General features: G+C 41.5%; 50 protein-coding genes (1 of these 50 running past the window's edge). 46 read left to right on the plus strand and 4 right to left on the minus strand.

Going from position 1 to position 57,671, the window contains the following annotated elements; genetic code table 11:
- Window positions 1-414: 414 nt before the first annotated feature.
- Both T501_RS05745 and T501_RS05750 read right to left on the minus strand, forming a co-directional pair.
- The gene (locus T501_RS05745) at window positions 415-2,097 is read right to left on the minus strand and encodes a GGDEF domain-containing phosphodiesterase (RefSeq protein WP_044913808.1); all 1,683 of its coding nucleotides are present in this window, start codon (window positions 2,095-2,097) and stop codon (window positions 415-417) included.
- 2 nt (window positions 2,098-2,099) lie between these two features.
- Entirely contained in the window at window positions 2,100-3,236 is a 1,137-nt protein-coding gene (locus T501_RS05750) for an AI-2E family transporter (protein ID WP_207641181.1), read from the minus strand.
- Between the two features lie 156 nt (window positions 3,237-3,392).
- On the opposite strand from T501_RS05750, the gene T501_RS05755 reads away from it, so the two are divergent.
- Entirely contained in the window at window positions 3,393-3,830 is a 438-nt protein-coding gene (locus T501_RS05755) for a sugar 3,4-ketoisomerase (protein ID WP_044913811.1), read from the plus strand.
- On the opposite strand, the gene T501_RS05760 is transcribed toward T501_RS05755, so the two are convergent.
- On the minus strand, window positions 3,801-5,399 hold the full coding sequence (locus tag T501_RS05760; protein WP_044913812.1) for a hypothetical protein: 1,599 nt from the start codon (window positions 5,397-5,399) through the stop codon (window positions 3,801-3,803). The genes T501_RS05755 and T501_RS05760 overlap by 30 nt on opposite strands.
- A 57-nt stretch (window positions 5,400-5,456) precedes the next feature.
- Between T501_RS05760 and T501_RS05765 the strand changes: the two genes are divergently transcribed.
- From T501_RS05765 to T501_RS05775, 3 genes are read left to right on the plus strand one after another with little or no spacing between them, the layout of a single operon-like run.
- The gene (locus tag T501_RS05765) at window positions 5,457-7,259 is read left to right on the plus strand and encodes a DUF6020 family protein (protein WP_044913813.1); all 1,803 of its coding nucleotides are present in this window, start codon (window positions 5,457-5,459) and stop codon (window positions 7,257-7,259) included.
- A 12-nt stretch (window positions 7,260-7,271) separates the two neighbouring features.
- Entirely contained in the window at window positions 7,272-8,039 is a 768-nt protein-coding gene (locus tag T501_RS05770) for an acyl-[acyl-carrier-protein] thioesterase (protein ID WP_044913815.1), read from the plus strand.
- Window positions 8,033-8,866, plus strand: coding sequence for a CvfB family protein (locus T501_RS05775; protein ID WP_026509576.1), 834 nt, complete (start codon window positions 8,033-8,035; stop codon window positions 8,864-8,866). The genes T501_RS05770 and T501_RS05775 overlap by 7 nt, the downstream gene beginning before the upstream one ends.
- A 294-nt stretch (window positions 8,867-9,160) precedes the next feature.
- Here the strand turns inward: T501_RS05775 and T501_RS05780 are convergent, their stop codons facing one another.
- Entirely contained in the window at window positions 9,161-9,352 is a 192-nt protein-coding gene (locus T501_RS05780) for a YjfB family protein (protein WP_026509575.1), read from the minus strand.
- A 193-nt stretch (window positions 9,353-9,545) separates the two neighbouring features.
- Here T501_RS05780 and T501_RS05785 point away from each other — a divergent pair, with 193 nt between their 5' ends.
- The 42 genes from T501_RS05785 to T501_RS05990 all read left to right on the plus strand — a co-directional run.
- Entirely contained in the window at window positions 9,546-10,628 is a 1,083-nt protein-coding gene (locus T501_RS05785; RefSeq protein WP_026509574.1) for a PucR family transcriptional regulator, read from the plus strand.
- A 228-nt stretch (window positions 10,629-10,856) separates the two neighbouring features.
- Window positions 10,857-11,546: a cell division ATP-binding protein FtsE gene (ftsE, locus tag T501_RS05790; protein ID WP_026509573.1), complete on the plus strand. Its 690-nt coding sequence runs from the start codon at window positions 10,857-10,859 to the stop codon at window positions 11,544-11,546.
- Complete coding sequence (gene ftsX, locus T501_RS05795) at window positions 11,533-12,429, plus strand: permease-like cell division protein FtsX (RefSeq protein WP_026509572.1); 897 nt, start codon at window positions 11,533-11,535, stop codon at window positions 12,427-12,429. Before ftsE ends, ftsX begins: the two co-directional genes overlap by 14 nt.
- A 29-nt stretch (window positions 12,430-12,458) precedes the next feature.
- The gene (locus T501_RS05800) at window positions 12,459-13,682 is read left to right on the plus strand and encodes a murein hydrolase activator EnvC family protein (RefSeq protein WP_049945663.1); all 1,224 of its coding nucleotides are present in this window, start codon (window positions 12,459-12,461) and stop codon (window positions 13,680-13,682) included.
- 27 nt (window positions 13,683-13,709) lie between these two features.
- Window positions 13,710-14,966 carry a S41 family peptidase gene (locus T501_RS05805; RefSeq protein WP_081843054.1) on the plus strand — a complete coding sequence of 419 codons (1,257 nt, stop codon included), beginning with the start codon at window positions 13,710-13,712 and terminating at the stop codon, window positions 14,964-14,966.
- A 394-nt stretch (window positions 14,967-15,360) separates the two neighbouring features.
- The gene (locus T501_RS05810; RefSeq protein WP_044913816.1) at window positions 15,361-15,966 is read left to right on the plus strand and encodes a hypothetical protein; all 606 of its coding nucleotides are present in this window, start codon (window positions 15,361-15,363) and stop codon (window positions 15,964-15,966) included.
- Window positions 15,912-16,910, plus strand: a complete 999-nt coding sequence (locus T501_RS05815) for a serine/threonine protein kinase (protein WP_081843055.1) — start codon at window positions 15,912-15,914, stop codon at window positions 16,908-16,910. Before T501_RS05810 ends, T501_RS05815 begins: the two co-directional genes overlap by 55 nt.
- A 63-nt stretch (window positions 16,911-16,973) precedes the next feature.
- Complete coding sequence (gene uvrB / locus T501_RS05820) at window positions 16,974-18,968, plus strand: excinuclease ABC subunit UvrB (protein ID WP_044913818.1); 1,995 nt, start codon at window positions 16,974-16,976, stop codon at window positions 18,966-18,968.
- Window positions 18,969-19,180: 212 nt separating this feature from the next.
- Complete coding sequence (gene uvrA / locus T501_RS05825) at window positions 19,181-22,060, plus strand: excinuclease ABC subunit UvrA (RefSeq protein WP_044913886.1); 2,880 nt, start codon at window positions 19,181-19,183, stop codon at window positions 22,058-22,060.
- Window positions 22,061-22,265: 205 nt separating this feature from the next.
- Entirely contained in the window at window positions 22,266-23,258 is a 993-nt protein-coding gene (locus T501_RS05830; RefSeq protein ID WP_026509564.1) for a rod shape-determining protein, read from the plus strand.
- Window positions 23,259-23,281: 23 nt separating this feature from the next.
- Complete coding sequence (locus tag T501_RS05835; protein WP_044913819.1) at window positions 23,282-24,142, plus strand: flagellar hook-basal body protein; 861 nt, start codon at window positions 23,282-23,284, stop codon at window positions 24,140-24,142.
- A 186-nt stretch (window positions 24,143-24,328) separates the two neighbouring features.
- Window positions 24,329-25,156 carry a flagellar hook-basal body protein gene (locus T501_RS05840; RefSeq protein ID WP_026509562.1) on the plus strand — a complete coding sequence of 276 codons (828 nt, stop codon included), beginning with the start codon at window positions 24,329-24,331 and terminating at the stop codon, window positions 25,154-25,156.
- A 95-nt stretch (window positions 25,157-25,251) separates the two neighbouring features.
- On the plus strand, window positions 25,252-25,626 hold the full coding sequence (locus tag T501_RS05845) for a hypothetical protein (protein ID WP_026509561.1): 375 nt from the start codon (window positions 25,252-25,254) through the stop codon (window positions 25,624-25,626).
- Window positions 25,627-25,793: 167 nt separating this feature from the next.
- On the plus strand, window positions 25,794-28,016 hold the full coding sequence (gene recD2 / locus T501_RS05850; protein ID WP_044913820.1) for an SF1B family DNA helicase RecD2: 2,223 nt from the start codon (window positions 25,794-25,796) through the stop codon (window positions 28,014-28,016).
- Entirely contained in the window at window positions 28,006-28,725 is a 720-nt protein-coding gene (locus T501_RS05855; protein ID WP_050008165.1) for a ComF family protein, read from the plus strand. The genes recD2 and T501_RS05855 overlap by 11 nt, the downstream gene beginning before the upstream one ends.
- Window positions 28,726-28,755: 30 nt before the next feature.
- Complete coding sequence (locus T501_RS05860; RefSeq protein WP_026509558.1) at window positions 28,756-29,187, plus strand: flagellar protein; 432 nt, start codon at window positions 28,756-28,758, stop codon at window positions 29,185-29,187.
- Window positions 29,188-29,194: 7 nt separating this feature from the next.
- Window positions 29,195-29,584 (plus strand): hypothetical protein, encoded by a 390-nt coding sequence (locus T501_RS05865; protein WP_026509557.1) that lies wholly within the window; start codon window positions 29,195-29,197, stop codon window positions 29,582-29,584.
- Window positions 29,585-29,696: 112 nt separating this feature from the next.
- Entirely contained in the window at window positions 29,697-30,554 is an 858-nt protein-coding gene (locus T501_RS05870; RefSeq protein WP_442856344.1) for a hypothetical protein, read from the plus strand.
- Between the two features lie 6 nt (window positions 30,555-30,560).
- Window positions 30,561-31,442 (plus strand): diadenylate cyclase CdaA, encoded by an 882-nt coding sequence (gene cdaA / locus T501_RS05875; RefSeq protein WP_044913823.1) that lies wholly within the window; start codon window positions 30,561-30,563, stop codon window positions 31,440-31,442.
- Complete coding sequence (locus T501_RS05880) at window positions 31,439-32,719, plus strand: CdaR family protein (protein ID WP_026509555.1); 1,281 nt, start codon at window positions 31,439-31,441, stop codon at window positions 32,717-32,719. Before cdaA ends, T501_RS05880 begins: the two co-directional genes overlap by 4 nt.
- A 111-nt stretch (window positions 32,720-32,830) precedes the next feature.
- Complete coding sequence (gene glmM / locus T501_RS05885) at window positions 32,831-34,180, plus strand: phosphoglucosamine mutase (RefSeq protein WP_026509554.1); 1,350 nt, start codon at window positions 32,831-32,833, stop codon at window positions 34,178-34,180.
- A gap of 37 nt (window positions 34,181-34,217) precedes the next feature.
- The gene (locus T501_RS05890; protein ID WP_026509553.1) at window positions 34,218-34,481 is read left to right on the plus strand and encodes an HPr family phosphocarrier protein; all 264 of its coding nucleotides are present in this window, start codon (window positions 34,218-34,220) and stop codon (window positions 34,479-34,481) included.
- A gap of 180 nt (window positions 34,482-34,661) precedes the next feature.
- Window positions 34,662-35,540 carry a dTDP-4-dehydrorhamnose reductase gene (gene rfbD / locus T501_RS05895; RefSeq protein ID WP_044913824.1) on the plus strand — a complete coding sequence of 293 codons (879 nt, stop codon included), beginning with the start codon at window positions 34,662-34,664 and terminating at the stop codon, window positions 35,538-35,540.
- 15 nt (window positions 35,541-35,555) lie between these two features.
- Window positions 35,556-37,352 (plus strand): LIC_10190 family membrane protein, encoded by a 1,797-nt coding sequence (locus T501_RS05900; protein ID WP_044913825.1) that lies wholly within the window; start codon window positions 35,556-35,558, stop codon window positions 37,350-37,352.
- A gap of 69 nt (window positions 37,353-37,421) precedes the next feature.
- Window positions 37,422-38,363 carry a GDP-L-fucose synthase family protein gene (locus T501_RS05905; RefSeq protein WP_044913826.1) on the plus strand — a complete coding sequence of 314 codons (942 nt, stop codon included), beginning with the start codon at window positions 37,422-37,424 and terminating at the stop codon, window positions 38,361-38,363.
- Between the two features lies 1 nt (window position 38,364).
- A complete protein-coding gene (locus T501_RS05910) occupies window positions 38,365-39,297 on the plus strand; it encodes a glycosyltransferase family 2 protein (protein WP_026509549.1) in 933 nt (310 codons plus the stop codon).
- A complete protein-coding gene (locus T501_RS05915; protein WP_026509548.1) occupies window positions 39,297-40,070 on the plus strand; it encodes a glycosyltransferase family 2 protein in 774 nt (257 codons plus the stop codon). Before T501_RS05910 ends, T501_RS05915 begins: the two co-directional genes overlap by 1 nt.
- A gap of 10 nt (window positions 40,071-40,080) precedes the next feature.
- On the plus strand, window positions 40,081-41,496 hold the full coding sequence (locus T501_RS05920) for a sugar transferase (protein ID WP_044913827.1): 1,416 nt from the start codon (window positions 40,081-40,083) through the stop codon (window positions 41,494-41,496).
- A 10-nt stretch (window positions 41,497-41,506) separates the two neighbouring features.
- Window positions 41,507-42,640, plus strand: coding sequence for a YveK family protein (locus T501_RS05925; protein WP_155994795.1), 1,134 nt, complete (start codon window positions 41,507-41,509; stop codon window positions 42,638-42,640).
- Window position 42,641: 1 nt separating this feature from the next.
- A complete protein-coding gene (locus tag T501_RS05930; RefSeq protein ID WP_044913829.1) occupies window positions 42,642-43,448 on the plus strand; it encodes a glycosyltransferase family A protein in 807 nt (268 codons plus the stop codon).
- Between the two features lie 36 nt (window positions 43,449-43,484).
- Complete coding sequence (locus tag T501_RS05935) at window positions 43,485-44,648, plus strand: EpsG family protein (RefSeq protein ID WP_044913830.1); 1,164 nt, start codon at window positions 43,485-43,487, stop codon at window positions 44,646-44,648.
- Window positions 44,649-44,659: 11 nt separating this feature from the next.
- The gene (locus T501_RS05940) at window positions 44,660-45,640 is read left to right on the plus strand and encodes a glycosyltransferase (protein WP_044913831.1); all 981 of its coding nucleotides are present in this window, start codon (window positions 44,660-44,662) and stop codon (window positions 45,638-45,640) included.
- 10 nt (window positions 45,641-45,650) lie between these two features.
- On the plus strand, window positions 45,651-46,976 hold the full coding sequence (locus T501_RS05945) for a glycosyltransferase (RefSeq protein WP_044913832.1): 1,326 nt from the start codon (window positions 45,651-45,653) through the stop codon (window positions 46,974-46,976).
- Window positions 46,977-47,102: 126 nt separating this feature from the next.
- Window positions 47,103-48,242, plus strand: a complete 1,140-nt coding sequence (locus T501_RS05950) for a glycosyltransferase family 4 protein (protein WP_050008166.1) — start codon at window positions 47,103-47,105, stop codon at window positions 48,240-48,242.
- Between the two features lie 71 nt (window positions 48,243-48,313).
- Window positions 48,314-49,393, plus strand: coding sequence for a glycosyltransferase family 2 protein (locus T501_RS05955; RefSeq protein ID WP_242845489.1), 1,080 nt, complete (start codon window positions 48,314-48,316; stop codon window positions 49,391-49,393).
- On the plus strand, window positions 49,390-51,165 hold the full coding sequence (locus tag T501_RS05960; protein ID WP_044913834.1) for a hypothetical protein: 1,776 nt from the start codon (window positions 49,390-49,392) through the stop codon (window positions 51,163-51,165). The genes T501_RS05955 and T501_RS05960 overlap by 4 nt, the downstream gene beginning before the upstream one ends.
- Window positions 51,166-51,288: 123 nt before the next feature.
- On the plus strand, window positions 51,289-52,290 hold the full coding sequence (gene pseB, locus T501_RS05965) for a UDP-N-acetylglucosamine 4,6-dehydratase (inverting) (protein ID WP_026509538.1): 1,002 nt from the start codon (window positions 51,289-51,291) through the stop codon (window positions 52,288-52,290).
- 172 nt (window positions 52,291-52,462) lie between these two features.
- Window positions 52,463-53,167, plus strand: a complete 705-nt coding sequence (pseF, locus tag T501_RS05970; protein WP_026509537.1) for a pseudaminic acid cytidylyltransferase — start codon at window positions 52,463-52,465, stop codon at window positions 53,165-53,167.
- A gap of 45 nt (window positions 53,168-53,212) precedes the next feature.
- Window positions 53,213-54,250 (plus strand): pseudaminic acid synthase, encoded by a 1,038-nt coding sequence (gene pseI, locus T501_RS05975; protein ID WP_044913835.1) that lies wholly within the window; start codon window positions 53,213-53,215, stop codon window positions 54,248-54,250.
- Complete coding sequence (locus T501_RS05980; RefSeq protein ID WP_026509535.1) at window positions 54,243-55,415, plus strand: PseG/SpsG family protein; 1,173 nt, start codon at window positions 54,243-54,245, stop codon at window positions 55,413-55,415. Before pseI ends, T501_RS05980 begins: the two co-directional genes overlap by 8 nt.
- A gap of 6 nt (window positions 55,416-55,421) precedes the next feature.
- Window positions 55,422-56,669 carry an ATP-grasp domain-containing protein gene (locus T501_RS05985; RefSeq protein WP_026509534.1) on the plus strand — a complete coding sequence of 416 codons (1,248 nt, stop codon included), beginning with the start codon at window positions 55,422-55,424 and terminating at the stop codon, window positions 56,667-56,669.
- Between the two features lie 117 nt (window positions 56,670-56,786).
- Window positions 56,787-57,671 carry the beginning of an MMPL family transporter gene (locus tag T501_RS05990; protein ID WP_081843056.1) on the plus strand. The gene runs 1,668 nt beyond the window's last position, so only the first 885 of its 2,553 coding nucleotides appear in the window; its start codon is at window positions 56,787-56,789; its stop codon lies off the right edge, out of view.

Genomic DNA, 57,671 nt, shown 5'->3' on the forward strand with positions numbered 1-57,671 from the left:
GATGTGGCAAGGATATCATTAAGATAACATAGATTACTTACAATTTAAGATAATAACTATTGAATAAAGTTTTGAAGTAAAGCCGGACTCTTAGAGGTTCGGCTTTTGTGTTTTATCATAAAGGTATTTAATTGCTTCGCAATACCGCTCGCGCGCGAGGATTTTGCAAGCGACATTCTTTTTTATTCAATAGAAATTCCTTCGGATTTCCTATTGAATAAAAAGCGCTCCGCTATGGATGCGACTGGTGCGCAGATGAATTTTGCAAGCTAAAGCTTGCGCGCACCAGCGCGCAAAGAGTCGCGAGCGACTCTTTGTTCTAGCTTTCATAAACAGCCCAGCCCCTACGATATCCGTTTGGAACTGTGCAGTTCTAAATGGATATCGTAGGGGCTGGGCGTAATGAAAGCTCTTTTAGTACTTCTCTTCAAAGTCTTTAATGGGGATTGCATGTGAGAAGTAGAATCCCTGGAATTTGTTGCAGCCTATGGATTTTAGGTATTCGTATTGCTGCTCTGTTTCCACGCCCTCTGCAACTACGTTCATTCCCAGCTGCTGGACCAGTTTGACGGAAGCTTCCAGAACCATTCTGCTTCGTTCATCGTTGTCGCAATCTGCTATAACGGATTTATCGATTTTTACATAGTCGGTGTGGAGTTCCTTTATCATGGTGATGGAGAGATTACCTGCACCGAAATTATCTATGGCTACTCTGAAGCCTTCCTGCCTGAAACGATCAATAATGGCCAGATGCTGCTCCGTATCCTTCATAAGATCCACTTCTGAGAATTCAAGGATTAGCCTGTTGGGATCGACATTATAGGCGTGGACCAGCTCTTTTACCTTCTTAAGGGCATCCATGTAGAAAAGATCCTTGGGAGATACGTTTACGGATATGACAAAATTGTGCCTTGCAGTATTCTGCCAGGAACGAAGCTGCTTCATAACAAGCTCCCAGTTGCGGGTATCAAGCATTGCTATGTGTTCGCCTCTTTCAAGGATGTGGATGTACTTATCGGATGAAATAGTGGTTCCGTCAGGTTTAATCCATCTTGTAAGGGCCTCAGCTCCGGTTACATTCATATTTGCATCAAAAACAGGCTGAAGGAAAATATGGAACTGGCCATCATCCAGAAGGGATTTGAAATTATTGAGAAAATCCGTTTCTGTCTCAGCTTGTTTTAAGAGCTTGTTTGTGTAAAACGTAAGAATGTTCTCACGTCTGTCATGGAGCGTCTGAAGGGCAAGATCAGCCCTGTCTATCATCATTGTTACAGGGATGTCGGGATCCTCAATCCTGAATACACCAAGATGGAAATAGAGATGATAGTTTTCGGTATCTATCATTTTTCCGATTTCTTCCACAGCATCCATGAATACGCCTTCATCAAAACGGTTCTCGGGCATACAAAGAACAAAGTGGTCAGCATGGGTTCTGCCATATACAGTATCAGGGCCACAGCTTTTTCTTAACATATCGGCAATGGCTATCAGCACTTCATTTCCACGCTGAACACCATAGCGCTCATTTAATATACGAAAATGCCTTATATCCCCGGTTATCAGTACGCGTTCTGTTTCGGGATCATCTACAAGGAGTCTTCTGACCTCACGGCAGATTCCATCAAGATTATAAAGTCTGGTGAGGAGGTCATGAGTTGCCACATAATCAGCTTCAGTCATTCCCTGGGACATCTGCTTGCCTGTTTCACCTGCAATGATTGTTGGTGCAGCGCTGCTGCAGTCACATTCATTTTCATCTATGCTTATCAGTTCCATTACGCAGGCAAAATTGTTTCTGTCGGGAAGAATGAGCTTGATTGGTATGGATTGTATAAGAAACCTGTGATTATCGTATATTTCCTCCTTGGATTGTCTTTGGGCGCTCATCACAGCTCTGTAGCTGGAGCAGTTAGAACAGCGTGAAGCGGCATTCCAGGCGGAGTAGCACTCTTTTTCATAGTGAATTTCGCCGGAGGTATCCACAGTTATCTCGCGACACTCAACAGGGTCAACAAGACGAACTGTGTCATACATTCGTTTCATATAATCCATCATTTGCTTTAGCTCATGATATGTATACTCCTCAACGTTCATAGTTATTCCTCTTTATTAGGTTCCGTCAGTTCATCCTTAGAAGAGACCTGTGCCTCTTTTTTCTGGATCCATTCCTGATACGAAAAATTAAAAATAGCAGCGAATGGTATAGAGAGCATGATGCCGGCTATACCGAACATTCTTCCGCCGACTACCAATGTGACAAGTATCCAGACAGCTGATACACCAAGGGTATCGCCGAATAATTTTGGCTTTATAACGTATCCGTCCAAAGTCTGAAGTACAATTGTAAAAATAAGGAAAATCAGTGCATGCATGGGATTAACCAGTACCAGGATAAAGCTTCCTAATATAGCACCTACAATCGGTCCGAAGGTGGGTGCAAGGTTGGTTACTCCGACAAAAAGTGATATGAGTACGGAATATGACATTCCGGTGATCATCATGAAAATCCAGTTTGCAATGCCCACGATAAGTCCGTCAAGGATATCTCCTGCAATGTAACGCTTCAGGATATCGTTACTTCTGCTCCAGAAATTGCCCATTTTTTCATAGGCTGCGGGCTTTATGTAGAGCTTCATAAGTCTGGTGGTGCCGGCAACAAGCTTTTCCTGACCTGCCAAAAAGTAGATTGCCAAAATAGAACCAAGGATGAAGTTGAAGAATCCCTTACCGATTCCGGCAGAAACATTTATTATCTGGGTTAATGCAGCAGGAAGCTTTTGAGCCAGCTCTGACAGAAAGGTATTGATTCTGCTTGTTATGCCTGACAGATCAATATTAAAATGCCTTGCACTGTTGCTGAATTTAGTCAGCAGTTCTTCAAGGGATGTGGAATAACTGTTGATGTTTGTTACAAAGGTTGAAATACTGTCAATGAGCTGAGGAATCAGCGCCAGCATCAATATGGCAATAAATAGGAGTATTACAAGAAATGCAAGCAAAATAGCCAGCGGTCTCTTTATTCCATTTTTCTTTATTCCTGACAGAATAGTTTTTTCAAAAAAGGCTACTAGCGGATGAATTACATATGCCAGTATCAGACCTGTGATTACAGGAGCAAAATATTTTCCAAGTATGCTAAGCCCGTTAAATAGTGATCCCAGATGTGACAGGGCTAAATAAACAATTACTGCAGAACATGCTGCTACGGTGTAGGGAAACCATTTCTGGTTCATGCATTTTTTTAAGAAGTTCATAGTTAACGATGTGCCTTAATTGCACAAACCCCCAATCTATTGTATTTTATAAGTACATTCTAGTATTTGAGTGACTATGATTCAATTAAAAAACTATTAAGTTTCGTTTAATAATATACGGATAGGAGTGAAAAGATGCTTAATCATACAGACAGGGTAAAAATGATAGAGTTCAAGGATATGGGTGATGAGAGGGGACAGCTTGTCATCGTTGAGGGAGGAAAAGATATCCCTTTCGATATAAAGAGAGCATTCTATATGTATGGAAGTGATGCCACCGTTGTACGTGGACAGCATGCAAACAGAAAAACGGAATTTGTGCTGATAAATGTTGCAGGAACAAGTAAAGTAAAGGTAATGGACGGAGCAGGGAATGAAGCAATTTTCTGCCTGAACAGACCAAATACCGGGGTTTACATCCCTAACATGGTATGGAAAGAGATGTATGAATTCAGCCCGGATTCAGTTCTTTTAGTACTGGCCAGTGAACATTATGATGCCAACGAATATATAAGAGATTATGACGAGTATGTAAAGGAAATATCAAACTTTACGGAAGGCTCCGATAATTGATATCAGAAGTACAAGGATAAGACCTGAAAAGACACCGCAGGTCAGCGCGCTCCGTATGTATTCCATATGCGGAGCCTTTTTCTTGAAGACATACATTGTGGGATCTTCTTCGTCATAGCCTTCCACCAGATTGCCTTCAGCGAGGGCTGTGTTTACATCCTGCATAGTCATTTCGATGTTGCTGTGTGAAAAATAAGGGTCAGCAATTTTGGAATCAACATACAGTATTTTGGGTTCAGTATGAGTTCCGGTATAAGCGGCATAGCCAATGAATAAAGCAGCAGCAAAAATAACAGTGTATGCTATAAAACTTTTACCGGTTTTAATAAATGTTTTTGACGTAACTGACTTTATTTTTGCAAGACTGCCTGTGTTAAAGGTTAGCTCCTTTTCTCCGATGGGAAGCAGGATAAAATCCTTCCTTAGCAGTTTAGGGAGATTATCAGATTTTTTTGCAAACTCACTAAAGAGCCATGAGCCTATAAATATAAAGGTTATGTTCTTGTAACTTAAATTAAAAAGAAACGGATCGCTCATTCCAATAAAGCAAAAGGTTATCATAACTGCAAGTTCAGGTCTTTGATCCTCATCAATCAGGTTCTTTATCCATAGGATATAGATAATGCAGACAGCTATAAATGAGATTACTCCAAGTTGTAAGAACAGATATAAAAAGGAGTTGTCCAGCATATACCAGTTTGTCGGAGGTGCCTTGAAATATGAACCAAAAGGAGTGACCTTTTCATTTGTAAGAAAGTACAGGGCGTATTCATATCTCTTGTGAAGGAGCTTATTCATAAAAGAGAAGATATCTCCTTTGGCCAGAAGAGGTCCTGCGATGGAGAAAATTACAACCGCAGGGAATAATAATAATATAAGGACGTTTTCGATTTTTGAACGTCCGGTTCTCTTCTGAAGATAGAAATTCACAAGAAGATAAATTGTCACTGATATGAGACCTGTTAAACTTACTGTGTAGACATAGATATATAGGTTTAGCAGCATTGCTATAACAGATGCTTTTATCAGTTTGATGGTAGAGTCTGATTTATATAAATAAAAGAACAGAATGACAAGTATCAGAAATGTTGTATGAGCTGTGTTGGGATAAGGATATCCCAGGGAGTGCCGCATCAAAAAACCATAGCCAGAGCGCTTGTTCATGTGGTTTAGTTCGGTTATAAGTCCTGTTACCGACAGAAAATATAATATGAAATAAGAAATACCTAAGACATAAAGACCTGTGCGGATGACCTTTTCCTTTGCAATACCCTTCATGCCAAGCATCATGGTAAAGTATATTAGAAGTCCCTTTTCACCGGAAAAGATGTAAGTGAGGCCTGCGATAAAAAGCAGAGCAAAGCTTCCAATATATTCAGCAAGAATATGTCTTGTTGTACAAATCTTAATAACAAAGAAACCGGCACCGAGCACAAGGAAAGCATTGTAAAGCTTTTGGCCATCATAGAGACCTACTGCGCGGCTTCCGAAAAGACACAGGAAATATATATAATAAATAAGTTCATTTATTCTGATGGTTGTACTACGGGAAATACTTGAGTGTTCCATTGGAATTACTACTCCTTAAGGCTTTTTGCCAATTATTCTAAAAGGATTATAGCAGATATGTGTAATTTAGAGACAAAAGAATTGAAGAATGCGCTCATAGCGTTCATGTGCACCTGGGGCCTGCAGATTTTGTGCCGTATAACGGTAAGGAATCCGCTTACTCTTATATTTTTCGGAGTGTTCTATTATATAGGAAAAAAGGTGCAGGCAAATAAGAAGAAGGGAATGATACCGGCTATCACTTTTGCTTTGCTCTTATCGATTGTGGCTGTTTTATTATTTGGACAGGCTTCTGTTGCCGGATTTTCAAGCTCCCTGTTCAAAATATTGGGAATGGGGATCATGTTTGTCGGACTATTTCTTTCGTATTTCAGAGTCTTCCAGCTGGTGTTTGGAATAGGGGAACCATTTGGCTTCGGTAAAGCAAAAGCAGCCTGTAACGGCGGTCCGAAAAATACCGCTGTGAATAATAAAAGTAATTTGCTTTTGGGAGATACAACGGTCTTTCTGTTGGCATTTGTTATATGTATGCTGTGCTGGCTTCCATATTTTCTATATGAATATCCCGGGATAATGACAGCTGATTCCATTGTTCAATATGAGCAGGTTATCGGAAGGATTCCCTGGTCCAATCATCATCCTGTGGTGCATACACTTGTTATCTCTTTGTGCTACAGACTCGGGCTTTCTATAACGGGAGATGTCAATAAAGCTATAAGTTTTTACACTGTTTTCCAGATGCTGTTTCTGGCGGGTTGCTGCTCACGGGTTGTTGTTCAGATAAAAAAGCTTCTGGGTAATGTTTGGGGGATTCTGCTACCTCTTGCCTTTTTTGCCCTTGTGCCCTTTAATGCTGTTTTTGCAGTAACAATATGGAAGGATGTACCATTTGCAGGAATAATGATGCTGATGGGATGTACCCTTTGTGAGATGGCATTAAAGGAAAAAATATCGATAGCTGATGCTATAACCTTTGCTATTGAGGGCATAATGGTTTCACTTTTCAGGTCAAACGGATGGTATGGTTTCCTTATCAGTATACCTTTTGTAATTTATATATTCAGGAAGGATGCGGCAAAGCTTATCATATCCGCAATAACAGTTATTGCTGTTGTGCTTATAGTGAAGGGACCTGTCATGAGCGCTGCAAACATTGCGGGGCCTGATTTCGCTGAGTCCTTATCACTACCTGTTCAGCAGGTTGCAAGAGTTCTTGTAGAAGACAGGGAACTGTCTGAAAAAGACAAAAGTTTAATTGATGCTGTTATTGATACCACTTATATCCACGAATTATATGCTCCCGATTTTGCTGACAATATCAAGGAACTGGTGAGAGCCGGTCACCCTGAGGTTCTTGAAAAGAACAAATTAGAATATCTGGGGCTTTGGTTCAGGCTTGGATTCAGGCATCCGATAGATTATCTGCGTGCCTGGTTTGACTTGGAGGGCGGATACGTGTATTCTGATATTCCCTATGAAGTAGGAAATATCGATGGAATAATGCAAAATGATTACGGACTTATACCCACGCCTCTTATTGGAGGAAAGGCAGTAGTCAAAGGTAAAGAGATTCTTATAAAGCTTGGAAGCTTCATTCCTTTATATGGAATGTTATGGTGTGCAGGAGCATACACGTGGATTGTTGTCCTTTCGCTTTTCATCTTGATAATTAATCGCAAGGATGCGAAAAGTAAGAGATTTTTGCCTCTTTTTATCCTGCAGCTTGCGATCATCCTGACCCTTTTAATAGCAGCACCTATGGTAGACTTCAGGTATGAGTACGGAATTGTAATGCTTATGCCGCTTACGGTTGCAATCTGTGTTATTATAAAAGGAAGAAAGACAACAGATTTTGACTGAGGTAATTCTACAATGTACAGCTTTGACTCTAGAATCAGATATACGGAAACGGATATTGAACAATACCTGACCTTTGAATCACTCATCGATTATTTCCAGGATTGCTCAACCTTCCAGACTCAGGAGGGACCGGCTACAATAGAAGAGATGAGCAGAAAGGGACAGGCCTGGGTGATTAACTGCTGGCAGGTGGTGGTAAACAGACTGCCGAGACTTGGCGAAAGGGTTACCATAGGAACTGTGCCTTATGATCTGAAAGGCTTTATCGGACTTAGAAATTTTTATATGGATACTGATGAGGGAGAGCGGCTCTCAGTTGCAAACTCAGTGTGGTCACTGATAAATCTGGAAAAAGGAAGCCCTGCCAGAATAGACGATCTGGTAGTACAGACATACCCACTTGATGAAAAGCTTCCTATGGACTATGCACCAAGAAAAATTTCTGTTCCGGAGGGAGCTGCAATTTATGAGGCTGACAGGAAAAAGGTCGGTAAACATCACCTTGATTCCAATAATCATGTAAACAACGGACAGCATATAAGGATTGCTTTGCAGGCGTTTGGCCAGGTTGCGGAGAGGGAAGGAATTGATGCCTTGAAGGCCCTCTCAGTCAGTAGGGAAAATATTCAGATAAGGGCTGAGTACAGGCAGCAGGCTTATCTCGGGGACGAGATAAGCCCTGTGATATATGTAAAGGATAATGAATACACAGCTTTTCTGAATGACAGTAATAATAAACCATATTCAATAGTTGAAATAAAAAGGATAGAGAAATGTTAAGAATTGGAGAAAAACAGGAACTGATAATTATAAAGAAGGTAGATTTTGGTGTTTACCTTGCTGAAAAAGAGGGAAGTGATGATAAGGTGCTGCTTCCTAAAAAGCAGGTGCCGGAGGACGCCGGGATCGGTGATAAGCTCACGGTGTTCTTATATAAAGACTCTGATGACAGACTTATTGCTACCACAAGGACGCCTAAACTTATGCTTGGTCAGGTTAACATGCTTAAGGTTAACGATGTAGGTAAGATTGGTGCTTTCATGGACTGGGGCCTGGAAAAGGATGTGCTTTTGCCTTTCAGAGAGCAGACCAGAAAGGTTAAAAAAGATGAAAACGTGCTCTGTGCACTTTATGTTGATAAATCCGGAAGACTTGCGGTTACAATGAATGTTTACGAGTTTTTGCGCACAGATAGCCCTTATCACAAAGAAGACAGAGTACGCGGAACGGTTTACGAGACAAGCAGTAACTTTGGCCTGTTTGTGGCAGTTGATGACATCTTTTCAGCGCTTATTCCCAAGAAGGAACTCTATGGAGATATCAAGATTGGCGATGAGATAACTGCCAGAGTAATAGATGTAAGGGAAGATGGCAAGCTCACCCTGAGCGTTCGCGAAAAAGCATACCTGCAGATAGACTCTGATGCACAGATCATTCTTGAGAAGATGGAGAAAAACGGAAAAGTCCTTCCGTTTACCGATAAGGCAGATCCACAGCTTATCAGAGATGAAATGTCCATGAGTAAAAACGAATTCAAACGTGCTATAGGACACCTCTTAAAAGAAGGTAAGATCGAGATTGGTGAGAATGAGATTAGGATGATCTGAGTCTTCGGGGGGGATATGTATAAGTACGGACTATGATAAATAGAACTTAAGATTTTGCTTTAACGCATAAAACAACCCCGCATATACTATGTGGCGTTTTCCGATTCGTTACTTATCTTATCGAAACGGAAAGAACTACATAATATATGCGGGGCATTTTATCCTGTAGAAATTCCGTTATTTCCTACAGGATAAAAGCGCTCCGTTATGGATGCGCGCTCGCGCGAGAGGAAAATAGTTGCTAAAGCAACTGCGCTCGGCGAGCAAAGAGTCGCAAGAGGCTCTTTGATTCCATCAGAGTCTGATGTCGATTGTGCCACCCAGGTTCGGATTAACCGACCTTTCAAGAGCGGACACATCCATCATCTCCTCAATGGACTTTCCTGCTTCTGCCAGGGCATCAAGATTATTGGCCAGCATAGCTGTACCCCAATCTGACTGAACCTTACTGGCTGACAGTGCCATTGATAATTCGGGTATGTCCATAGGCACCTCCTTACTTACATCCACTTGTACATTTGATTAAATTTGTGGATTTCTATATCATATATCGGTAATTATTATGTAAAAATTTATTATATAAAATAAACAAAAAAATTGATTAAATTTGTGGATTTTTATGCATTTATCGAGTAGAATGGTATAAGAACAATGAAAAACTAATTGTGGGAGATTCACTATGATTTCAAATCAGATCCTTCAAAATACTATAGACGGTCTTAAAGGCATTGCCCACGTGGATTTATCCGTGCTCGATGTTGATGGCAACGAGGTAGCAGCCACAAGACCTGATTTTACCGATATGGGAGAGTCTGTCAGGGACTTCGTCAGATCACCTGCTGATTCACAGGAGGTACAGGGACATCAGTTCTTTAAGGTATATGACGAGCAGCAGCTTGAATATATTCTCATAGCTGCTGGAAGCGGCGAGAGTATTTATACTATAGGTAAGATGATAGCTTATCAGATACAGGGATTGCTTGTAGCTTACAAGGAGCGCTTTGATAAAGATAATTTCATCAAGAACCTGCTTCTTGACAACCTTCTTCTTGTGGACATATATAGTAGGGCGAAGAAACTGCATATTCCGGCTGATGCCAAGAGAGTAACAATGATTATCTCCGCTGATAAGATCCGTGAAAACAATGTGCTTGAACTTATACGCACACATGGTACAGGAAACGGCGGCGACTTTGTGACAGAAGTAGATGAGGATAACGTAATTGTTGTTAAGGACGTTTCCGAACTTGGAAGACCCGATGAGATTTCCAAGTCAGCAATTGAACTACAGGAACATTTAGAGTCCATGGGAATAACCAATGTTCATATTGCAATAGGCACTGTTGTAGGCGAGATCAAGGAAGTCAGCCGCTCCTACAAGGAAGCGAAGATGGCACTTGATGTAGGAAGAATTTTCTTTGATGAGCGAAAGGTTATAAGCTATGGAGAGCTGGGAATCGGTCGACTGATCTATCAGCTGCCCATTCCTCTTTGCAAGATGTTTATCCGTGAGATCTTCGGAGGAAGAAATCCCGATGGATTCGATCAGGAGACACTTACAACCATTGATAAATTCTTTGAGAACAACCTGAACGTGTCAGAAACTTCAAGACAGCTGTTTATCCATAGAAACACACTGGTATACAGACTTGATAAACTCCAGAAGAGCACAGGTCTTGATCTTAGAGTTTTTGATGATGCGATAACCTTTAAGATTGCGCTCATGGTAGTCAGATATATGAAGTATATGGAGCGCTATTGATACATACAGGCGGACCGGATAGGTGAGATTCACAGGCAAATATCCGGTCATTGTATATAATTGCTGCAATTTTGGGGTTGCAGTATTGCCATCGATAATTGATGCAAATATTTTCGGAGTAGTTCAGCAATCTCCGAAAACAAGATTTTTAATTAGGTAGTAGAGGAATTAGGTATGGAAAAAGTTAACAGAAGAAAGCGCAGAGCTGAAGCGGTGCCTGCCGATGATATAATCACGCTGGATAACGTGACAAAATCATATTCGACGGGCGCACCAGCTTTAAATGGAGTCACCCTTCATATAAAGAAGGGTGAATTTGTTTTTATAGTGGGAGACAGCGGATCGGGAAAATCTACACTGATAAAGCTCCTTCTTAGAGAACTTGTACCTTCGGATGGAACAATAACCGTTATGGGGCAGGATCTTGGCAGAATGAGACACAGGAATATTCCAAAATTCAGAAGAAAACTCGGAATAGTTTTCCAGGATTTCAGACTTTTGAAGGACAGGAATGTATATGAGAATGTTGCCTTTGCCCAGAGAATAATCCAGAAATCCACCAGAGACATCAAGAAGAATGTACCGTCTGTTCTGGCTATGGTCGGACTTGCCGGAAAATATAAGAGTAAGGTTACTCAGCTTGCAGGCGGTGAGCAGCAGAGAGTTGCTCTTGCCAGAGCAATTGTTAATAAGCCGGAGATTCTCCTTGCGGATGAGCCCACCGGTAACCTTGATCCCAATAATACCTGGGAAATCATGAAGCTTATGGAGCAGATAAACCTTAATGGAACGACAGTTATTGTCGTTACCCATAACAGGGAGATCGTTAACGCCATGCACAAGCGCGTTATAACTATGAAAAAAGGCGTCGTGATTCACGACGAAGAAGAGGGTGAGTATCACGATGAGGATGAGTAGTTTTTTATATACTATAGGGCAGGGCTTTAAAAACCTGCGCCGAAACAGATGGTATACGCTTGCATCAATAGCGACAATAAGCGCCTGTCTGTTCTTGTTTGGAATATTTTATTCAGTAGTTACCAATTTTCAGCATGTGGTTAAGACAGCGGAGGAAGGTGTTTCAGTTACAGTATTCTTCAATGAAGGTACCACTGAGGACGTGATCCTTGCTACTAAATCACTTATAGAGAAAAGACCTGAGGTCAGCAAAGTTGATTACATTTCAGCCGCTGATGCCTGGGAGAGTTTCAAGACTGATTACCTTGGAGAGTATGCAGACGGATTTACTGAGAATCCTCTGGAGGATTCGGCTAACCTGCAGATTTATCTTAGCGATGTGTCAATGCAGCCTGCACTTGTTACATATCTTGAATCAATTGATACGGTAAGGACGGTCAACAGATCAGAGGTAACAGCCTCTACACTCAGCGGAATCAATAAGCTGATTGCTTATGTATCATTTGGAATTATTGCAATACTGTTTCTGGTGTCAATCTTCCTTATCAGCAATACGGTTACAATCGGTATTTCTGTAAGAAAAGAAGAGATAAATATCATGAAGTACATCGGTGCAACCGATTTCTTCGTCAGGGCTCCATTCGTGGTAGAGGGTATTATAATAGGAATTATCGGTTCACTGATTCCCCTTGTGATCATCTATTTTGTATATAACAGGGCAGCAGAATTTGTGGCATTAAGATTTTCAATGCTGAATTCAATATTGGATATACTTCCTGTAAGCCAGATTTTTGAAGCACTTACACCTATATCAATCATGATCGGTGTGGGTATTGGTTTCCTTGGAAGTGTTACAACAGTTCGTAAGCATTTGCACGTATAATCAGAGCATCATTTGGGGAGGCTGCTATTTTGAACGGCAGAGGATACGGAAAAAGAATAGTAGGAATTGCTATACTTCTGTGCCTGATTGCAGGCACAGTTTCTTTTAGTGCTAATTCTGTGAGAGCAGCGGTCACAGCAGATAGCATTAAGAAAAAAGAGGGACAGATATCAAGTGCTAAAAAGGAAAGAGACTCTATGAAAAGTTCGCTGACTGATCTTCAGTCGGTGAAGAAATCTTTGGAAAAAGAGAAATCTGACCTTAATACATATATAACAAAACTTGACGCTAATCTGGAGGATATTCAGAAAAAGATCGAAGACCTTACTGCAAAGATAGAGCAGAAGAAGCAGGATATCGAGGAGACAACGGCAGAGCTTGAAGAAGCCATTCGTGTGCAGAATGAGCAGTATGAAGCTATGAAGAAACGTATACGCTTTATGTATGAAAAAGGAAATGCGGTATATTATCAGCTTTTTGTTAATACAAGTACTTTTTCAGATATGCTTAATAAGGCGGAGTATATAGAAGAACTCTCAGCTTATGACAGGAAAAAGCTTGAGGAGTATATAGCTCACACAGAGCTGACAACACTGACAAAGGAAGCTCTTGAAGAGGAGAAGAAGACTCTTGATGAAGCTAAGGCTGATGTTGTTATAGAGGAAGGGAATCTTCAGAATCTTATAGCACAGAAAAATTCCGAGGTCAGCTCACTCACTAAGGATATCAAGGATAAAGAAACCGCAATCGCGGAATATGAGAAGCAGATTGCTGAAGAAAATGCCACGATTGCTGCTCTTGAGAAAGCGGTTGAAGCTGAAAAAGCTGAACTTGCTGCCCAGAATGCAAGAAAATACGATGGCGGTGTGTTCTCTTTTCCTTGCCCGTCATATTCCAGAATATCTGATGATTTTGGAATGAGAATGCATCCTACACTTGGTGTAAAAAAGATGCATAACGGGATAGATCTTGCTGCGCCAAGCGGTTCAGCCATACTTGCAGCATATGACGGAAAAGTTGTTGCTGCAGCTTATAATTCAACCATGGGAAATTATGTTATGATATCTCATGGAAGTGGATTGTATACAATTTACATGCATGCGTCCTCACTGAGCGTTTCCACAGGCGCTGAAGTGTCAAAAGGACAGAGAATAGCTTCGGTTGGTACAACCGGAAGATCTACAGGACCACATCTCCACTTTGGAGTAAGATTAAACGGTAATTATGTAAGTCCATGGAATTATCTGAAGTAATGGACTCCTTTGAAAGGAAGAACTATCATGGAAGAACCAAAAAACAACAAAATGGCGATGCTCTTTACAGGGCTGATTATGGGGGTTGCAGCTTCAGCACTGGCTGTGGCCGCTGGCTTTTTTATTATTAGTATAAAGGGCTTTGCGATTAGTCCGATAAAAGGTCAGACTAATGACTCCGCTATAAGTGAAGAAACAATCAATAAAGTCAAAGTGATAGAGGATACGATAGATACCTACTATTACAAGAAGGATGTTGACAGATCTGCTGAAGCTAATGCAATTTATAAAGGCGTTGTGGCATCTCTGGGAGATCCCTATTCGGAGTACTATACAACCAAAGAGTATGAGGATCTGATGTCAGACACTCAGGGCATTTATTACGGCATAGGTGCATATGTCAGCATGGATAAAGAGATGAATCTTCCGAGAATCACCGGAACAATCAAAGATTCACCAGCTGAAAAGGCCGGACTTAAGGCGAATGATGTAATTTACAAGGTTGCCGGAGAGACCGTTCAGGGACTTACTCTTACAGAAGTTGTGGGACTGATAAGAGGCGAGATCGGAACAAAGGTGGTGGTAACAATATATCGCGAGGGAGAATCTGATTACCTTGATTTTGAGGTTGAAAGAGACAAGGTTGAAGCCCAGACGATAAATACCACGGTGCTTGAGGATAACATAGGTTACATAGGAATCACAGAGTTTGATTCTGTTACTACAAGTCAGTTTATTGATGGTTTGCAGGAACTTAGGAGCAAAGATATTGAAGCTCTTATAATTGACCTTAGATCCAATCCCGGCGGAAGCCTTGCAGCAGTATGTGATATTGCAAGACAGCTTCTTCCTAAGGGCGACATAGTATATACAGTAGACAGAGGCGGTAACAGAGAAGATTACGAATGTGATGGAGAAAATGAAATAGATATCCCTATGGCAGTTCTTGTAAATGGATATTCTGCCAGTGCTTCTGAAATCCTGTCAGGTGCTATTAAGGACTACGGAAAAGGAACCATAATAGGGGAGACAACCTACGGAAAGGGAGTAGTACAGAGGATTTTCCCCTTCACAGATGGAACAGCGGTTAAGCTTACTATCAGTAATTACTTTACTCCTAACGGAAACGACATTAATGGTGTTGGAATAACTCCTGACATCGAGATACCTCTTGATAATGAAGCTTACTCCAAGGATGGCACAGACAACCAGCTTAATAAAGCGGTTGAAGTCCTTAAGGATGAGCTTGGACAATCAGACAAAAAAACTGATAAGGCAGCGTGATAAAGATTTTCGAAGGTCCCTGGTGGATTTGAATGAATCGCAACGGATTCAAAAATACATTATCAAGTACTCTACTTAAAGGGGCGTCGCTTTAGATGATTATATCATCTGGGCGATGCCCCTTGTGTTATGTGAAAGTATTTACTGACGGCCCAGCACTGCAGACGAAAACAAACATTTCAGTTCAGATACATGAGGGGCTGGCATCAAAAAGACTGTTACATAAAATGTAAAATATATGACTTTTTGTGGGCAAAAGCGGAAAAACAAGAATCTATGACTTTACAAAGTTGTTCTTATAGGGTATAGTCTTCATTGATTTTTATTCTGATTAAGAATTCGGATTCACCGGATTCAATTTCCATTAATAATTTAATTGAAAGGAAGTGTGACTTTGGATTATTATGCGGCTTTTCTAAGAGAGCCGGGAGAAAAATTAAATAATGACGGACTTATGATAAAGGGTTTTCATACTGATAAAAATGATGATGTTGTCGTCATGGTGCTAAGTACTGATTACAGAAACGGAAAACTGAGTGATAAGGTAGTGAGGACTGCTGAAAAAATAGTTAATAAAAAGGCAGGAAAATGCAGGCAATTACTTAAAAAGCTCTTTTTTAAATACAGTAAAAGAGGCTTTTTTATATGGAGATATGACACTGATTTAACTATCCTGATTTTAAAGGGCATAAACTATTATGTGTTAAACAGTGGGAAAAACAAGGTCATGAGAGCGGGAAGGCTTTCGATAGAAGAAATAAGCAAGGAAAGTGCAGATTATTACTGCACCAAAGGGAGACTTTCAGAGGGAAGCACTATCATTGCAGGAAATGAAGCCTTTTTTGAAAGGCAGATTGGAGCTGACATATATAAAAGGCTATGTCCGCAGATGTGCACCGGTCAGAATTCCATGCAGAAGAATATTGAATATTTAAGCGAGCTTCTATGGAGCAGAGGAGAAAAGCGGCCAGTATCAGTGGTGGCGGTATGTGTAAGATGAAGAGGTTTAGATCGCTTATTGGTTTTGGCAGAAGTATAGGTGATGTGGAGAGATTGGCATCAGCTACTTGCTGCGACGCAAGTATATGCGAAACGGAGAAATCAGTATCTGTCATCGGTAGCGGTGGTAATGCCAGGGTTTACAGGACAACTGCCATAAAGGGCAACCGGGAATGTGCAGTGAAAATTGCCAAAAAAGGAGAACTGTACAGAACACAGTTTGAAAATGAGAAAAGAATCCTGAAATATCTGGCAGCAAGCAAGTGTAAAGTTTCGCCAAGGCTATATAGTGGAAGCGATAATGAAATTGTTATGGAGCTTATTTCCGGATACACATTGGATAAGCTTGATGTCAGAAGGTATTCGGAACTTGAGATAAAAGAGCTTTTTATGTGTCTTTGCGATGCTCTTTTGGAACTTCATGGTTTAAATCCGCCGGTGATACACAGGGACATAAAACCCTCTAATATAATGCTGGATGATAAAGGGAATATAAGGATTATTGACTATGGCACGGCTAAAATCCTTGAATGCTATGGGAAGGAGATACCGGGCGCTGAAAAAGAATGTACAGGTGTCGGGACCAGAGGCTTTGCGGCTCCGGAACAGTACGGCGGATTTGACGAGGGCATCCGGACTGATATTTATCAACTGGGGCAGACCATGGAAAAATGTCTTAATGAAGTTGCGGTTTCCTCTAAGTTCAGGGAGAGTATGGATGTAATCATCCAAAGATGCAGCAGCACCTGCATTGGAGAAAGATATGCAGGGGCAGCAGATATTAAACTTGATATTTTAAGACTTAAGGCTGCCAAAAAAAGAAAGTGTTTTATTAAATTTTGTGAAAGTTTTCAGGAACGGAATCGAAAGAATCGCATAAATACCGAGAAAGAAGCCATTTTTATTGATATAGTAAGGACCTGTGATTCGATTGAGTTTTTATAAAGCATGTGATACAATTAAATGATTGAATCGAAAATATGTTCGGACAACAGCAGAGGTAATCGCATGGATCATTTTGAACTTAAATCTGAATACAAACCGACAGGTGATCAGCCTCAGGCTATAGAAGCATTAGTGGAGGGGTTTAAGAAGGGAAACCAGTTCGAAACTCTTCAGGGAGTTACCGGCTCAGGTAAGACCTTTGCAATGGCAAATGTAATTCAGGCACTGAATAAACCCACTCTTGTTATCAGTCATAATAAGACTCTTGCAGGACAGCTATATGGTGAGTTTAAGGAGTTTTTCCCTAATAACGCCGTAGAGTACTTTGTGTCATATTACGATTACTATCAGCCTGAAGCCTATGTACCTCAGACGGATACCTACATTGCCAAGGATTCTGCCATCAACGATGAGATAGATAAACTAAGGCTATCTGCTACAGCCTCCCTTACTGAGAGACGGGATGTTATCGTTGTTGCCAGTGTGTCATGTATATACGGACTTGGTAGCCCGGATGAATTCAAGGGAATGTCAATTTCTCTGCGACCGGGAATGGAGAGGAGCAGGGATCAGATACTTAAGGATCTGGTTGCCATCCAGTATACAAGAAATGACCTTGACATAAACAGATGTAACTTCCGCGTAAGAGGCGATACAATTGAGATTTTCCCTGCACAGGCAGATGATTATCTCATAAGAGTTGAGCTTTTTGGAGACGAGATAGACAGAATATGCGAGGTTGAGCCTGTTACGGGAGTTATAAAAAATGAACTCAGTCACGTAATGATATATCCGGCCTCTCATTATGTTGTTCCTCAGGAAAAAATTAATCTTGCCTGCAAGAACATAGAAGCTGAGCTGGATGAGCAGGTAAAGTTTTTTAAGGGCGAGGATAAACTGATTGAAGCCCAGAGAATAGCAGAGCGTACTAACTTTGATGTGGAGATGATGCGTGAAACTGGTTTTTGCTCCGGCATTGAGAACTATTCAAGGCATCTTAATTTTGCAGCACCCGGTTCTCCACCGCTTACACTTATGGACTTCTTTGACGGTGAATTTCTGATAATTGTGGATGAGTCCCATATGACAATCCCTCAGATAGGAGCCATGTACCATGGAGACAGATCCAGAAAGACCACGCTGGTGGATTATGGATTCAGACTTCCTTCTGCACTTGATAACAGACCGCTTAATTTTGAGGAGTTTGAGACTCATATTGATCAGATGCTGTTCTGTTCCGCTACGCCGGGACCCTATGAAGCAGAGCACGAGCTTCTCAGGGCTGAGCAGATAATAAGACCTACAGGGCTCCTTGATCCGGAGATATCCGTGAGACCTGTTGAAGGACAGATAGATGACCTTATTACCGAGATCAACAAGGAGACAGCTAAAAAGAGTAAGGTGCTTGTAACTACTCTTACAAAGAAGATGGCTGAGGACCTGACGGAATATCTTGCAGAGACAGGCATTCGTGTAAAATACATGCATTCAGATATAGACACCCTTGAGAGAGCACAGATAATAAGGGACATGAGACTTGATGTATTTGATGTGCTTGTGGGAATCAACCTACTAAGAGAGGGCCTTGATATACCTGAAATATCTCTGGTTGCCATAATTGATGCAGATAAAGAAGGTTTCCTTCGCTCTGAGACATCGCTTATTCAGACCATCGGAAGAGCTGCGAGAAATGCTGATGGACACGTTATCATGTATGCGGATAACATGACTGATTCCATGAAGAACGCCATAGAGATAACGGAGCGCAGAAGGAAAATTCAGCAGGCTTATAATGAGGAGCACGGAATAACACCTCAGACCATAAGAAAGGCAGTTCGAGACCTTATAAGCGTAACCAAGGCTGTTGCAAAACAGGAGGTTCAGTTTGAGAAGGATCCCGAGTCCATGGATAGGAAAGAGCTTGAAAAGGTTATTAAGGATGTTGAGAAGCGCATGAAGCGGGCAGCTACGGAACTTGATTTCGAAACTGCAGCAATGCTGAGAGACCAGATGATAGATCTGAAGAAACATCTTTTGGAGGTAACCGGCGGAAAATGATAGATTCCTGTTTTTCCTTAGAAAAACGGGAATCGTATTGGACTAGGTCCTCGCAAAGCGAGGGGCGTGTCCTGCAAAGCAGGATTCTTGCGAGCGATTTCCGCTTTTGCCCGCAAGAAGCTGGTTACATATACAACATGTGATGCTCGCGGGATATTTTACCGGAGTATATAGAATTCTTGAGGACGATAAAAATGGCTGAAAATTCACATATGATAAAAGAAAACACATCTGCAAAGCGAATATTATCGGATGACATCCATGATTACATCCGTGTTCGCGGCGCTAATGAACACAATCTTAAGCACGTAAAGGTAAATATACCAAGAGAGACCCTCACAGTATTTACGGGGCTCTCCGGTTCAGGTAAATCTTCCCTTGCCTTTGACACTATTTTTGCTGAGGGACAGAGACGATATATGGAATCTCTTTCTTCCTATGCGAGAATGTTTTTGGGACAGATGGATAAGCCTGATGTGGAAAAAATAGAAGGGCTGTCACCTACAATTTCAATCGATCAGAAATCCACCAACAGAAACCCCAGATCTACTGTCGGAACAGTTACAGAGATTTACGATCACTTCAGACTTTTATATGCAAGAATAGGAATTCCTCACTGCCCGAATTGCGGACGTGAGATAAGGAGACAGAGCGTTGATGAGATGGCTGATCAGATTCTCTCTCTTCCTTCAGGAACCAGGTTCCAGATTCTGGCACCGGTTGTCAGAGGACGTAAGGGTGAGCATGCCAAGGTTTTGGACAGAGCTAAAAGAGCAGGCTTTGTGCGTGTGAGAATAGATGACAGTCAGTATGACCTCTCAGAGGAGATCAAGCTCGATAAGAACATAAAGCACAATATCGAGATTATTGTCGACAGACTTGTTATCAGAGATGAGGTTGAGGAATTAAGAGGCAGACTTACAGATTCAATAGAGAGCGCTCTTAATCTTGCTGAGGGACTTTTGACAGTAGATGTCATAGATGGAAAGCCCATGAACTTTAGTCAGAGCTTTGCCTGTCCTGACTGCGGGATAAGTATATCCGAGATTGAGCCCAGAAGCTTTTCCTTCAATAATCCCTTCGGTGCCTGCCCTGAGTGTACAGGTCTTGGCTATAAGATGGAATTCGACGAGGAGCTGATGATTCCTGATAAATCCCTATCCATAAATGATGGATGTTTTCAGGTAATGGGATGGCAGTCTTCTAATAAGGAAGGCAGCTTTACCAATGCAACTCTTAAGGCTCTTGCGAAGGAATACAAATTCAGCATGGATACTCCGTTTGAAAAGCTCAGTCCCAAGGTCAGACATATGCTTGTATACGGTGCTGACAGAGAAGTGACAGTGGCATATTCGGGACAGCGCGGAGAAGGAAGATATCCCATAAAGTTCGACGGACTTATAAAGAATGTGGAGCAGAGGTATCGCGAGACATTTTCTGAAAACCAGAAGGCAGAATATGAGCAGTATATGAGAATTACACCCTGCCCTGCATGTAAGGGACAGAGACTAAAGGCTGATTCCCTGGCTGTGACGATTGATGATAAAAATATATATGAGATAACATCAATTTCGATTGGAGAGCTTCATGAATATCTTGAAGGATTAAAGCTCACAAAGCAGCAGGAAATCATCGGAGCACAGGTACTTAAGGAAATCAGAGCAAGAGTAGGCTTCCTAATTGATGTTGGCCTTGATTATCTGTCATTGTCCAGAGCTACAGGTACACTATCTGGCGGTGAAGCACAGCGTATAAGACTTGCAACCCAGATCGGGTCAGGTCTCTGCGGAGTGTGCTATATCCTTGACGAGCCGAGTATCGGACTTCATCAGAGAGATAATGATAAGCTTCTTAATACCCTTAAAAACTTAAGAGACCTGGGTAATACACTTATCGTGGTTGAACATGACGAGGATACTATGAGAGCTGCGGATTACATAGTGGATGTGGGGCCGGGAGCAGGCTCCCATGGTGGTGAGATTGTGGCAGCAGGAACCGCCGAGGAGATAATGAAGGTAAAGGAATCCATAACCGGACAATATCTCTCAGGAAAGCTTAAAATTGCGGTTCCGGACCACAGAAGACAGCCCACAGGATGGATAAAGGTAAAAGGAGCTCAGGAGAACAACCTTAAAAATATTGATGTTGAATTCCCTCTTGGAGTATTAACCATAGTAACCGGTGTCTCCGGTTCGGGAAAGAGCTCTCTCGTAAATGAGATACTTTACAAGCATCTTGAGAGAGACCTTAACAGGGCAAGATGTATTCCCGGAAAGCACAAGGGAATAGAAGGAATTGAGCAGCTTGATAAGGTAATTGCTATTGACCAGTCTCCCATCGGAAGAACACCCAGATCCAATCCTGCTACATATACAGGCGTATTTGACATGATAAGAGATCTTTTTGCAGGTACTCCTGATGCCAAGACAAGGGGCTATAAGAAGGGCAGATTTTCCTTTAATGTAAAGGGCGGAAGATGCGAAGCCTGCGGCGGAGACGGCATAATAAAGATCGAAATGCATTTCCTGCCGGATGTCTATGTTCCCTGTGAAGTCTGCGGCGGAAAACGTTATAACAGAGAGACGCTGGAAGTCAGATACAAGGGCAAGAACATATATGATGTTCTTGATATGACAGTTGAAGAAGCTCTGCCGTTTTTTGAAAACATCAAGACCATAAAAAGAAAGATAAAGACTCTTTATGATGTGGGACTTGGCTACGTTAAGCTGGGACAGCCCTCAACAGAGCTATCCGGAGGAGAGGCACAGAGAATAAAGCTTGCCACAGAGCTTTCAAGGGCAAGTACCGGAAAAACAATCTATATTCTTGATGAGCCTACTACAGGACTTCATTTTGCGGATGTGCAAAAGCTCGTTAAGATCCTTCATGAACTTGTTGATGCCGGGAATACTGTAATTGTGATAGAACACAACCTGGATGTCATAAAAACCGGGGATTATATCATTGATATGGGACCTGAAGGCGGCTCCGGCGGTGGTACGGTTGTGGCAAAGGGAACACCTGAAGAGGTGGCAAAATGTAAGAAATCTTACACAGGTAAGTACATCAAAAAAATGTTGGAAAAAAAATAAATATTTTTTGATAAAAAGTATAAAGTTTTTATAAAGTTCTGCCGATAAACCTATAGACAAGTGTAGAGCCAATTAAAAAATTGTGATTTGATGTTTCAAATATTGCCCTATTGGTTTATAATGCTTAATGAATTATATCTTTAAATAATTATTGTGAGCGACTATGCGCTCTTAGCCTTATTTCCAGAAAGGGGTAATAGATTTCATGCAGTATACAGATATTGGAATTGACTTAGGTACAGCCAGCATCCTGGTTTATATCCGTGGTAAGGGTGTAGTTTTGAAGGAGCCTTCAGTTGTGGCTTATGACAGGGATACTGAGAAGATCAAGGCAATCGGTGAGGATGCGAGACTTATGCTTGGTCGTACACCAGGTAATATTGTTGCTGTAAGACCGCTTAGACAGGGTGTTATTTCAGATTACAAAGTCACAGAGCAGATGATGAAGTACTTCATCACCAAGGCTATTGGACACAGAACCTTCCGTAAGCCGCTCATAGCAGTTTGTGTACCGAGTGGAGTTACAGAAGTTGAAAGAAAAGCAGTTGAAGATGCTACTTTAATGGCCGGTGCAAGAGATGTCCGTATTATCGAGGAGCCTATTGCTGCAGCCATTGGAGCAGGTATAGATATTACAAAGCCTTGCGGTAACATGATTGTTGATATAGGTGGTGGTACATCTGATATCGCTGTTATCTCACTTGGCGGAACAGTTGTAAGTACATCAGTTAAGATTGCAGGCGATGACTTTGATGAAGCAATCGTAAGATATATGCGTAAAAAGCATAATCTTCTTATCGGTGAGAGAACTGCAGAAGATATCAAGATCAAGATTGGTGCAGCTTATCCCAGAGCTGAGGCTGATTATATGGATGTCAGAGGACGTAACCTGGTTACAGGTCTTCCTAAGACAGTTAAGGTTTCATCTGAGGAGACAGAAGAGGCTCTTCGTGAGACTACAGCTCAGATCGTAGAAGCTATCCACGGAGTTTTGGAGAAGACCCCTCCGGAACTTGCTGCTGATATCGCTGACAGAGGAATTGTCCTTACAGGTGGTGGAAGCCTTCTTCGCGGACTGGATGACCTCATTGCTTCCAAGACAGGCATCAATACTGTTACAGCTGATGATCCGATGACGGCTGTTGCTATCGGAACAGGAAGATATGTAGAGTTCCTTGCAGGTTATCGCGAAGTATAAAATAAATAAATAGGGGACGGTATATGGTTAAAGGTCTGTACACTGCATACACAGGTATGGTAAACGAACAAAAACGCATGGATATCGAGACAAATAATCTCGCCAATGTGAATTCTACCGGTTTCAAGGAGGAACGTTCGGTAAGCCAGTCATTCCGTGATCTTCTGGCATTGAAGATTAAGGACTATTCTGATGCGCCCTGGACTGCCAGGAGACTTGGTCTTATGAATCCGGGAGTTAAGCTCGCCGGAACCTATACTAACTTCGAACAGGGAGGGCTCAGACAAACAGGTCAGACCTTTGATCTTGCTCTTAATAACGGGCTTCCCAATGTAGATGACAACTCTGTTAATGACAACATGACAGCGGGCGGTAATGCCTTTTTTGCAACGTCTTACGCATCAGATGATCCTGATGGCGGCGGACAACTTATCAAATATACCAGAGACGGTAATTTTACCCTTACGCTTGATGGCTACCTGGTCACAAGTGAGGGTAATAATGTCCTGGATGTCAACAATAATCCCATTCAGATAGATCCGAATATAGATGCTACAATAAATCAGGACGGTACTATAGTCCAGGATTTGAACGTGGTTTCAACCATACAGGTTGCAAGATTTGACAATCCTCAATTTTTACAGAGATATCAGGATAATGCTTTCATTATCGGTGAGGGTGGTGCTCAGGTGGTTTCGACCACGGCGGCAGAAGCTAATGCCACTGTTAATCAGGGATATCTCGAAGCTTCAAATGTAAGTGTGGTTGATGAGATGGTTAACATAATTACCATACAGAGACAGTATGATACCAATTCCAAGGCTCTGCAGGCTGAGGAGGACACATTGGATATAGCAGTTAACCAGCTTGGAAAAGTTCAGTAAGGACTATTAATCTTATAGAGTGAATAGCCGATATATTAATTGGCAGATTACAGACTATTGGATTTCTTTGGAAATTCGATATTCGTATTGGAGCAGTTTCTTGAAAAACGCAGGATTCTTGAAGGCTTTTCCATATTGCATTTAAGAAGTCGTTGTTTTGGCAACTGCACGGCTAGGAGGTATTTTATGGTAAGAAGCTTATGGACAGCAGCATCCGGAATGAATGCACAACAGACGAATGTAGACACCATAGCAAATAATCTGGCTAACGTTAACTCTGCAGGCTACAAGGCACAGAGTGCAAAATTTAAATCATTGCTTTATCAGGAGCTTAAGACCAAGACGGTTCAGACCACCGGATCACCGGTTAATTCAGATGTAGGTCTTGGTGTAAGAGTTTCCTCGATTAATTCGTTCTTTACACAAGGAAACCTTCAGGACAATGATTCAAGCTCAGCATTTGCGATACAGGGAGATGGCTTCTTTGCTTACTCAACTGATGCGCAGAACCTTGATCCCACTAATATAAGGTTTACCAGAAACGGTAACTTTGTATGGGCTCTTACAGATCAGAACACTCTGGAACTTACAACCTCTGAAGGTAATCCGGTAATCGGTGTTGATGGCAATCCGCTCATTGTAAATGATGAGACTATCAAGGCATCAGATATCACCTGTGATACTGAGGGCAATCTGTACTACCTTGATGCAAATCAGGTAAGACAGGATATCGGAACAATCGCACTGTTCCAGTTCAGGAATGCTGAAGGTCTTGAGAGAGTTGGAGATACAAGCTTTATGGCTACTATGGCAAGTGGAGATCCGCTTCCTGAAGCAACAACACCCGGAATCAAGCGAAGTCAGGTTGTTCAGGGATATCTCGAAGGCTCAAATGTAAGTGTTGCTACGGAGATGGTTAATCTGATTGTTGCGCAGAGAGCTTACGAGATGAATTCAACAGCTATCACCACAACGGATGAGATGATGCAGACAGCAAACCAGCTTAAGAGATAATTAGTGTGAGATGATCCTGTTTTATAAGGCTTTGAGGAATATGAATTTGTCTTATAAATTGTGGATTTCACAGGATTTTCGCAAGGGGAAACAGCATGGCTATAGATATGAATTCAATGAATGTGTCCGGAATATCGCAATTTGCTGCAAGTCAGGCTTCATCTGAAAAGGCGAATCAGGCGGCATCAAAAGCCAGGAATGCCAAAACTGATGAAGATCAGGCAAAAGCCGATAAAGAGCTTATGGATGCCTGCAAGCAGTTTGAAGCATATTTTATGGAACAGATTTATAAAGGATATGAGAAGACGGCAAAAGTATTCAGCAAGGACGAATCGAAATCCATGGGTACCCTTGTTGACTATTTCAAAGATATGACAATTCAGGATATAGCTGCCACGGGGGCAGATACACAGAGCAATGGTTTTGCTCAGATGCTTTATGAGAACATGAAGCGCAATTATGATTTATAAAATGTAATCAAAGTCCCTCTTTTTATTACAAAAGAGGGATTTTCTATGTCTGTACGTGGTAGGATTAGTAGAATACGTTAATCGAAAACAATTTTGGTGACGGTTTTCACATCACTAAAGGGAAAACTGCAGACAGGAAATACATTTGTTTATAGATGAGGAGTAACATGGAAGTTAAGGGATATATAGATCATTTTATATATAGAAGCCCGGACAGAACCTATGGAGTAATGGTTCTGATATCAGATGGAGAAGAAATCACCTGCGTCGGAAGTTTTATTGATGTGGATGAGGGTGACACTCTGGAAATTTCCGGAGACATGACTAATCATCCAGTCTATGGCGAACAGATAAAGGTCAGCAGTTATAAAATTGCTGCCCCTGATGATGTGGAGTCCATGGAGAGGTATCTGGGCTCAGGCGCCATCAAGGGAATTGGCGAGACCATGGCAAGGCGCATTGTGAAAAAATTCGGCAAGGATACCTTCAGGATAATTGAAGATGAGCCTGAAAGACTTGCGGAGATAAAGGGAATAAGCGAGAAAAAAGCGAGAGATATAGCTATTCAGCTCACTGATAAAAGGGAGATGCGCGATGCCTTTGTTTTTATGGCGGGATATGGGATATCCAGTACCATGTCAGTGAGAATATATGAAAAATACGGCGCACAGGTATACAGGATTTTAAAGGAAAACCCTTATAAACTTGCAGATGATATTGAAGGGATAGGCTTTAAGACCGCAGATGAGATTGCTGCAAAGGTCGGCATAAGCGTGGACTCAGAGTTCAGAATAAGAAGCGGAATAATGTATGTCCTTCTGGAATCTGCCGCAGATGGAAACAGCTATCTTCCAAAGGACGAGCTTTTAAGAAAAAGCAAGGAACTTCTGGGTGTTGATGAACAGAATATCGAGGTCATGATGGACAACCTCATGGCTGAGAGAAAGCTTATATACCGAGGAGAAAACGAAGTATATGCAGCTTCCTACTTCTATGAGGAGCAGGCGATAGCTGTGATGCTAAATGAGCTTAATCTTCAGGTCTCTCATGAGAGTGAGGAGTCACTTATAAAAAGAATAAAGAAGATTGAGGAAAGGCGCCAAATTGAACTTGATGATCTTCAGAGAAAAGCAGCAGCGGCTAGTGCTGTTAACGGAGTGGTCATTGTAACGGGAGGTCCCGGTACAGGTAAGACCACAACCATCAACACAATAATCGAATATTATGCCGAGGAGCAGATGGAGATACTTCTTGCAGCTCCCACCGGAAGAGCTGCCAAGAGAATGACGGAAGCAACAGGCTATGAAGCATCCACTCTCCACAGATTACTTGGAGTCGGTGGAGGAATCTCAGATGATTCTGGAGAAAAGTCCAGAATCCATTTTGAGAAAAATGCAGATAATCCCCTGGAGGCAGACGCGATAATAATAGATGAGATGTCCATGGTTGATATGCATCTTTTTGCAGCGCTTTTAAAAGCAGTGCTTCCGGGAACCCATCTTATCCTTGTGGGTGACAGCTCCCAGCTTCCAAGCGTCGGACCTGGGCAGGTATTGCATGATCTTATAGCAAGCGGAGCCTATACGACAATTACCCTTCAGAAAATTTTCAGGCAGGCCAAGGAGAGCGATATTGTTATGAATGCCCATCATATCAAGGATGGTGAGGAGATAAAGCTGGACAATAAGAGCAAGGATTTCTTTTTTCTGAAAAGAGATAATGCCGATGTGATCTACAAGCATATGATCGAGCTAATAAGGGACAAGCTTCCGGGATATGTTAAGGCATCAAGCAGTGACATACAGGTGCTGACCCCAATGAAGAGAGGGCCTCTGGGGGCGCAGACATTAAATACTATACTACAGAGATATTTAAATCCTGCGGATGACAACAAGAAAGAATATGTTCACGGGGACAGAGTCATAAGAGTCGGTGACAGAGTGATGCAAATACACAACAACTATCAGGCTGAGTGGGAAGTTCAGGGAAAACATGGAATCACTGTGGAAAAGGGGCTTGGCATATTCAACGGTGATATGGGAGTTGTAAAAGAGATAAACACTGTGATGAAGGAGCTTGTAGTGGAATTCGATGAAGGAAGAAGAGTTGTTTATCCTTTTTCTGATCTTGATGATCTTGAGCATGCGTATGCCATTACTATACATAAGTCTCAGGGATCGGAGTATCCTGCAGTGATACTTCCGCTTCTGGGAGGACCAAGGATGCTCCTTAACAGAAATCTTTTGTATACTGCCGTTACCAGAGCACAGAAATGTGTTGTGGTTCTTGGAAACAGGGAAACTATCGATACCATGATAGAAAACGAAGAGCAGCTTAAAAGATATACCGGTCTTATGGACAGAATCCGGGAGGTTGCAGTTGCAGGTTAAGGAATTTTTTGATCATGCAATATCCATCCTCTATCCCAGAAGATGTCCTGTATGTGATGGAATCGTAGCGGCAAAAGACGGACTCATACACAATAAATGTAAAAAAATCATAAAATTTGCCGGAACAGTAACATGTTTAAAATGCGGTAAGCCGATTAAAAATAGAGAGGAAGAGTTCTGCAGTGACTGCAGAAAGACGAAACATTATTTTGACAGAGGATTCGGTGTATTCAGATACAGAACCATATCCGGCTCAATATACAGGTTCAAGTATTCCGGGCGAAAGGAGTACGCAGATTTTTATGCCAAAGCCACCGGTGAGTATCTTGGAGACTTGATAAAGGGACTGAAGGCAGATGCCATAATACCTGTTCCAATGTACCGAAGAAAGCAGAGGATAAGAGGTTATAATCAGGCAGAGGTATTTGCTGATGCCCTTGGAGATGAGCTTGGAATTCCTGTCAGAAATGATGTTGTATCAAGGAACAGAAACACGGTTCCGATGAAGGTTCTTTCCGCATCACAAAGACGCTCAAATTTGAAAAAAGCTTTTAATATAAGCAGAAATGATGTAAAATTTAAATGTATAATCCTTGTTGATGACATTTACACGACCGGCAGTACTATAGATGAGCTAGCCAGGGAATTTCGTAGACATGGGGTAAATAGGATATTCTTTGTGACGCTTGCAATTGGCCAGGTGGTGTGAAAATAAGCACTGCAAAAGTAGGAGGCAATCATGAGTAATGTTCGTAATTGTTCAAGATGTGGCAAGATGTTCAACTATATCGCAGGTGATGTTCTCTGCGAGAACTGCAAGAAATCAATTGAGGAGAAATTCCAGCAGGTAAAGAAGTATATCCAGGATAATCCCGGCTCAGGACTTAAACAGATATCCGATGAGTGCGAAGTTAGTACCAAGCAGCTCAAGAAGTGGATCCTGGAAGAGAGACTTATGTTCACAGAACAGTCTCCGATTCAGATTACCTGTGAGAATTGTGGTGAACGTATACAAACGGGAAGATTATGCGCAAAGTGCAAGGCAACTGTTACCAATGCGCTCAGTGACACTGTCAAGAAGCGCCAGGAGGCACTTGCAGCTGAGATTGCCAAGAAACAGGCAGCACAGAAATCGGATCAGAAATCCGGTATGAAATTTCTTAGGACATGATGAATTTATGTTAAATGAGGAGAGAGTAATCCTGATGACCAGGATGGCTGCTTACGAGCAGCATGAGGGGAAAAAGAATAACGCTATAAACTCGTACTTTCGCAGCGACTATGTCGGATTCCAGGTACTGAAATCAATCATCAGTGCCACAGTGGTTTATCTGATACTGGTCGCTGCATATGTGATGTATCATTTTTCTGATGTTTTGCAGGATGTATATAGTACTGACATTGCTGCTACCGCCAGAAAATATCTGCTTTATTACATTGTGCTTGTAGCCGTATATTCAGTGATTTCATACATCATTTATTCTATTCGCTATGGGAAAATGCGGAAAAATATGAGAGCATATTACTCCTGCCTGAAGAGACTTGGCAGAATGTACGAAAAGGAATAGGAAAATGACTTCTTTACTTGAACTACGGGAATATATTAAAAATTTTTATACAAAATACGAGCTTTATATCACATATTTGTGGAAGTTTCTGTTATCACTTATAGCGTTTACAATGATTGGCAATAAGATCGGATATCAGACGAATCTGACAAAACTACCCATTTTATTAATGGCTGCACTTTTATGCTCGATTATGCCATCCAATTTTATGGTACTGGTTTCTGCCGGATTTATTTTGGCGCATCTTTATAAGCTTTCGATTCAGTGTGCTGTAGTCGGTCTTATTATGTTCCTCTTAATGTTTTTACTTTATTTCAGATTTTCACCGAAGGATACTCTTGCTGTGATGCTGACACCTATGTGCTTCTATTTGAGCATTCCTTATGTGATGCCTATAGCTCTTGGACTTCTTGGATCACCCGCATCCATCATATCAATGGCGTTTGGCGTCATTGTGGCATTTTTTGTGAATTACATTTCTGATAACGCAACAACACTTACCGGAGCAGAGATAGAGGATTCAGCTACACAGTTTCAGAGTATTATTTCTGAGCTTATGAATAACAAACGCATGTGGGTATTTGTTGCAGCTTTTGCAATCACGGTTGCGGTTGTATATTTGATCAGAAGAATGGCTGTTGATCATGCATGGACTATTGCAATCATAGCCGGTGCACTTACAGATATCATCTGCCTGCTTGTTGGAGATATGATGTACACGACACAGCTCTCCTTCATCGGGGTGATTGTTCAGTCAATAATAGCGATTTTATTACTTATGATTTTGCAGTTCTTTGCTTTCAATCTGGACTACACCAGAATAGAAAAGGTTCAGTTTGAGGATGACGAGTATTATTACTACGTAAAGGCAGTACCGAAGGTAACGGTTTCAACACCAGCACCTAAGGTAAAAAAGATCAGTGGATCTAATGCCGGCAGAGACTACAGAGGCAAAGACAGAGGCGAGTAAATATAAATGCAACAGATCGGATTTTTTCTTGAGAACAATCTGACAAGCCTGCATATGCCGACGGTCAGGGCGCTTGATATAGTGGAGATGCTTATCATAGCGTTTTTGATCTACCATATTCTGGTTTGGGCTAAAACTACAAGACTATGGTCTCTTTTAAAGGGGATCGTAGTTATTGTTGTCTTTATAGTTATTGCAGCAGCTTTCAATATGTCCACTATTTTGTGGATAGTGCAGAATGTATTTGGAATAGCTGTAACAGCTATGGTTGTTATTTTACAGCCGGAGCTTCGTAAAGCCCTGGAGGGAATAGGAAGAAGGAACTTCTTCCATGGATTGTTCAATTTTGCTGAGGCAACTGAAGAAGGAAGATTTTCAGATAAGACAATAAATGAGATCGTAAGAGCCTGCGTTGAGATGGCAAAGGTCAGAACCGGTGCGCTTATTGTTATTGAGCAGTTGTCCTCATTAAGTGAATATGAGAGAACAGGTATTGATATAGATGGAATTGTTACAAGCCAGCTTCTTATCAATATTTTTGAGCATAACACACCACTTCATGATGGCGCGGTCATTATAAGAGGAGACAGGATCACATCAGCTACCTGCTACCTGCCGCTATCTGACAACATGGAGCTTGGAAAAGAACTTGGAACCAGACACCGCGCAGGTGTTGGTGTATCAGAGGTCACTGACTCCCTCACGATAATCGTGTCAGAGGAGACAGGAAAAATTAGCGTCGCATATATGGGAGAACTTGAGAGAGCTCTGGACAGTGAGCGCTTAAGAGAGAAACTCAGACAGATACAGAATAAGACTTCAGAGGATAAGAAGGATAAGAAGAAAAAGAATAAGGGAAATAAAAAAGCGAAAGGGATTGCAAAATGAAAAAGTTTAATTTTACTGCAAACCTGGGGCTGAAGATTGCTTCGCTTTTTTTTGCCGCACTTCTTTGGTTCCTGGTAACAAATATAAGTGATCCTGTCGATTCGGTGAGATTCAGCAATGTGCAGGTCACTTTGAGAAATTCAAACAGTATTACAGATAACAATCAGGTGTATCAGGTTTTGGAGGATAGTGATGTACTGTCAACCGTTACCGTGTATGCTCCAAGATCAATAGTCGATTCACTCAGCAGAGAGAATATAGTTGCTTACGCAGATCTTGAGAATACCACAAATATTGACGGCACCTATTATGTTGCTATTCAGCTTGATACAAACAAATACAGAAATCAGATACAGAGTCTGAGCGGAAGTATAGATGCTGTAAAGCTCAGTATCGAGGACAGAGCATCCAAGACTCTTGCTATTTCTGCCACAACATCCGGCAGCTTGACGGAAGGGTATATAATAGGGGATGTCATTACTGATCAGAACCAGATAAGAATTACTGGTGCAAAATCTGTGGTAGAAAGTGTCAAGGACGCATCAGTTAATGTAGAAGTCACAGGCTATACAACCAACATCGGAACCAATGCTGAGATACATCTCTATGATGAGGATGGCAATGAAGTATCAAGAGATAACTTAAAGCTCAGCAGTTCATCGGTTGGTGTCAGTGTTACGATCCTTGCGACCAAGAGAGTGCCTATAACCTATCAGGTATCAGGAGTTCCTGCCGAAGGATATGTGGCTACCGGAGTTGTTGAGTCAAGTCCGGAGGATGTTCTTCTTGCAGGAAGAATGTCTGTGCTTAACAAGATAGATTCTATCTCAGTAGCAGATGCTTCACTTGATATCACGGGACTCACGGGTAATCTTACAAAGACTATAGATCTGTCAGGATATCTGCCGGGTAATGTGTCCTTTGGAGATCAGGATTTTAATGGTATCGCAACCGTTGTTGCTTATATTGATAAGAAAATTGATAAGACACTCAGTGTTCCCTTTGACCAGATAGAGATAACGAATGCACCTCAGGGTTATGATGTTATCGTGGCTGATAATTCAGAGACTTTTAATCTTCAGGTCAGCGGACTTGCTGATAAGGTTAATGCCATAGATGCAGGAGATGTGTCAGGAGTTATCGATCTTTCGCAGTTTATAGGTGATGGGGAAGACCTTTCCGGTTATTATAATACAAATATTTCATTGTCATTACCGGGAGGAGTTACCACTGCAGATACTATTGAAGTAACAGTAGAACTTAGAAAAACAGAGTAATTAACTCAAATCCGTTTGTCGTAATTGAAGGTTATTTGACCGTTTACGGTATCGGCATCAGGCCGGTTGTCTATGCTATGGATAAACCGGTGTTAGTAGTAGGAGGAGAAAATGTCTAGATTATTCGGAACTGATGGCGTAAGAGGCGTTGCAAACGATGAACTCACACCGCTTCTTGCCATGCAGCTTGGACAGGCAGGTGCATATGTATTATCAAAGGAGAACAAACACAGACCCACAATAATGGTCGGATGTGACACAAGACTTTCCGGAGATATGCTTGGTGCAGCACTTATGGCAGGAGCGTGTTCAGTAGGAGCAAATGTTGTAAATGTAGGAGTATTACCTACCCCTGCAGTTGCTTATCTTACCAAGAAGTATCGCGTAGATGCCGGAGTAGTTATTTCAGCGTCTCACAATCCCATGGAGTTTAACGGCATCAAGTTTTTTGATGGAAATGGATTTAAGCTTCCTGACGCACTAGAGGATGAGATTGAAGAACTTATAAAGAATAACCTTGAAGGTGTTAAGATGCCTACAGGTGCAGGAGTCGGAAAGATTAAGAACCGTACTGATGCCAGAGAAGAGTATATCAACCATAATCTTAACTGTGTTGATGTAAGACTGGACGGATTCAAGATTGTAATGGACTGCGCTGAAGGAGCAAGCTCATATACATCAGTTGAAACAATCAGACAGACTGGCGCACAGGTTATTGCGATTCACACCAATCCGGACGGAACAAATATCAATGCCAACTGCGGATCAACTCATATGGAAGAGCTTATGGGCCGTGTAGTTACTGAGAAAGCTGATATAGGACTTGCCTTTGACGGAGATGCTGACAGATTCCTTGCAGTAGACGAAAACGGAAAATTTGTCGATGGCGATGAGATAATGGCTATAATCGGTAAGCACATGAAGGACAACGGTATGCTTAAGGGCGAAACTATCGTTGCCACAGTTATGAGTAACCTCGGATTTTTCAAAATGGGAGAGCGCGAGGGGATCAAGATTGAGAAGACCAAGGTTGGAGACAGATATGTTCTTGAGCGCATGAAGGAGATTGGAGCAAATCTTGGCGGCGAGCAGTCAGGACATATAATCTTCCTTGATGACAACACTACTGGAGATGGACTTCTTTCAGCACTTCATCTTCTCAAGGTTATGAAGGATACCGGTAAAAAGCTTTCAGAGCTTTCACAGGTAATGGAGGTTATGCCTCAGGCACTTTGCAATGCAACTGTACCTACTCATAAAAAGGATCACTTCATGGAGTATCCTGAGATTGCAGCAGCTATTGAGGAGCTTGATAAGAAATTTGCCGGAGACGGTCGTGTTCTTATCAGACCTTCAGGCACAGAGCCGCTGGTAAGAGTAATGATCGAGGGTAAGGATCAGAAGATTATTGATGAAGAAGCAAAGAAACTTGCAGAGCTGATACAGGATGTTATGCTGTAAACAACTGATTTACGGCTTCAATATAGAGGAAATTAATATGATTACACAGAAGGTGACAATTAAGAATCCCACAGGACTGCACCTTAGACCTGCTGGAAATTTATGTAAAGTCGCGATGAATTATAAATCACACATTACATTTATGTACGGAGAGAATTCCGCAAATGCCAAAAGTGTACTTAGTGTTCTTGGTGCATGTATAAAATGCGGAGATGAACTTGAATTTAAATGCGAAGGACCGGATGAAAAGGAAGCAATGGAAGCTTTGATTGCTGCCATAGAGGGTGGTCTTGGTGAATAAAGACTAAATACGACGGACGGCATTTTTGTCGTCCGTAAGCTTTATATGAAAGCAAAGTATTTAAATGAGATATTTTGACAGGTAGGAACCATCATGATTTGAAAAGGTTCTGGCCTTTAGGGCATGATTACAAAGTAATCGTGCCTGAGCATAAATATATGAGCGAAGGAAGGAATTGAAATGAAAAAGATCATTGTAACAGGATGTAACGGACAACTTGGAAGAGCAGTTAATATCGAACTTGGAAAGACAGGAGAATATGAGCTTGTTAATACTGATGTTTTTGAGGGTGAAGGAATAACACCTCTTGATATCACCAACGTGGATGCGGTTACAGCTCTTGCAAGAGAAGTTAAGCCATATGCCATAATTAACTGCGCTGCTTATACTGCAGTTGATGCACAGGAGAGCGATGTGGATCTTGCATATAAGATCAATGCCATCGGACCCAGAAACCTGTCAATAGCAGCAACTGATACTGATGCTAAGCTTGTACATATTTCTACAGACTATGTATTTTCCGGAGACGGTAACAGACCCTACACAGAGTTTGATAAGACAGGTCCTGTAAGTAAATACGGAATAACCAAGCTTGCCGGTGAGCAGTTTGTTGAAAAGTTTGCCAGGAACTACTTTACCATCCGTACAGCATGGTTATATGGAGATGGCAAGAACTTCGTTAAGACAATGCTTGGTCTTTCTGAAAAATATGACGAAGTAAGCGTTGTATGCGATCAGCTTGGAACACCTACAAGCACATATGAGCTTGCAAGGTCAATTCACTTCCTTCTTGAGACTGAGAACTATGGACTTTTCCATGGAACCTGTGAAGGCGATACCAACTGGGCAGACTTTACAGAGGAAATTTTCAGATTAGCAGGCAAAAACACAAAGGTTAATCATGTTACAAGTGCTGAGTATTCAGCAAAGAATCCTCAGGCTGCACCGAGACCGGCATATTCAATTCTTGAGAATTATATGTTTAAGCTTACATCTGATTTCATGTTTGCAGACTGGCATGATGCTATCGAAAGATATTTAAAAGACCTTCTTGCATAAGGAAAAAATTCTAATATGCTGGCGGTTATCTTTAATTGGATATACGTAATAATAACTACATACATAACAGGTTTTGCAGTGCTTACAGGTATTTCGAAGATTGCCTGTATGTACACTGAAAAAGGAAAGAAAAAGATTGTATATAACTATAAGTATAATGAGAGCTTTTTGGTAGCAGGTATACTTATAGTTAATGTCTATGCAGAGATATTCAGTCTTTTTGGCAAGGTGTCTTTGGCAGCCAACGCTATACTTATTCTGGCATGTGTCTTCTTGTATTACACATATAGAGAGGAGATTAATTCCAGGATTATCGACGGGGCTGCCAAAATAATAACCTCAAAAAGTATCCCTTTGTATCTGATTATTTTCCTTGTAATGGCATATGGTACGTCACACGGGTTGATGCATTATGACACAGACCTTTATCATGCCCAGGCAATAAGATGGATAGAGGAATTTGGCGTCATAAAGGGGCTTGGAAATATCCATGTGAGGCTTGGGTATAACAGCGCATCCTTTGCACTTTCTGCTCTTTACAGCGGAGCTTTCATGGGAAAACCCATGCATGCAATGGCGGGGTATTTTGCCCTGCTGCTTGCCTGGCAGTGTGCAGATCTTAAGAACATTGTGAGAAGGGGCCATCCGGTACTTTCTGATTTTGTCAGAGTTATGGCGATCTACTATCTCTTTACTGTTTTCGATGAGATAGTTTCGCCGGCATCAGACTATTTCATGGCTACGATGGTATTTTATATAGTTATTCACTGGCTTGATCTTTTTGCTAACCATGAAAAAGCCTTTTTACCCCATGCTCTTCTTGCAATATTTGCGGTGTATATTACGACCATTAAGCTTTCAGCTGCGCCGCTGGTGTTACTGTCAATTTACCCAATAGTCAGAATAATAAGAAAACGCGGGAAAAGCGGAGTAAGGGCGATACTGCTCTGCGTGCTTTTTTGCTTCATAATTACGGTTCCTTATTTTGTAAGGAATGTGATACTTACAGGATATCTGGTATATCCTTTTCCTCAGGTTGATTTATTCAATGTAAGCTGGAAAATACCTGTAGAAACTGCATTTAATGATGCCCATGAGATAACAGCATACGGAAGAGGATTTACGGATCTTAGTGCATACAGTGAGCCCTTCATTTCATGGTTTCCCAGATGGGTGTCCGATCTTTCGGCGTTTAATAAGCTTATGTTCGCCCTTGATCTTATCAGTTTTCCTGTTTATATCGGATGTATCATTTATTATTTTGTTACTGAAAACAATGAGAGCAAAATGAAGGCCGATGGCGGAAACTTCAAGATGGAGAAGGTATTCCATTTATCCAACAGGCGAATGGTAACCGGTCTGGACTTTTTGTTCATTGAGGGTATTACATTTATTTCACTTGCATATTTTATTTTTACTGCACCCCTTGTAAGGTATGGTGGTGTTTATTTATGGCTTCCCGGAATGATCCTTCTTGGAAGATTTCTCATACTTCTGGACAGCAGACTCGGAAGTGATGCAGATGGCTATGCCTACAGAGTGATAGTGGCAATATTTGCCTTCTTCATGATATTTAAATGCGCGGTACTTGTAAGGGATGACATTCCGAGATTCAGAACAGGGTATCTGGTTGAACAGCAGGAATACAACAGGTATGACCTGCAGGAAAAAACAGTTGGGGATAAGGTGTTCTATTATCCTTCAGAGGGCGACAGGACCGGATATGATTCGTTCCCCTCAGTGCCGAATCCCGACAATATCGTCCTGGCTGGAGATAGTATAAAGGACGGCTTTCTCCCGCCCAAGTCCTGAACTTTAAAAAATGCGCAAAATGGAGTAAAATTAAGAATTGTAGTTTGATTTTGATTGGAGATAAACATAATGGAAAAGAACGCAAAAATATATGTTGCAGGACACAGAGGAATGGTTGGTTCTGCTATTGTCAGAGAGCTCGAAAAACAGGGCTATACAAATATAATTACCAGAACTCATAAGGAACTGGATCTCACTAGACAGGATGCAGTTGAAGAGTTCTTTGCAAAAGAGAAGCCTGAATACGTATTTCTTGCAGCTGCAAAAGTTGGAGGAATTGAAGCAAACCAGAGCGCTCTTGCGGACTTTATGTATGAGAATATGATACTTGAGATGAACGTTATTCACTCTGCCTGGAAGAATGGTTGTAAGAAGCTTGAGTTTTTGGGATCATCCTGCATATATCCCAGAATGGCACCTCAGCCCATGAAGGAGAGCTGCCTTCTTACCAGCGAACTCGAGAAGACCAATGAAGCATACGCTCTTGCGAAAATTTCAGGTCTTAAATATTGTGAATTTTTGAATAAGCAATACGGAACAGATTATATTTCAGTTATGCCTACTAATCTGTATGGACCAAATGATAATTATCATCCGACACACTCTCATGTACTTCCTGCTATGCTCAGAAGATTCCATGAGGCTAAAGAGGCAGGTGTTTCAAAGGTTACCTGCTGGGGAGACGGATCACCTCTTCGTGAATTCCTTTATGTGGATGATCTTGCCAATCTGTGTGTATTCTTAATGAATAATTACAGCGGTGATGAGACAGTTAATGCAGGAACAGGTAAGGAACTTACAATAAAGGAGCTTGCTGAGACCATAGCAAGGGTTGTGGGCTACGAAGGTGAGATCGAATGGGATGCTACAAAACCCAACGGAACCCCTAGAAAGCTACTTGATGTATCAAAGGCTGCAGGGCTTGGATGGACTTACAAGACAGAGCTTGAAGATGGAATAAGACTTGCATATGAAGACTTTTTGAACAACCCCATGAGAGCGGAGAGATAAAATGAAACTGATCAGTATAATCGTTCCTTGTTATAATGAAGAGGAGAACATAAAGGATTTCTACGACGAGTTAATGAAGACTGAGGGCTTTTTCAAGGAGCACGACGTCCAGTTTGAAATCATATATGTAAATGACGGATCTAAGGATGGAACTGTATCAGAAGTAAAGAAGCTCCATGAGACTGATGAGAGAGTTCACCTTATCAATTTTTCCAGAAATTTTGGGAAAGAAGCCGCTATTTATGCCGGACTTCAGAAGTCCAAGGGTGATTATGTGGTTATGCTTGACTGTGATCTTCAGGATCCACCGGCGATGCTTCCTGAAATGTACGGCTACATTGTAAATGAAGGTTATGATTCAGTTGCCACCAGAAGGGTGACAAGAAAGGGAGAGCCTCCGATAAGATCCTTCTTTGCCAGAAGATTCTACAGTCTTATAAACAGGATGTCCAAGACCGAGATTGTGGACGGAGCAAGGGATTACAGACTTATGACCAGACAGTTTGTGGATGCCATTTTGTCCATGGAGGAGTATAACCGCTTCTCGAAAGGAATTTTTGGCTGGGTAGGTTTTTCAACAAAATGGCTTGAGTTTGAGAATATCGAGAGGAAAAAGGGAGAGACAAAGTGGTCCTTCTGGAAACTGTTCTTATATGCTCTTGACGGCATAATGGCATTTTCTACCGTACCGCTTGCATTTTCATCCATACTGGGAGTAGTATTCTGCTTTTTGGCACTTGTTCTTATAATAGTTACAATAGTAAGAAAGGTAGCTTTTGGAGATCCCACAAGCGGATGGCCGTCTCTTGTATGCATTATTTCACTTATCAGCGGTGTTCAGCTGTTTTGTCTTGGAATTGTGGGACAGTACCTGAGTAAGACATATCTGGAAGTGAAGAGAAGACCAATTTATATTGTTAAGGAAGAGCTTTAATGGGAAAAGATCGAAGCCTTGGGAATCGTGTAAGTATTGTAGTACCGGTGTACAATGCTGCAGATTATATCCTCCAGACAATAGAAATGGTTCAGCGTCAGACCTATGAGAATTTTGAGCTCATACTGGTGGATGATGCTTCAACTGATAATAGTGTAGAATTGATACAGGGAGTCATCAAAAATGGTGACGACAGAATCAAGCTCATTCCAAAGACTGTAAACGGCGGTGCCGCCAAGGCCCGCAACACCGGAATTACAGCAGCTACCGGGAGGTATATTGCCTTTCTTGATGCTGATGATATCTGGAATGAGAGAAAGCTTGAAAAACAGATTGAATTTATAAGGAGCAGGGGAGCAGCATTTATATTTTCTGCTTACGAATTCGGAGATGAGAATGCCAACCCCACCGGTAAGATTGTTCATGTACCGGAGACCCTGACCTTCAGGGAGGCTCTTTCAAGAACTATCATTTTCACTACAACGGTAATGATAGATACAGATAAACTCTCCAAAGATAAGATATACATGCCGGAGATTGCCAGTGAAGATACGGCAACCTGGTGGACTATCCTTAAAGGGGGAGTTACTGCGTACGGACTCGATGAGGTTCTCGCAATCTACAGAAGACCCGCGAAATCACTCTCATCAAACAAACTGGTTGCGCTAAAAAGAATTTGGGGGCTATATAGAAAAATAGCAGGTCTTTCTGTCGCAGCGAGTCTGTATTATTTTGTGGGATGGGCAATAAAAGCGACAGCTCGAAGATTATAAGGGAAATTGTATGAAACAGGTTGAGTCTATTAAAAGAGTTTTTATATTATGTCTTGGATTTATTGGACTTTTGATCCAGACTGCGGTTTATGGTTTCTTTTGGTTCAAGGTTTATTATCCTCTGGTATCCGCACCCAGAATAAGCGTTGACGGATACATGCTTGGTAACGGTCTGAAGCTGTATTTCAGAGGACATTTACTTGTACTTGCCATTTACTTCGTATTGATGTTCTTTTTCTCTAATACTTACGGCGGACTGAAGATAGGATATCTTAAATCCATGGATATATTCCTTTCACAGATATTCGCCCTTTTCATGGTAAATGTTATCTCATATTTTCAAATATCACTGATGAGGAACTGGATGGTTCCGGTAATTCCCATGCTTGAAGTGTTTGCCATTCAGATGGTGATATCCTTCCTGTGGGCAGTGTGTACCAACTGGCTATACCGGGCTATATTCCCCGCAAGGCAGATGCTGCTTATAAGCGGAGAGTATCCGGTGGATGACATTCTAAGAAAATTCAATTCCAGACAGGACAAATATAATATTGTAAAATGCCTGAACATCAAAGAGGGGCTTGCAACTATTGAGAGAGAATGCCTTGAGCGCTATGATGCGGTTGTTCTCTGGGATATTCCCACTATGGAGAGGAACAAGCTCTTAAAGTTCTTGTATTCTAACTCAATAAGAGTTTACATGATGCCCAAGATTACTGATGTTCTGGTTAAGGGCGCAACGCAGCTTCATATTTTCGACACACCGGTACTGCTTCTTAGAGAGTATTACCTCAAGGTGGAGGAGCGCGCTGTCAAGAGAATTGTGGATATAGTATGTTCACTTATACTGATAATTCTTTCCTCACCTGTCATGTTGATAACAGCTATCATCATTAAGCTCTATGATGGTGGTCCGGTGCTTTATAAGCAGATCAGATGCACGGTGAATCAGAAAGAATTTAAGATAATGAAATTCAGAAGCATGAGGGTGGATGCTGAAAAGGACGGAGTTGCAAGACTCGCAACCAAGAACGATTCAAGAATAACACCTATAGGAAAGTTTATCAGAGCCTTCAGGATTGATGAGCTTCCGCAGCTTTTCAATATACTTAAGGGAGAGATGTCCTTTATAGGACCAAGACCTGAGCGCCCTGAGATCATAGCGCAGTATATGGAGAGTATGCCTGAGTTTGCATTCAGAATGAAGGTCAAGGCAGGATTGGCAGGATATGCGCAGGTTTATGGTAAATACAATACCACACCTTATGATAAGTTAAAGCTGGATCTTGCCTATATAGAGAACTACTCGGTGTGGCTTGATTTCAAGCTTATGCTTCTGACACTTAAGATATTATTTACACCTGATGCAACAGAAGGTGTTGATGAGACGCAGATTACGGCGCTTAAGGATTCCAGTGACAAATAACGAGGGCAAAATGGCTTCAAAACGGGAAAATTACGATAACGAAATACTTAATCTCAAAGCTTTTTATCTTGTTTTATTAAAGAAAATATGGATACTTCCTCTGACGGCACTTATCGGAGCTGTGATAGCGGGAGTTATCTACTTCCTTGCCACGGTTGTTTATGCGCCTGCAAGGAATTATGTTACGGAATCAACCCTTTATATTTATTTTGCCTATGATGAGAACAAGGGAACAGAGGTGGATTTTTACAATGCCTACACCTGGAACCTTCTTGTGAAGGCTGAGGACCAGAACCTCCCTGTGAAAGTGGAGGGGAATATCCTTGACCTGATAATGGAGAATCTTGAGAAAAACGGGTACAGGGAAGGTACTGACATTACAAGGGATGAAGTTATCGCCTCAGTGAATGCTGATATTCCATCAGATGTCAGGGTAATGATATTTACTGTTAAAAACCCCGATAAGGAACTTTCCGCAGCCATTGCAGATGCTGCTAATGAAGCTCTTGTAAGCTATGGAAAGATCAATGAAGCCTTTACGCAGATAAAGCTTCTGGGAAAGAGCGACACAAAGCTTGAGATAGTATCTGACAGAATGGGAGTTGCTGCTATATTTGGAGCGGTTTTAGGACTGATACTTTCAATATTGTCACTTATTTTCCTTAGCCTTGTGGATGAGCGTGTCTATGTTCCTGAGGATATCCAGCGAAGATACAGAATTCCGGTTCTTGGTGTTATCAGTGGAAAAGGACAGACAGAGCCATCCTTTTACAGGAATGAGATGATCATGATGTTCAGGGAAAAGCTAAAAGGAGCATCAAAGGTCTGTGTTATAAGCTCTGATGATAAGACTGGGGAAGACAAAGCAAAAAATGCAATTTCAAGAATGGAGGAAGTCATTGGTGATACTCTTATGAAGGATATGCCAGCGCTGATCCCAATGCCTCTTCCGGGAAATGATAATGAGTCACTGCAAAAGCTCTCCCAGGTTGACGGGGCTATAATAGCCATAGGAATGGGCAGGCAGAATGGTGCCATGACAGAGCATCTTATTTCCCTCCTTAAAAAGCTGGATTGCAGGATTTATGGTATCGTCATGACAGATGCCGATATGAAGTTATTAAATAGATATCTGGGGCTGTGATATGTCGAGAATTGAGCTTCTGGTGTCCGGAGTTAAGCAGAACACGGACGAATTACCAATAAAAATGAATATTCAGTCCGATGCGGTCATTGTCAATCAATGTGATGAGGACAGGACTGTCCGGGTTGAATATAAAGATAAAAGCGGAAGAGAAAATACCATAAGGATATTTGACAGAAACGAGCGTGGTGTAGGGGTATCAAGAAATCTTGCTCTTGATAATACGGATCATGAACTATTGCAGTTTACTGATGAGGACATTGTTCTCGATGATGGCTATACGGAAAAAGTTGAGAAGGAATTTGACTCCCATGCCGAGGCGGATATGCTTTTATTTAACGTCAAGGCAGCTCCCGGAAGAGAGACCTACCACAATACAGATTTTGCAAGAGTTACCTGGAAGAATTACGGAAGATATCCAGCATATGCAATAGTTGCAAGGACAGATAAGATAAAGGCAGCCGGGGTAAGGTTTTCCACTCTTTTTGGAGGCGGAGCAAAATACAGTAATGGAGAAGATTCACTTTTTTTGCATGACTGCTTAAAGAAAGGAATAAGGATCTACAGAACAGATGTCAGTATCGGACACGAGGTTTCTGAGAGACCATCAACCTGGTTTAAGGGGTTTAATGACAAATTCTTCTTTGACAGAGGTGTGTTATACCATTTTCTCTATGGCAGACTAGCAGGGCTTATGAGCCTTAGATTTATTATAGTGAAAAGAAAAGAGATGTGCAGGGAAAAGCCGCCATTAGAGTGTTACAGGCTTATGCTTAAAGGAATTAAGCAGGGTAAGGATGAAGATTGAGGCCACAATACAATTGCTTACAGATGAGGAATTTAGATGCTGGTATATTTAACACTCACGCTGGTAACACTGGCGATAGCCTATTCTATCAACATGAGGAATAATGCTACAGTGCCTGAGGTTACAAAGGAGTACAATTTCATATATCGGGGAATAAGCAGAGGACAGGCAAGGAAGGCAGCAGGACTCTTTTCCTTATTTGTACTTCTCACAGGAGTTTCTGCACTCAGGCTGAATGTGGGGAATGACTACAGTAAATATGTGGAGTTCATGCACCGAACCTTTAGCGGAGCAGTGGTTCCCACGGAAGCGGGATTTAACTATCTTACAAAGATAATTTATACATTATCGGGATTTGAGAATTATGTAGGAGTATTTGCTGTATTTGCGGCAGCGACAGTTTTCTTCTTCCTTGCTGCAATAAGCAGACAGGCGGAGGACTTTTTTTTATCTTTTATGATGTTCATGCTGCTGGGCTACTATTTTCAGTCTATCAGCACGGTCAGATACTACCTGGCACTTGCTATTGCGCTTTACTCAATCGATCTTTGCATAAAAAAAGACTGGCCGGGATTTGTTCTGCTTATATTGTGCGGCAGCCTTTTTCATAAATCACTGCTGGTGGTTTTAGTGCTATATCCTCTTGCCGCCATGAAATGGAAGAGATGGATGTACTGCGTGCTGGCACTTTTATCTGTATCATGTATCTTCTTAAATGATATATATTTGAAAATAGCGATAAAGCTTTATCCATCCTACGAGGGAACAGAGTACCTACAGGGCGGAACAAGCAGAATCAGTATACTCAGATGTGCAGGGGTGCTGATACTTGCTGCAATCATTCTTGGGAGGGATATAATAAAGGATAGAAGGATGAGCTTCTACTTTTATGCAAATCTGGGGGCACTGATACTATATGTGTTCTGCGCATTCCTTCCAACTGTATCAAGAATTGCGTATTATTACAGCGTGACTCAGATTTTATATGTACCTGCACTTATAAACAAAGTGATAAACTCAAGGGATGATAAAAGCTACAAGTTGGGGGAAACCCTTTATATTTTGACTATAGCCGGATGTGCGCTGTACTTTGTCGTATATATGAAAAGAGGCAGTGCCGATGGAGTAAGGATTCTTCCCTATGAAACATTTTTGTTCCATGAACTTCCGGCTACGTTATCAGAAAGAGGATTTGGCTGACGAGGTATGATATGAAAAGACCTTTTTTTACAATTATAGTTGTTTCGTATAATGCAGGGGATGACCTGATAAAGACCCTGGAAAGCATTAAAATGCAGACCTTTAAGGATGTTGCAATCATCATAAAGGACGGAGGCTCCACAGACGGTTCTCTTGAGAGAGCCGCAAAATGCCTTGGAATAGACAAGGAGCCTTTGGACAATGGAAAGAATGATAATTCTTTAAAGAATACTGTCGAGGGTAGACGCCGCATAAGTGCCGGCAAAATAAACACCAATGGTTCTTACGATATCAGATACAGAGATGGAAGAATAAGAATCATAAGGAGTAAAGACCACGGAATATACGATGCCATGAATATGGCAGTTGACGCCATGAGAAATGAAAAGGGGCGCAGTGTATCGGATACGGCACCGGGGTATGTCTATTTTCTGAACTGCGGTGATGTGTTCTCCGGTAATCAGGTTCTGAAAAAGGTTCACGAGAAAATTCAGCTTGATGCCAAGAATTCAGGAACGATAGTGCCTACGATTTATTACGGCGATATATATGAGATGAAGACCTCTCAGAGGGTATCATCCAATCCAAAGATAGATGATTTTGCATGTTATAGGAATGTTCCTTCTCACCAGGCGTGTTTTTATGATGAGAGGCTGGTGCTTAGATATGCATTCGATACGGTCTGGAAGGTTAGAGCTGATTACGAGCACTTCCTTCGCTGCTTCTATGTTGAGAAAGCGGAGACCAAGTATATGAACCTTCTGATAGCGGACTACGAGGGAGGCGGATTCTCAGAGACAAGGGAAAACCGCAAGGTTTCTGAGACAGAGAGGCAGCAGATAATACATCTCTACCTTACTAAGAAGCAGATTCAGAGATTTGATACCATAAGAGCTCTTACACTTGCTCCGCTTAGAACGAAAATTGCTGAGAACCCCAAAACTGCAGGGGTATATAATAAGATAAAAAGTCTGATTTACAGACACAGGTAAGAGGGGATAAATGAAAGTTTTGTGGGTTTGTAACATAATGCTGCCGGCATATGCCAAGGCTGTGGGCCTTTCCTGGTCAGAGAGAGAGGGATGGCTTTCCGGCGCTTATGAGAGGATTTCTTCAGGGAAAGGTGAAGGCGGAATAACGCTTGGCGTAGCTTTTCCTGCGGAAGGATTAAATAAAAAGAAAATAAATGGAGTTTTGTTCTACGGATTTTCAGAGAATCTGAATGCTCCTGAAATTTATGACGCCTCTATTGAGGAGAGATTCAAGGAGATTTATAAGGATTTTGAGCCGGATATCGTACATGTTTTCGGAACAGAATTCCCTCATAATCTTGCTGCAATAAAGGCATTTGGAAAACCTGAGAGGACACTTCTGGGGATACAGGGGGTGTGCTCCGAGATTGCAAAGGTCTATATGGCAGGTCTTCCCGATAATGTAATAACGGATACAACCTTCAGAGACAGATATAAAAATGACTCTCTCATGCAGCAAAAGGAGAAATTCGAAAAGCGTGCTGAGAATGAGAATGAAGCCATAAGACTTGCAGGCAATATCACAGGGCGAACGGATTTTGACAGACAGGTCACTGAGAGAATAAATCCCAAGGCAAGGTACTTTAAGATGAACGAGACCATGAGGCCTACGTTTTATAAGAATGCCTGGAGATCTGTAAACACGGTTCCCCACAGTATTTTCTTATCACAGGGTGATTATCCCCTGAAGGGATTCCACTTTGTTCTTGAGGCACTGCCTGAGATCCTAAAGGAGTTTCCTGACACTAAATTATATGTGGCAGGTAACAGCGTAATAGGAAAAATAAAAAGAAAAACAGTAACTATTCCCGATGAACAGAAAAATGCATCAGGGAAAAGCATTTACCCACTGGCTATAAGAATTTCAGCCTATGGTAAATATCTGAAAAGACTTATACGCAGAGGTAAGCTTGGCGGAAAGGTTATAATGCTTGGGAAGCTTTCAGCAGAGCAGATGAAGGAACAGCTACTTAAGTGCAATCTTTTCATATGCCCTTCAATATTGGAGAACTCCCCTAATTCCATGGCGGAAGCAATGCTCCTGGGCGTTCCCACTATTGCCGCAGAAACAGGTGGTATACCAAGCATGCTGGAGAAAAATGTGGATGGATTGTTGTTTGAACCCGGCAATCCGCAGGATCTTGCAAAATGCATAAGACAGATGTTCAGAGAACCTGTAATTGCAGCTGTTTACGGTGATAACGCAAGGAAGCATGCAATGATAACCCATGACGCTTCGGAGAACTATAAGAGACTTATAGAAATATACAGGACAATGATTTCATCAGTTTCTTAAGCCTGAGGAGGAATAATCATAAAGATAACTTTTATATCTAACTTTATAAATCATCATCAGATACCGTTATGTGATGAGTTATATGATGAGCTTTCAGAGGATTTTGCATTTATAGAGTCTCAGCCTATGGATGAGGGCAGAAGACAGATGGGCTGGAATGCTGACACGAAAGCTTTGCCATATGTTTTCAGGATATATGAGGATGAGAAGTCCTGCGGTGATAAGATCAGAGATTGTGACGTTCTGATACTCGGATGGACAGGTCAGGATAAGGACAGCCCTTCGGAACGCCTCATAAGGCAAAGACTTGATCAGGGAAAACCTGTGATAAGGGTCAGTGAGAGAATATACCGCGAGGGTAGATGGAAAGCCATATCACCAAGAGGCTTGAAGGCAAAGTACGAAGAGCACATAAAGTATAGAAACAGTCCTGTCTATATGCTCTGTGCGGGGGCATATGTATCAGGAGATTTTAAGCTTATAGGTGCCTATCCCGGAAAGCTTTTTAAATGGGGATATTTTCCGCCTCTTAAAAGATATAGTGAAGATGAACTTTCGAACATGCTATATAAGGATGGAGAAAAGCTAAGGATATGCTTTGCTGCAAGACTTATAAAGCTTAAGCACCCGGAACTATCATTAGAGGTAGCCGGGTATTTTAAGAAGAAAAATATCGATTTTCATTTGGATATTGTGGGAGACGGCCCACTTTCATCCGGACTTAAGGAGATGATAAAGGATAAGGCTCTCGAAGAATATGTAACCATGCATGGTGCAGTACCTCCTGAGAAAGTAAGAGGTATCATGGAAAAAAGCCATCTTTTCATCTTTGCAAGCAATTACCTTGAAGGATGGGGAGCCGTGGTGAATGAAGCCATGAACAGTGCCTGTGCAGTGGTGGCATCCTCTGAAGCGGGAGCAGTACCCTACCTTATAAAGGATGGAGAAAACGGACTTACCTTTGATGATTGTGATAAGGATAAGCTTCTTGGGAAGATAGATGAGCTATTGGAAGAAGCTGATAAAAAGAATGGATCTTATATGGTCCGAGCAGACTACGTAAGATGCCTTCAGAAAAAAGCCTATTTGGCCATAGCTGATACCTGGAATGCAGGTGTTGCGGCAAAAAGACTTCTTGAATTTAGCGAATGCATTATCAAAAACAAAGATTTTAAAAATCCGGATGATGGGCCGTTAAGTAAAGCGCTTGTTTTAAAGGCTCCAGGAATAAGAAGGACTTTAAAAGAGGATAACCATCTTGAATAAGCCGGATTTATATGAATAACCGGAAGTCCCGGCATAAATTTGAATCAGATTTAATGATATCGGAGGAACTATTGTTTACAAAAAAGATAAGTGTGATAATACCTGCCTATAACATAGAGGATCTTATTGTAAGGTGCCTTGAGAGTGTGTGTCATCAGAGTTATCCTGATGAGCTTCTTGAAGTTATAGTCGTGGATGATGGCTCAACAGACAACACTTATAAAAGAGCAGAGGAATATATAAAAAAGAATTGGGGACAGCTTCGCTATGAGGAAGGCGAGAACTTTTTAAGAAACAGCACAGGTCCTTCCATAACACTGCTTCATCAGGAAAATGGCGGCAGCAGTAAGGCGAGAAACCTTGGAATATCCGCTGCAACAGGAGACTATCTGGGATTTGTCGATGCGGATGACTACATCGATCATCATATGTACGAGGACCTGATGCGCGCCATTGAGGAGAACAGCACAGAGGAATCACCTGTTTTAATGGCTCAGGCTTCAAGGGATGAAATCGCAGAAAGCGGAGAAAGGCTTCCTGATGTTTGTATACCCCCTAAGAAGCAGCTGATTATTTCAGGGGAGGAGCATTTAAAAACTTTACTTCTTCATACAGGCGATGCCTCATTTTGTACGAAACTCACCAGCAGAGAGCTTTTTACAGGCAGCTGCAAGGGCTTTCCCGAGGGAGAATTAAATGAGGATTTCTATCTGATGATACATATGCTTAAGAAGGTAGGAAAGCTTGTGATTTTACCTCAGCAGTATTACCACGTATTTTACAGAACGGGCAGTAATTCAAGAAAGAAAGCAGATCAGAAGGACTATTTTCCGCCTGTGTTCACGGATATTGTAAGAAATTCGGATGTGGCATTAAGACTTGTGAATAAGAGCTTTCCTTCGCTTCATGAGATTGCAGTCAGATTCTGCCTTATACAAAGGCTTGATTACCTGCTGCATATTCCGATAAGTAAGATGAATTACAGCAATAAATTTTATAGAAAAATTGTTGTAGGATTTTTGAGAAAACATATGAAGGATATATTGAACAATCCGTATCTTTCAAAGAAAAACAGAGTATATCTGTTACTCCTTTCTGTAAGCCCAAAATTTGTGAGAAAAGTGCATGCGGGGATTAGGAGAATAAAATGAAATTCAATTCTAAACAGTACACTATAATATTACTCCTTATTTTGGTCGTGCAGATAGCAGGTATCTGTCTTTTTGGCGTGCAGAAAGCAGGGTTTCATCAGGATGAGTATTACTCATATTTTTCTACCAACAGAAGTCTTGGATTCTACTACCCTGACAGGGAATGGGTTGATACGGATGTCATAGAAAATGAGTTTACAGTGCAGAAGGGAGAGGGCTTTAATTATGGTCTGGTGCATCAGGTTCAGTCCTGGGATGTGCATCCTCCGTTTTTCTATGATCTGCTTCATACAGTATGCTCCATAACTCCGGGAGTATTCAGCAAATGGCAGGGAATAACAGTAAATCTCCTGGCTTTTATAATAAGCTTTGTTCTTCTGGAAAAGCTTGCCAAAAGTATAGGAATGAGCAGGGGACTCAGGATTGCTTTGATGTTTGCCTATGGCTTTAATCCTATGACGATATCCTGTGTGCTTTTTATAAGAATGTATATGTGGCTTACGGTATTTATTCTTGCGTCAGCATATCTGCATCTTAAGCTGATAAGTCTTATAAAGAAATATTATTCAGGAAATGAACTTAAGGGATTTGTTCTTGCAAAGCCCTTCGATACTAAATTTAAAAAGGGTTTTGCAGGATACGTTGCAGGCATCTGCCTTGTAAGCCTTTTTGGATTCCTTACGCAGTACTATTACCTGATATTTATGGTAACGATGGGATTATCATTTTCCATATGGTTCCTGTTCCTTATGCCTAAAAACAGAAGGAAAAAAAGGCAGACAGGTGACAATGAAAATAACACAAATCCAATAACCATAGAGAGCATTCTCGGGGATGAAGAGTTTGTAATGCAGGCGGCTTCTATGGCGGAGCGGTTCAAATATATTGTTGTTTATTGTGCAGGAGCTGTAGTTTCACTTGTGGCAGCAGTTGGTATTTATCCTGCAGCCCTTTCTCATATTTTCAGGGGATACAGGGGGAAGGAAGCTGCGGATGCTTTTTCAGATATGTCCAACATCCTGGATCGTTTTGGCTTCTTTTTCGGACTTGCTGATGATTATCTTTTTTCAGGAATGCTCTGGATTGTAATAGTAATGATCGTGATTGCCCTTATTGCTCTGTTTTTCCTTCTCAGGGTAAAGGGTGAAAAGGACAAGCTTCACATTGCTCACATAAGAATTCTTACGGTGGCTGCCCTGGGATATTTTCTGATCGTTGCTAAGACAGCGCTCCTTCTTGGAGATACATCAAACAGATATGAAATGCCCATTTATCCGATAGTACTTCTGCTTTCTGCATATTTTACAAGAATTGGAATAAGAGCAATCGTCGGCAACAGAAGTTTTTTGGATATGCAGATACCGGTACTTGTTACCTTCATTCTGTTCCTGATAATAATACTTAAGGGTATTGTTATAGATCAGAACGTGCTGTTCCTCTATCCTGAAGATGCCGGACGAATAGCTTATGCAAAGGAGATGGATGGGAAAGGGGCCGCGGCAGTGGTAATGTACAATGATGCGACACCTGACAACATCTGGAGACTTACCGATGAGCTTTTGGAGTATGATGAGCTTTATTATGTAAGTGAGGCAAATACAGAAGCTCTTGAGGATGAGAAGCTTGCAGCAGCAGATAAGGTAGTGATCTATGCAGCGGACCATGATAACAGGGATGCGATATTAAAAGCTCTGGAAGAGAAAAGGACTGACCTTGGGGATCTTAGGGAAGTATATAATAAAGAGATGTGGACACAGTATGTGATGGAGTAGGCTTTCCTGTGGAAAAGGCTTGATGGCAACATGCGTGGGAATGCCAAAATTAATAAATAATGTTATTTATCCCTATTTATAGTATAATCAATAAGTATTATTCATTGAAAAGAGGTTATTTAAATGAAATTAGATGATAAAACCATACTTGTAACAGGAGGAACAGGATCATTTGGTCATTGCTTTACTGAGTATCTTCTTGAGCATTACAATCCCAAGAAGATCATAGTATATTCCCGTGATGAGTATAAGCAGTTCACTATGTCTAATGAAAAGGTTTATAGAGAACATGCTGATCAGATGAGATTTTTCATTGGTGACGTCAGAGATGGTGCCCGTATGGAGCGCGCTATGGAGGGTGTTGATTATGTAGTCCATGCAGCAGCTCTTAAACAGGTTCCGGCTTGTGAGTACAATCCGGATGAAGCTATCAAGACGAATGTAAACGGAGCTCAGAATGTTATAAATGCTGCGCTGAATACAGGAGTTAAGCGTGTTGTTGCGCTTAGTACCGATAAGGCTGTAAATCCTGTGAACCTCTACGGCGCTACTAAGATGGTTTCAGATAAGCTCTTTATAGCTGCTAATGCATATGCCGGTAATAAGGATATCAATTTCTCAATTGTCAGATATGGTAATGTAGCAGGAAGTCGCGGCTCTATCATTCCTCTCTTTAAGAGACTTGTTGAAAATGGTGAGAAGGAGCTTCCTATTACTGATTACAGAATGACACGTTTTTGGATCAGTCTTCCTGAAGGTGTTGAACTGGTTCTCAAGGCTTTGGAAGAAGCTAAGGGTGGTGAGACCTTTATCAGCAAGATTCCTTCATTTAATGTCAAGGACCTTGCAGAGGCTATGTATCCGGGTATTGCAACAACTGAGGTTGGAATCCGTCCCGGTGAGAAGCTCGACGAATGCATGGTTTCAGTTGAGGATGCACCTTTTACCTATGAATTTGATAAGCACTACATTGTATATCCTCAGGTAATATTTAACGACAGACAGCTTCCGGATCCCAAGGGAAGGAAGGTTGCTGATGGCTTCTACTACAGCTCAGGTAATAATACTGAGTGGATGAGCGTACAGGAGATCAGAAACAGACTTCATGAGGCTGTTGACCACTGATATCTGAGCTAATTGTAAGAATACCTTATATAAATTATGTGATACCGAATTTTTTAGGAAATCCGATATCCTGTAAAAATCCGAATCCCTGCAGTTTGCGGGGGTTCGTACTTTTAGGGCAAAATTTATTTTTTGACTCTTACATCATATTTCAGTACTATGGAGAGCATTAATGAGTGCGATCGCAATAATTACAGCTCGTGGTGGAAGTAAACGTATACCACGTAAAAATATAAAAATATTCAATGGTAAACCGATAATAAATTATTCAATAGAAGCGGCATTGAAATCCGGGATATTTGATGAAGTCATGGTATCAACTGATGATGAGGAGATAGCAGAGATTTCAAAGGCAGCAGGTGCCAGTGTTCCGTTTTACAGGTCCGCTGAGACTTCAAACGATACAGCAACTACGGCTGATGTGCTTCTTGAAGTGTTGGACAGATATGAGGAGATGGGTAGAAGCTTTGAATATGGTTGCTGCATATATCCTACAGCTCCGTTTGTTACTGCAAGGAAGCTTAAGGAAGCTATGGATGAGCTTGTAAAATCAGGCGCTGAGTCTATCGTACCTATGCAGGAGTTTTCGTATCCGCCCCAGAGAGGTCTCTTTATTGATGATAAGGGACTGGTTAAGATGCTTCATCCTGAGTATGCTACAACCAGAAGTCAGGATTTGCAGAAACAGTATCATGAGTGCGGACAGTTTTATATTTTCAGAAATGATGCATTTAAGATTCAGAAGGACACCACTATGGAGAAGTCTATTCCTTATATCATAGACCCGGTGGAGTCTCAGGATATAGATAATGAGAGTGACTGGCTCTTAGCAGAGCTTAAATATAAATTTCTCACCGAACAGGGAATTTTGAGATAATCTGGTTTTTACATAAAACCATTTAGTTTTAAAGAGGAGTAGTTAATGAAATTAGACGAATGTCTTAAAAATAACAGAGCGTACATGATAGCGGAGATGAGTGCTAACCATGGCGGAAGCCTTGATAACGCGCTTAAGATCGTTGAGGAAGCTGCGAAGGCAGGTGCGGATTGTTTAAAGACTCAGACTTATACTGCTGATACTATTACTATTGATTGTGATGCAGAGGCTTTTAAAATCCATGGTGGTCTCTGGGATGGTTATAATCTCCATGATCTTTATAAGGAAGCCTATACTCCCTGGGAGTGGATGGAACCTATTAAGAAAAAGTGTGAGGAGTGTGGAATAGATTTTCTTTCCACTCCATTTGATAAGACTTCTGTGGATTATCTTGAGAACATCGGTGAGGAATTCTACAAGATCGCATCCTTTGAGCTTGTTGATATTCCGCTTATAAAATATATAGCAAGAACAGGAAAGCCTATCATCATGTCAACCGGCATGGGATCAGAGGAAGAGATCCAGGAAGCTATCGATGCCATAAGATCTGAGGGCAATGATAATATAATTATTTTGAAATGCTGCAGTGTTTATCCGACAGTTTCTGCAGATCTTAATTTGAGGACAATTCCTGATATGCAGAAGAGGTTTGGAGTTCCCGTGGGACTCTCAGATCATTCCATGGGAGGAACAGCAGCTATTGCTGCGGCAGCTCTTGGAGCAGTTGTCATTGAGAAGCATTTCTGCCTTGATAGAAATCTTCCTTCTGCAGATTCCGCATTTTCCATGGAACCGCAGGAATTCGCAGATATGGTAAAGGGAGTACATGATGCAGAGCTTGCGCTGGGTAAGATATTTTACGGACCTACTGAAGCAGAGGCAGGAGAATATACCAACAGAAGATCCCTGTTTATTGTTGAGGATGTTGAAGAGGGTGAGGTGCTTACTGAGAAAAATGTGAGAAGCATAAGATCCTACAACATTCAGGGAATGAAGCCCAAGCATTACGAAGAAGTACTTGGTAAAAAGGCAAAACATAAGCTAACACGTGGAACACCGCTGGAATGGAGTGAAATTGAGTAAGATAGCGATTCGTGTGGATGCAAACGAAATAGTGGCGACGGGACATATCATGCGCTGCAGGACTATTGCAATGAGCCTGCAGCAAATGGGGTGTTCTGTCGTCTTTGTGTCTGCTGATAATAATATAATCCCTTATATTCAGGGTGAATTTGAATGTGCGATTTTGGATTCAGACTGGAGAAATCCTGAGCAGGAGATAATAGTTCTTCTTGATTTCCTTCATGAGGAAGGAATTTCAGCCATGCTGGTTGACAGCTATTACGCAACTCCTGAGTATATCCGGATGCTTGAAACAAATGATATCCGCACCATGTACATCGATGATATGCAAAAAGAAAGATTTCCGGCAACTGCGATACTAAATTACAGTCCCGGGGCTCCGGATCTTGCCTATGAGGAATTCTATGAAGGAGAGGCACCGACACTCCTTCTTGGAACGAAGTACATTCCCATAAGAGATCAGTTTGTACAGAGAAACAGGATGTCCCGTGGAACAGGAATAAGTAGTGATATCGGAAGACTTGGTACGGATGGAGAGGCTCTTGTGAATATCGACATTGTGGCAGGCGAGAATCAGGAGTCTGCGGATGGTGCTCACAGGACCTTTGGCTACGATATAGGAGGAATTGATAATATCTTTCTTACAACTGGTGGTGCAGACAGTATGGGATTATCTGAGATGATCATCAGTGCAATCATGAGATATCCTGAGCTTCATTTTAAAGACGGAAAAAAGAAAATTCATCTTTTGGCAGGACGCTTCTACAGGGTAACTGAGAAGGTTCAGCAGTATATTGAGGACGGATATGTGGCGCTTCATCAGAATGTGTCCAATGTGGCGGACATTATGAACAGCTGTGATGTAGCCATAACTCCGGCAGGAACAACACTGTATGAGCTATGTGCGGTAGGAGTTCCTTCCATAAGCTTTGTCTTTGCTGAGAATCAGGAGCCGGATGCATTATATTTTGCAAGAGAGGGATATGTCCCTTATGCCGGAGATTTCAGGGAAGATGTAAATGAGGTTCTGATGGCTATTGTCGCCTACATAGAGGAAGTAATGTCCATGGATACCACAGAGCGTATAGATATATCAAACAAACTAAAAAAGCTTATTGACGGTCAGGGTGCTGACAGGATTGCAGAAGCTTTGATGGAGATGTAACAGAAAATGGAAAAGATTTTTATATTGGGAGCAAGCGCTCTTCAGGTGCCTGCCATTAAGAAAGCCAAAGAAAAAGGCTTATATGTTTATGTTCTTGATTATGATCCGGAGGCTGTTGGGATTAAGGATGCAGACGAGTTTTTATGCATCAGTACAATAGATAAAGATGCGGTTCTTGAGGCTGCAAAAAAATATTGCCCGGATTATATCATAACTTCTACAAGTGATATGCCTGTTAGAACTGTTGCCTACGTGAACGAGCAGCTTGGAAAGAAAAACGACATATCCTATGAAAACTCTATCTGCGCTACTGACAAGGCTGCCATGAGAAGAAGAATGAAGGAGTGTGGCGTACCGATTCCTGAGTTCCATGTTATCTCTGATGAGGCTGAGTTTATGGATGCAGCTGACAGGCTGGGGGACAAATTTGTATGTAAGCCTGCGGATAATGCTGCAAGCAGAGGAGTAGTCCTTGTTAATAAGAGTGAACTTTCGAGGGAGTCTGATGGAAGTATCAGCGAAGCCCTTAAGGAAATCTATTCGTATACCAGGGAATTTTCAAGAAGCGGGCAGGTCCTTTTGGAGGAATTCATGGAGGGGCCTGAAGTCAGCGTTGAGTCTTTTACCATTAACGGAGAAACACATATTATCACCATAACCGATAAGATGGTGACAGAGGTTCCCTATTTTGTTGAGACGGGTCACACTGAGCCCTCAAGACTCCCCGAATCATCAAGGGAGGATATCAGGAGAGTTGCACTGGCCGCTATAAAAGCAGTTGGCATAGTTAACGGACCTTCACATACAGAAATTAAGGTTACGGATAGTGGAGCCAAACTTGTGGAAATTGCAGCAAGGCTAGGAGGAGATTTTATTACTTCAAAGCTTGTTCCGCTGTCAACCGGAGTTGATCTTATTGACTGCTGTATCTCAAGTACTCTCTCTCAGGAGGTAAAGTGTAAGGCTACAAAGAACTGCGGCGCAGCCATCAGATTTTTACATGCCAGGGAGGAAGATGAGGCAGACGATAAAAATGGAGTAATAACTGCAATTAATGGATTAAAGGAAGCTGAAAGCATGCCCGGAGTCGTGGAAGTTTCTGCTTATAAAAAGGTTGGGGATACCGTAGGGAGACTTAAAAACAGTGGTGACAGATGGGGGCATGTGATCGCTACCGGAAAAGATGCTGATGAAGCGGAAATAAATGCAACTAAGGCTGCAGAAAAAATAGTTTTCGAGATTTCTTTCAGATAAAATATGCTAAAATGAAGTATGTTAAAATAAAATATGATAAATGTAATGAAGTATGGGACAGATTTGTTTTGTTCCATACTTTACAGGATGTAAAAGTTTTGTGGGGGGTAATTTAATATGTCAGAACAAGGCAATATATCGAAAGCTTCTGTTCAAAAGGAGGACGGAGACGTCATGATGAAGGTTGCGACCTTCATAGTTGACAGGCGTAACCTCTTCTTTCTTTTATTTGGCATTGCTATGATTTTCTGTGCAATAGCTGCGGGAATGGTTAAGGTTGAGGATTCACTTTCGGCTTATCTTCCCGATTCTTTTGAGACCAGTCTCGGTCTTGATCTCATGGGAGAAGAATATACAACATACGGATCTGCCAAGATAATGGTATCAAATATTGTTTATGAGGATGCCAAGGCATTGTCAGAGACTATAGGAGAAAGAGAAGATGTTGCGATGATCACCTTTGATGAGACCGTTGATCATTACAACAATTTTTCCGCTCTCTTTGATATCACTTTTAAGTATGAGGATACGGATCAGCGATCTCTGGATGGTCTTGAAGAGATAAAGGGGATGCTTGCTGACTATGATATTTTCGTAAGTACTTCTATGGGTAATGCTGCGGCAGAGACTATTGAGAAGGAGATGCAGACAGTCAGCGCTCTCGTGGTGGTAATCGTCCTTGTGGTTTTGGTTCTTACATCAGAGACCTATGCTGAGATTCCGGTTCTTCTTTTGACTTTTGGTGCAGCAGCGCTTCTTTCAGCCGGTACTAACTTCATTCTTGGAACGATATCTTTTGTATCTGACTCGGTTACTATAGTACTGCAGCTTGCTCTGTCCATAGACTATGCTGTTATTTTCTGTAACAGGTATAAAGAAGAGCATGAAAATCTGCCCATAAGAGAGTCGGATATTCTGGCACTAAGTAAAGCGATTCCTGAGATATCATCAAGTTCACTTACTACAATTGGTGGTCTTATTGCCATGCTGTTCATGCAGTTT

Source organism: Butyrivibrio sp. WCE2006, from assembly GCF_000701985.1.
Taxonomy (GTDB): domain Bacteria; phylum Bacillota; class Clostridia; order Lachnospirales; family Lachnospiraceae; genus Butyrivibrio.

What these genes read in the sequence shown, in the direction of transcription:
- T501_RS05745 (WP_044913808.1), bottom strand. Translation starts at nt 2,097, where the DNA reads ATGAACGTTGAGGAGTATACATATCATGAGCTAAAGCAAATGATGGAT.
- pseI (WP_044913835.1), top strand. Translation starts at nt 53,213, where the DNA reads ATGAAATTAGACGAATGTCTTAAAAATAACAGAGCGTACATGATAGCG.
- pseB (WP_026509538.1), top strand. Translation starts at nt 51,289, where the DNA reads ATGAAATTAGATGATAAAACCATACTTGTAACAGGAGGAACAGGATCA.
- T501_RS05785 (WP_026509574.1), top strand. Translation starts at nt 9,546, where the DNA reads ATGATTTCAAATCAGATCCTTCAAAATACTATAGACGGTCTTAAAGGC.
- T501_RS05780 (WP_026509575.1), bottom strand. Translation starts at nt 9,352, where the DNA reads ATGGACATACCCGAATTATCAATGGCACTGTCAGCCAGTAAGGTTCAG.
- T501_RS05920 (WP_044913827.1), top strand. Translation starts at nt 40,081, where the DNA reads ATGAAACAGGTTGAGTCTATTAAAAGAGTTTTTATATTATGTCTTGGA.
- T501_RS05760 (WP_044913812.1), bottom strand. Translation starts at nt 5,399, where the DNA reads ATGGAACACTCAAGTATTTCCCGTAGTACAACCATCAGAATAAATGAA.
- cdaA (WP_044913823.1), top strand. Translation starts at nt 30,561, where the DNA reads ATGCAACAGATCGGATTTTTTCTTGAGAACAATCTGACAAGCCTGCAT.
- T501_RS05940 (WP_044913831.1), top strand. Translation starts at nt 44,660, where the DNA reads ATGAAAAGACCTTTTTTTACAATTATAGTTGTTTCGTATAATGCAGGG.
- T501_RS05890 (WP_026509553.1), top strand. Translation starts at nt 34,218, where the DNA reads ATGATTACACAGAAGGTGACAATTAAGAATCCCACAGGACTGCACCTT.
- T501_RS05805 (WP_081843054.1), top strand. Translation starts at nt 13,710, where the DNA reads ATGGAAGAACCAAAAAACAACAAAATGGCGATGCTCTTTACAGGGCTG.
- glmM (WP_026509554.1), top strand. Translation starts at nt 32,831, where the DNA reads ATGTCTAGATTATTCGGAACTGATGGCGTAAGAGGCGTTGCAAACGAT.
- T501_RS05845 (WP_026509561.1), top strand. Translation starts at nt 25,252, where the DNA reads ATGGCTATAGATATGAATTCAATGAATGTGTCCGGAATATCGCAATTT.
- rfbD (WP_044913824.1), top strand. Translation starts at nt 34,662, where the DNA reads ATGAAAAAGATCATTGTAACAGGATGTAACGGACAACTTGGAAGAGCA.
- T501_RS05950 (WP_050008166.1), top strand. Translation starts at nt 47,103, where the DNA reads ATGGATGAGGGCAGAAGACAGATGGGCTGGAATGCTGACACGAAAGCT.
- T501_RS05985 (WP_026509534.1), top strand. Translation starts at nt 55,422, where the DNA reads ATGGAAAAGATTTTTATATTGGGAGCAAGCGCTCTTCAGGTGCCTGCC.
- T501_RS05935 (WP_044913830.1), top strand. Translation starts at nt 43,485, where the DNA reads ATGCTGGTATATTTAACACTCACGCTGGTAACACTGGCGATAGCCTAT.
- T501_RS05775 (WP_026509576.1), top strand. Translation starts at nt 8,033, where the DNA reads ATGTTAAGAATTGGAGAAAAACAGGAACTGATAATTATAAAGAAGGTA.
- pseF (WP_026509537.1), top strand. Translation starts at nt 52,463, where the DNA reads ATGAGTGCGATCGCAATAATTACAGCTCGTGGTGGAAGTAAACGTATA.
- recD2 (WP_044913820.1), top strand. Translation starts at nt 25,794, where the DNA reads ATGGAAGTTAAGGGATATATAGATCATTTTATATATAGAAGCCCGGAC.
- T501_RS05770 (WP_044913815.1), top strand. Translation starts at nt 7,272, where the DNA reads ATGTACAGCTTTGACTCTAGAATCAGATATACGGAAACGGATATTGAA.
- T501_RS05830 (WP_026509564.1), top strand. Translation starts at nt 22,266, where the DNA reads ATGCAGTATACAGATATTGGAATTGACTTAGGTACAGCCAGCATCCTG.
- uvrA (WP_044913886.1), top strand. Translation starts at nt 19,181, where the DNA reads ATGATAAAAGAAAACACATCTGCAAAGCGAATATTATCGGATGACATC.
- T501_RS05765 (WP_044913813.1), top strand. Translation starts at nt 5,457, where the DNA reads ATGTGTAATTTAGAGACAAAAGAATTGAAGAATGCGCTCATAGCGTTC.
- T501_RS05915 (WP_026509548.1), top strand. Translation starts at nt 39,297, where the DNA reads ATGGGAAAAGATCGAAGCCTTGGGAATCGTGTAAGTATTGTAGTACCG.
- T501_RS05925 (WP_155994795.1), top strand. Translation starts at nt 41,507, where the DNA reads ATGGCTTCAAAACGGGAAAATTACGATAACGAAATACTTAATCTCAAA.
- T501_RS05835 (WP_044913819.1), top strand. Translation starts at nt 23,282, where the DNA reads ATGGTTAAAGGTCTGTACACTGCATACACAGGTATGGTAAACGAACAA.
- T501_RS05870 (WP_442856344.1), top strand. Translation starts at nt 29,697, where the DNA reads ATGATTGGCAATAAGATCGGATATCAGACGAATCTGACAAAACTACCC.
- T501_RS05910 (WP_026509549.1), top strand. Translation starts at nt 38,365, where the DNA reads ATGAAACTGATCAGTATAATCGTTCCTTGTTATAATGAAGAGGAGAAC.
- T501_RS05750 (WP_207641181.1), bottom strand. Translation starts at nt 3,236, where the DNA reads ATGAACCAGAAATGGTTTCCCTACACCGTAGCAGCATGTTCTGCAGTA.
- T501_RS05860 (WP_026509558.1), top strand. Translation starts at nt 28,756, where the DNA reads ATGAGTAATGTTCGTAATTGTTCAAGATGTGGCAAGATGTTCAACTAT.
- T501_RS05865 (WP_026509557.1), top strand. Translation starts at nt 29,195, where the DNA reads ATGTTAAATGAGGAGAGAGTAATCCTGATGACCAGGATGGCTGCTTAC.
- T501_RS05840 (WP_026509562.1), top strand. Translation starts at nt 24,329, where the DNA reads ATGGTAAGAAGCTTATGGACAGCAGCATCCGGAATGAATGCACAACAG.
- T501_RS05880 (WP_026509555.1), top strand. Translation starts at nt 31,439, where the DNA reads ATGAAAAAGTTTAATTTTACTGCAAACCTGGGGCTGAAGATTGCTTCG.
- ftsX (WP_026509572.1), top strand. Translation starts at nt 11,533, where the DNA reads ATGAGGATGAGTAGTTTTTTATATACTATAGGGCAGGGCTTTAAAAAC.
- T501_RS05960 (WP_044913834.1), top strand. Translation starts at nt 49,390, where the DNA reads ATGAAATTCAATTCTAAACAGTACACTATAATATTACTCCTTATTTTG.
- T501_RS05755 (WP_044913811.1), top strand. Translation starts at nt 3,393, where the DNA reads ATGCTTAATCATACAGACAGGGTAAAAATGATAGAGTTCAAGGATATG.
- T501_RS05945 (WP_044913832.1), top strand. Translation starts at nt 45,651, where the DNA reads ATGAAAGTTTTGTGGGTTTGTAACATAATGCTGCCGGCATATGCCAAG.
- T501_RS05815 (WP_081843055.1), top strand. Translation starts at nt 15,912, where the DNA reads ATGGAGCAGAGGAGAAAAGCGGCCAGTATCAGTGGTGGCGGTATGTGT.
- uvrB (WP_044913818.1), top strand. Translation starts at nt 16,974, where the DNA reads ATGGATCATTTTGAACTTAAATCTGAATACAAACCGACAGGTGATCAG.
- T501_RS05930 (WP_044913829.1), top strand. Translation starts at nt 42,642, where the DNA reads ATGTCGAGAATTGAGCTTCTGGTGTCCGGAGTTAAGCAGAACACGGAC.
- T501_RS05905 (WP_044913826.1), top strand. Translation starts at nt 37,422, where the DNA reads ATGGAAAAGAACGCAAAAATATATGTTGCAGGACACAGAGGAATGGTT.
- T501_RS05900 (WP_044913825.1), top strand. Translation starts at nt 35,556, where the DNA reads ATGCTGGCGGTTATCTTTAATTGGATATACGTAATAATAACTACATAC.